General features: G+C 66.9%; 58 protein-coding genes and 2 pseudogenes (1 of these 60 cut by a window edge). 33 read left to right on the top strand and 27 right to left on the bottom strand.

All coding sequences use genetic code 11. The features are described from left to right. A protein-coding gene (locus ACFPJ1_RS07985) for a lysylphosphatidylglycerol synthase transmembrane domain-containing protein (protein WP_380102465.1) crosses the window boundary here: on the top strand, positions 1–403 show its end. The gene continues 632 nt to the left of window position 1, outside the view; only the last 403 of its 1,035 coding nucleotides appear in the window; its start codon lies beyond the left edge, outside the window; it ends in the stop codon at positions 401–403. A gap of 25 nt (positions 404–428) precedes the next feature. Here the strand turns inward: ACFPJ1_RS07985 and ACFPJ1_RS07980 are convergent, their stop codons facing one another. The 3 genes from ACFPJ1_RS07980 to ACFPJ1_RS07970 all read right to left on the bottom strand — a co-directional run bounded on the left by ACFPJ1_RS07980 (position 429) and on the right by ACFPJ1_RS07970 (position 3,403). Continuing rightward, positions 429–2,105, bottom strand: coding sequence for a lytic transglycosylase domain-containing protein (locus tag ACFPJ1_RS07980; RefSeq protein ID WP_380102463.1), 1,677 nt, complete (start codon positions 2,103–2,105; stop codon positions 429–431). Between the two features lie 138 nt (positions 2,106–2,243). After that, entirely contained in the window at positions 2,244–2,924 is a 681-nt protein-coding gene (locus ACFPJ1_RS07975) for a hypothetical protein (RefSeq protein ID WP_380102461.1), read from the bottom strand. Then, a complete protein-coding gene (locus tag ACFPJ1_RS07970) occupies positions 2,921–3,403 on the bottom strand; it encodes a GNAT family N-acetyltransferase (RefSeq protein ID WP_380102459.1) in 483 nt (160 codons plus the stop codon). Before ACFPJ1_RS07970 ends, ACFPJ1_RS07975 begins: the two co-directional genes overlap by 4 nt. A gap of 106 nt (positions 3,404–3,509) precedes the next feature. Between ACFPJ1_RS07970 and ACFPJ1_RS07965 the strand changes: the two genes are divergently transcribed. Further along, positions 3,510–5,810 carry an ATP-binding protein gene (locus ACFPJ1_RS07965; RefSeq protein WP_380102457.1) on the top strand — a complete coding sequence of 767 codons (2,301 nt, stop codon included), beginning with the start codon at positions 3,510–3,512 and terminating at the stop codon, positions 5,808–5,810. A 36-nt stretch (positions 5,811–5,846) separates the two neighbouring features. Here the strand turns inward: ACFPJ1_RS07965 and ACFPJ1_RS07960 are convergent, their stop codons facing one another. After that, a complete protein-coding gene (locus tag ACFPJ1_RS07960) occupies positions 5,847–6,143 on the bottom strand; it encodes a putative quinol monooxygenase (RefSeq protein WP_380102455.1) in 297 nt (98 codons plus the stop codon). 271 nt (positions 6,144–6,414) lie between these two features. Between ACFPJ1_RS07960 and ACFPJ1_RS07955 the strand changes: the two genes are divergently transcribed. From ACFPJ1_RS07955 to ACFPJ1_RS07945, 3 genes are all read left to right on the top strand, one after another. Then, a complete protein-coding gene (locus ACFPJ1_RS07955) occupies positions 6,415–7,272 on the top strand; it encodes a universal stress protein (protein WP_380102453.1) in 858 nt (285 codons plus the stop codon). Positions 7,273–7,444: 172 nt separating this feature from the next. Then, positions 7,445–8,296 (top strand): universal stress protein, encoded by an 852-nt coding sequence (locus ACFPJ1_RS07950; RefSeq protein ID WP_380102451.1) that lies wholly within the window; start codon positions 7,445–7,447, stop codon positions 8,294–8,296. 319 nt (positions 8,297–8,615) lie between these two features. Further along, on the top strand, positions 8,616–9,458 hold the full coding sequence (locus tag ACFPJ1_RS07945; RefSeq protein WP_380102449.1) for an alpha/beta fold hydrolase: 843 nt from the start codon (positions 8,616–8,618) through the stop codon (positions 9,456–9,458). Here the strand turns inward: ACFPJ1_RS07945 and ACFPJ1_RS07940 are convergent. Continuing rightward, positions 9,455–9,625 carry a helix-turn-helix domain-containing protein gene (locus tag ACFPJ1_RS07940; protein WP_380102924.1) on the bottom strand — a complete coding sequence of 57 codons (171 nt, stop codon included), beginning with the start codon at positions 9,623–9,625 and terminating at the stop codon, positions 9,455–9,457. The two genes, ACFPJ1_RS07945 and ACFPJ1_RS07940, sit on opposite strands and share 4 nt — an antisense overlap. A gap of 300 nt (positions 9,626–9,925) precedes the next feature. On the opposite strand from ACFPJ1_RS07940, the gene ACFPJ1_RS07935 reads away from it, so the two are divergent. Together ACFPJ1_RS07935 and ACFPJ1_RS07930 are read left to right on the top strand one after the other, a co-directional pair. Further along, positions 9,926–10,417, top strand: coding sequence for a DUF1684 domain-containing protein (locus tag ACFPJ1_RS07935; RefSeq protein ID WP_380102447.1), 492 nt, complete (start codon positions 9,926–9,928; stop codon positions 10,415–10,417). A gap of 129 nt (positions 10,418–10,546) precedes the next feature. Beyond that, positions 10,547–12,448 carry a glycoside hydrolase family 15 protein gene (locus tag ACFPJ1_RS07930; protein ID WP_380102922.1) on the top strand — a complete coding sequence of 634 codons (1,902 nt, stop codon included), beginning with the start codon at positions 10,547–10,549 and terminating at the stop codon, positions 12,446–12,448. A gap of 30 nt (positions 12,449–12,478) precedes the next feature. Here the strand turns inward: ACFPJ1_RS07930 and ACFPJ1_RS07925 are convergent, their stop codons facing one another. The 3 genes from ACFPJ1_RS07925 to ACFPJ1_RS07915 form a co-directional block, all read right to left on the bottom strand. Continuing rightward, on the bottom strand, positions 12,479–12,634 hold the full coding sequence (locus ACFPJ1_RS07925) for a hypothetical protein (RefSeq protein ID WP_380102445.1): 156 nt from the start codon (positions 12,632–12,634) through the stop codon (positions 12,479–12,481). 65 nt (positions 12,635–12,699) lie between these two features. After that, positions 12,700–14,667 carry a potassium transporter Kup gene (locus tag ACFPJ1_RS07920; protein ID WP_380102443.1) on the bottom strand — a complete coding sequence of 656 codons (1,968 nt, stop codon included), beginning with the start codon at positions 14,665–14,667 and terminating at the stop codon, positions 12,700–12,702. 96 nt (positions 14,668–14,763) lie between these two features. Then, positions 14,764–15,549, bottom strand: coding sequence for an SGNH/GDSL hydrolase family protein (locus tag ACFPJ1_RS07915; protein ID WP_380102441.1), 786 nt, complete (start codon positions 15,547–15,549; stop codon positions 14,764–14,766). Between the two features lie 346 nt (positions 15,550–15,895). Between ACFPJ1_RS07915 and ACFPJ1_RS07910 the strand changes: the two genes are divergently transcribed. From ACFPJ1_RS07910 to ACFPJ1_RS07885, 6 genes are all read left to right on the top strand, one after another. Next, positions 15,896–16,594 (top strand): neutral zinc metallopeptidase, encoded by a 699-nt coding sequence (locus ACFPJ1_RS07910; RefSeq protein WP_380102439.1) that lies wholly within the window; start codon positions 15,896–15,898, stop codon positions 16,592–16,594. Positions 16,595–16,735: 141 nt separating this feature from the next. Beyond that, positions 16,736–16,930, top strand: a complete 195-nt coding sequence (locus tag ACFPJ1_RS07905; protein ID WP_380102437.1) for a hypothetical protein — start codon at positions 16,736–16,738, stop codon at positions 16,928–16,930. A 263-nt stretch (positions 16,931–17,193) separates the two neighbouring features. Continuing rightward, positions 17,194–17,436 carry a hypothetical protein gene (locus tag ACFPJ1_RS07900; protein WP_132302006.1) on the top strand — a complete coding sequence of 81 codons (243 nt, stop codon included), beginning with the start codon at positions 17,194–17,196 and terminating at the stop codon, positions 17,434–17,436. 293 nt (positions 17,437–17,729) lie between these two features. Further along, entirely contained in the window at positions 17,730–20,483 is a 2,754-nt protein-coding gene (locus tag ACFPJ1_RS07895) for a helix-turn-helix transcriptional regulator (RefSeq protein WP_380102435.1), read from the top strand. Between the two features lie 200 nt (positions 20,484–20,683). Beyond that, the gene (locus ACFPJ1_RS07890) at positions 20,684–21,379 is read left to right on the top strand and encodes a sensor histidine kinase (RefSeq protein WP_380102433.1); all 696 of its coding nucleotides are present in this window, start codon (positions 20,684–20,686) and stop codon (positions 21,377–21,379) included. Then, on the top strand, positions 21,376–22,002 hold the full coding sequence (locus tag ACFPJ1_RS07885) for a response regulator (RefSeq protein ID WP_380102431.1): 627 nt from the start codon (positions 21,376–21,378) through the stop codon (positions 22,000–22,002). Before ACFPJ1_RS07890 ends, ACFPJ1_RS07885 begins: the two co-directional genes overlap by 4 nt. 473 nt (positions 22,003–22,475) lie before the next feature. Here the strand turns inward: ACFPJ1_RS07885 and ACFPJ1_RS07880 are convergent, their stop codons facing one another. The 3 genes from ACFPJ1_RS07880 to ACFPJ1_RS07870 all read right to left on the bottom strand — a co-directional run bounded on the left by ACFPJ1_RS07880 (position 22,476) and on the right by ACFPJ1_RS07870 (position 25,521). Beyond that, on the bottom strand, positions 22,476–23,531 hold the full coding sequence (locus ACFPJ1_RS07880; RefSeq protein ID WP_380102429.1) for a serine hydrolase: 1,056 nt from the start codon (positions 23,529–23,531) through the stop codon (positions 22,476–22,478). Positions 23,532–23,829: 298 nt separating this feature from the next. Next, positions 23,830–24,045, bottom strand: coding sequence for a hypothetical protein (locus ACFPJ1_RS07875; protein WP_380102427.1), 216 nt, complete (start codon positions 24,043–24,045; stop codon positions 23,830–23,832). Positions 24,046–24,054: 9 nt separating this feature from the next. Next, positions 24,055–25,521 carry an MFS transporter gene (locus tag ACFPJ1_RS07870; protein ID WP_380102425.1) on the bottom strand — a complete coding sequence of 489 codons (1,467 nt, stop codon included), beginning with the start codon at positions 25,519–25,521 and terminating at the stop codon, positions 24,055–24,057. A gap of 89 nt (positions 25,522–25,610) precedes the next feature. Here ACFPJ1_RS07870 and ACFPJ1_RS07865 point away from each other — a divergent pair, with 89 nt between their 5' ends. From ACFPJ1_RS07865 to ACFPJ1_RS07850, 4 genes are all read left to right on the top strand, one after another. Then, on the top strand, positions 25,611–26,123 hold the full coding sequence (locus ACFPJ1_RS07865; RefSeq protein ID WP_380102423.1) for a MarR family winged helix-turn-helix transcriptional regulator: 513 nt from the start codon (positions 25,611–25,613) through the stop codon (positions 26,121–26,123). Positions 26,124–26,504: 381 nt separating this feature from the next. Next, positions 26,505–27,143, top strand: a complete 639-nt coding sequence (locus tag ACFPJ1_RS07860) for a metal-dependent transcriptional regulator (protein ID WP_380102421.1) — start codon at positions 26,505–26,507, stop codon at positions 27,141–27,143. Then, complete coding sequence (locus ACFPJ1_RS07855) at positions 27,143–28,162, top strand: multicopper oxidase domain-containing protein (protein WP_380102419.1); 1,020 nt, start codon at positions 27,143–27,145, stop codon at positions 28,160–28,162. The genes ACFPJ1_RS07860 and ACFPJ1_RS07855 overlap by 1 nt, the downstream gene beginning before the upstream one ends. Next, positions 28,159–29,346 (top strand): ZIP family metal transporter, encoded by a 1,188-nt coding sequence (locus ACFPJ1_RS07850; RefSeq protein ID WP_380102417.1) that lies wholly within the window; start codon positions 28,159–28,161, stop codon positions 29,344–29,346. The genes ACFPJ1_RS07855 and ACFPJ1_RS07850 overlap by 4 nt, the downstream gene beginning before the upstream one ends. A gap of 293 nt (positions 29,347–29,639) precedes the next feature. Here ACFPJ1_RS07850 and ACFPJ1_RS07845 read toward each other — a convergent pair whose 3' ends face one another. Continuing rightward, entirely contained in the window at positions 29,640–29,891 is a 252-nt protein-coding gene (locus ACFPJ1_RS07845) for a hypothetical protein (RefSeq protein ID WP_380102415.1), read from the bottom strand. Positions 29,892–30,506: 615 nt separating this feature from the next. Between ACFPJ1_RS07845 and ACFPJ1_RS07840 the strand changes: the two genes are divergently transcribed. Further along, positions 30,507–30,920, top strand: coding sequence for a hypothetical protein (locus ACFPJ1_RS07840; RefSeq protein WP_380102413.1), 414 nt, complete (start codon positions 30,507–30,509; stop codon positions 30,918–30,920). 120 nt (positions 30,921–31,040) lie between these two features. Here ACFPJ1_RS07840 and ACFPJ1_RS07835 read toward each other — a convergent pair whose 3' ends face one another. Next, positions 31,041–31,412 carry a GNAT family N-acetyltransferase gene (locus ACFPJ1_RS07835; protein WP_380102411.1) on the bottom strand — a complete coding sequence of 124 codons (372 nt, stop codon included), beginning with the start codon at positions 31,410–31,412 and terminating at the stop codon, positions 31,041–31,043. Between the two features lie 198 nt (positions 31,413–31,610). Here ACFPJ1_RS07835 and ACFPJ1_RS07830 point away from each other — a divergent pair, with 198 nt between their 5' ends. Next, positions 31,611–31,961: a GNAT family N-acetyltransferase gene (locus ACFPJ1_RS07830; RefSeq protein ID WP_380102409.1), complete on the top strand. Its 351-nt coding sequence runs from the start codon at positions 31,611–31,613 to the stop codon at positions 31,959–31,961. A 142-nt stretch (positions 31,962–32,103) separates the two neighbouring features. On the opposite strand, the gene ACFPJ1_RS07825 is transcribed toward ACFPJ1_RS07830, so the two are convergent. The 3 genes from ACFPJ1_RS07825 to ACFPJ1_RS07815 all read right to left on the bottom strand — a co-directional run bounded on the left by ACFPJ1_RS07825 (position 32,104) and on the right by ACFPJ1_RS07815 (position 33,944). After that, entirely contained in the window at positions 32,104–32,736 is a 633-nt protein-coding gene (locus ACFPJ1_RS07825) for a TetR/AcrR family transcriptional regulator (protein ID WP_380102920.1), read from the bottom strand. A 12-nt stretch (positions 32,737–32,748) separates the two neighbouring features. Continuing rightward, positions 32,749–33,261 carry a hypothetical protein gene (locus ACFPJ1_RS07820; RefSeq protein WP_380102407.1) on the bottom strand — a complete coding sequence of 171 codons (513 nt, stop codon included), beginning with the start codon at positions 33,259–33,261 and terminating at the stop codon, positions 32,749–32,751. 95 nt (positions 33,262–33,356) lie between these two features. Beyond that, a complete protein-coding gene (locus ACFPJ1_RS07815; RefSeq protein ID WP_380102406.1) occupies positions 33,357–33,944 on the bottom strand; it encodes a GNAT family N-acetyltransferase in 588 nt (195 codons plus the stop codon). A gap of 250 nt (positions 33,945–34,194) precedes the next feature. Between ACFPJ1_RS07815 and ACFPJ1_RS07810 the strand changes: the two genes are divergently transcribed. Continuing rightward, complete coding sequence (locus ACFPJ1_RS07810) at positions 34,195–34,533, top strand: VOC family protein (protein WP_380102405.1); 339 nt, start codon at positions 34,195–34,197, stop codon at positions 34,531–34,533. A 30-nt stretch (positions 34,534–34,563) separates the two neighbouring features. Here the strand turns inward: ACFPJ1_RS07810 and ACFPJ1_RS07805 are convergent, their stop codons facing one another. The 10 genes and pseudogenes from ACFPJ1_RS07805 to ACFPJ1_RS07760 all read right to left on the bottom strand — a co-directional run bounded on the left by ACFPJ1_RS07805 (position 34,564) and on the right by ACFPJ1_RS07760 (position 41,224). Next, complete coding sequence (locus tag ACFPJ1_RS07805; RefSeq protein ID WP_380102918.1) at positions 34,564–34,743, bottom strand: hypothetical protein; 180 nt, start codon at positions 34,741–34,743, stop codon at positions 34,564–34,566. A gap of 73 nt (positions 34,744–34,816) precedes the next feature. Continuing rightward, positions 34,817–34,957: pseudogene (locus ACFPJ1_RS07800) on the bottom strand (Na+/H+ antiporter NhaA); the annotation flags it as partial. A 136-nt stretch (positions 34,958–35,093) separates the two neighbouring features. Then, the gene (locus ACFPJ1_RS07795; protein WP_380102946.1) at positions 35,094–35,717 is read right to left on the bottom strand and encodes an MFS transporter; all 624 of its coding nucleotides are present in this window, start codon (positions 35,715–35,717) and stop codon (positions 35,094–35,096) included. Positions 35,718–35,770: 53 nt separating this feature from the next. After that, a pseudogene (locus tag ACFPJ1_RS07790) lies at positions 35,771–36,259 on the bottom strand (MFS transporter); the annotation flags it as partial. Continuing rightward, positions 36,189–36,461 (bottom strand): hypothetical protein, encoded by a 273-nt coding sequence (locus ACFPJ1_RS07785; protein WP_380102944.1) that lies wholly within the window; start codon positions 36,459–36,461, stop codon positions 36,189–36,191. The gene ACFPJ1_RS07785 and the pseudogene ACFPJ1_RS07790, both read right to left, overlap by 71 nt. Before the next feature lie 255 nt (positions 36,462–36,716). Next, entirely contained in the window at positions 36,717–37,061 is a 345-nt protein-coding gene (locus ACFPJ1_RS07780) for a nuclear transport factor 2 family protein (RefSeq protein WP_380102916.1), read from the bottom strand. A gap of 332 nt (positions 37,062–37,393) precedes the next feature. Next, the gene (locus ACFPJ1_RS07775; RefSeq protein WP_380102404.1) at positions 37,394–37,696 is read right to left on the bottom strand and encodes a DUF427 domain-containing protein; all 303 of its coding nucleotides are present in this window, start codon (positions 37,694–37,696) and stop codon (positions 37,394–37,396) included. Positions 37,697–38,444: 748 nt separating this feature from the next. Next, positions 38,445–39,362: an NADP-dependent oxidoreductase gene (locus tag ACFPJ1_RS07770; RefSeq protein ID WP_380102403.1), complete on the bottom strand. Its 918-nt coding sequence runs from the start codon at positions 39,360–39,362 to the stop codon at positions 38,445–38,447. Positions 39,363–39,524: 162 nt separating this feature from the next. Continuing rightward, positions 39,525–40,367, bottom strand: a complete 843-nt coding sequence (gene pcaD / locus ACFPJ1_RS07765; RefSeq protein ID WP_380102402.1) for a 3-oxoadipate enol-lactonase — start codon at positions 40,365–40,367, stop codon at positions 39,525–39,527. Positions 40,368–40,372: 5 nt separating this feature from the next. Next, complete coding sequence (locus tag ACFPJ1_RS07760) at positions 40,373–41,224, bottom strand: IclR family transcriptional regulator domain-containing protein (RefSeq protein ID WP_380102400.1); 852 nt, start codon at positions 41,222–41,224, stop codon at positions 40,373–40,375. A 118-nt stretch (positions 41,225–41,342) separates the two neighbouring features. Between ACFPJ1_RS07760 and ACFPJ1_RS07755 the strand changes: the two genes are divergently transcribed. The 13 genes from ACFPJ1_RS07755 to ACFPJ1_RS07695 all read left to right on the top strand — a co-directional run bounded on the left by ACFPJ1_RS07755 (position 41,343) and on the right by ACFPJ1_RS07695 (position 53,758). Then, the gene (locus ACFPJ1_RS07755) at positions 41,343–41,921 is read left to right on the top strand and encodes a flavin reductase family protein (protein WP_380102399.1); all 579 of its coding nucleotides are present in this window, start codon (positions 41,343–41,345) and stop codon (positions 41,919–41,921) included. After that, positions 41,918–43,516 (top strand): 4-hydroxyphenylacetate 3-hydroxylase family protein, encoded by a 1,599-nt coding sequence (locus ACFPJ1_RS07750; protein ID WP_380102397.1) that lies wholly within the window; start codon positions 41,918–41,920, stop codon positions 43,514–43,516. Before ACFPJ1_RS07755 ends, ACFPJ1_RS07750 begins: the two co-directional genes overlap by 4 nt. Positions 43,517–43,538: 22 nt before the next feature. Continuing rightward, entirely contained in the window at positions 43,539–44,390 is an 852-nt protein-coding gene (catA, locus tag ACFPJ1_RS07745; protein ID WP_380102396.1) for a catechol 1,2-dioxygenase, read from the top strand. Continuing rightward, on the top strand, positions 44,387–45,541 hold the full coding sequence (locus tag ACFPJ1_RS07740; RefSeq protein WP_380102395.1) for a muconate/chloromuconate family cycloisomerase: 1,155 nt from the start codon (positions 44,387–44,389) through the stop codon (positions 45,539–45,541). Before catA ends, ACFPJ1_RS07740 begins: the two co-directional genes overlap by 4 nt. Before the next feature lie 4 nt (positions 45,542–45,545). After that, positions 45,546–45,827 (top strand): muconolactone Delta-isomerase, encoded by a 282-nt coding sequence (gene catC, locus ACFPJ1_RS07735; RefSeq protein ID WP_380102393.1) that lies wholly within the window; start codon positions 45,546–45,548, stop codon positions 45,825–45,827. A 114-nt stretch (positions 45,828–45,941) separates the two neighbouring features. Then, positions 45,942–46,439 (top strand): Dps family protein, encoded by a 498-nt coding sequence (locus ACFPJ1_RS07730; protein WP_380102392.1) that lies wholly within the window; start codon positions 45,942–45,944, stop codon positions 46,437–46,439. Then, positions 46,439–47,038, top strand: coding sequence for a sulfite oxidase-like oxidoreductase (locus ACFPJ1_RS07725; RefSeq protein WP_380102391.1), 600 nt, complete (start codon positions 46,439–46,441; stop codon positions 47,036–47,038). The genes ACFPJ1_RS07730 and ACFPJ1_RS07725 overlap by 1 nt, the downstream gene beginning before the upstream one ends. A gap of 374 nt (positions 47,039–47,412) precedes the next feature. Further along, positions 47,413–48,186 carry an SDR family NAD(P)-dependent oxidoreductase gene (locus ACFPJ1_RS07720; protein WP_380102390.1) on the top strand — a complete coding sequence of 258 codons (774 nt, stop codon included), beginning with the start codon at positions 47,413–47,415 and terminating at the stop codon, positions 48,184–48,186. A 143-nt stretch (positions 48,187–48,329) separates the two neighbouring features. After that, positions 48,330–49,274, top strand: coding sequence for an NADP-dependent oxidoreductase (locus ACFPJ1_RS07715; protein WP_380102389.1), 945 nt, complete (start codon positions 48,330–48,332; stop codon positions 49,272–49,274). Between the two features lie 172 nt (positions 49,275–49,446). Next, positions 49,447–50,886, top strand: coding sequence for an NAD(P)/FAD-dependent oxidoreductase (locus ACFPJ1_RS07710; RefSeq protein ID WP_380102388.1), 1,440 nt, complete (start codon positions 49,447–49,449; stop codon positions 50,884–50,886). Positions 50,887–51,083: 197 nt separating this feature from the next. Beyond that, a complete protein-coding gene (locus ACFPJ1_RS07705; protein ID WP_380102386.1) occupies positions 51,084–51,719 on the top strand; it encodes a TetR/AcrR family transcriptional regulator in 636 nt (211 codons plus the stop codon). A gap of 225 nt (positions 51,720–51,944) precedes the next feature. Continuing rightward, positions 51,945–52,682, top strand: a complete 738-nt coding sequence (locus ACFPJ1_RS07700; RefSeq protein ID WP_380102385.1) for an SDR family oxidoreductase — start codon at positions 51,945–51,947, stop codon at positions 52,680–52,682. Positions 52,683–52,894: 212 nt separating this feature from the next. Then, positions 52,895–53,758, top strand: a complete 864-nt coding sequence (locus ACFPJ1_RS07695) for an alpha/beta fold hydrolase (protein ID WP_380102384.1) — start codon at positions 52,895–52,897, stop codon at positions 53,756–53,758. Positions 53,759–54,113: 355 nt separating this feature from the next. Here ACFPJ1_RS07695 and ACFPJ1_RS07690 read toward each other — a convergent pair whose 3' ends face one another. Beyond that, positions 54,114–54,782 (bottom strand): sigma-70 family RNA polymerase sigma factor, encoded by a 669-nt coding sequence (locus ACFPJ1_RS07690; protein ID WP_380102383.1) that lies wholly within the window; start codon positions 54,780–54,782, stop codon positions 54,114–54,116. Positions 54,783–55,390: the final 608 nt, after the last annotated feature.

Here is a 55,390-nt window from a genome sequence, read left to right as displayed (position 1 = left end):
CACCGCAGACTCGGTCGGTGCCTCGTTGGTCGCGCAGCGCGACCGCATCGCCAGTGCCATCGCAGGCCGCTGGTGGCGTGCTGTCTTCGCTGCCGCGGCGAACCGGATGTTCGACTACGCCGCGCTGGTTGCGGCGCTCGCCGCATTCGGCGTGCACGCCCGCCCGTCGGAGGTGCTGCTGGCCTACGTCGTGGCCCAGGCCCTGGCGATCGTGCCGCTCACTCCAGGCGGTCTGGGCTTCGTCGAGTCTGGACTCACGGCTCTGCTCGTGCTCATCGGGATCAGCGCCAGCACGGCCGCGGTCGGCACGCTGCTCTACCGGCTCGTGTCCTTCTGGCTCCCCATCCCAGTCGGTGTGCTCGCGTGGGCAGGTTGGCGGATCAACCTCACCCGTTCTGAATGAGCGCAGCCACAGCGCGGGCGGTCGCTCAGCGCCCGGATCTGGGCGACGGACCCGGGACCTTGCACACGTTCTGCGGTGTGCACCGTTCCCGCTTCTTGTCGACCCGAGCTGGGGACGGTTCCGCGGGATCGTCGGGGCAGGTCTTGGATTGCTGGTCCGGTTGGGGAGTGGGGCTTTGGGGGCAGGCGGGTCTGGCCAGGGCTCGGCCGACTACTTGGCGCATGGCCGGAGCCCAGCCGACTGCGGCCGTCGTCGGATGCTGCGTCCGGGTGGGTTCGGCGGATGGTGCCGGAGTGGGCGAGTCGGACTCCGACGGTTCGGGCTCGGTCGCCTTCGGCTCGGAGGGTTCCGGCTCGGACGGTCGCGTCGAGTCCGGGTCGGACGGCTGCGTCGGCTTGGGCTTCGACGGTGTCGGCTTCGACGGTGTCGGCTCAGATGGTGCCGGCTCGGACGGTGGCGCCTCGGACGGTGGCGTCGTCTTCGGCTCCGACGGGTTCGGGTTGGTCGTCGGTCGCGGTTGTGGTGGTCGCGCTGCCGGCGCCTCGGAGGTCGTGGTCGCGGATGGTGCAGGAGCGACGGGCTTGGCGGGTCGGGGGGACGCCGGGTTCGGCGGTGGCGTCGTCGTCTGCGGGCGGGTCGCTGCTCGTGGTGGTGTCGCGGGTTCGGTCCGTTGTGCTGGGGCCGGCTTGGCGAGCACTGTGCCGTCCGGCGGCGGGTTGGTAGTCCAGGGCCGCACCGCCGGCGGCGGGTCGGTGGGCCAGGGCCGCACCGCTGGTGGATCGGTCGGCTCGTCTGGGAGTTGGTCGCCGGTTGACGGGAGGCCGATCACACGGCCCGCCTGGTACATGCGGGCCAGCGCGAGCACTACCCGGACGTAAGAGTCGGCGTTGTTGTAGCGGCGTACTGCCTGCGCGGCCTGGGCCGGATTGCCGAGGTTCGACGTACCGGTGCACAGGTACTGGGCGGCGCCCTGCGCGGCGTCGAACATGTTGTTCGGGTCGCCGAACCCGTCGCCGTTGCCGTCCGCGTTCACCGAGCGCCAGGTCGACGGGATGAACTGCATCGGGCCGACCGCACGGTCGTACACGGTGTCCCCGTCGAGCGCGCCGCCGTCGGAGTCGCGGATCAGTGCGACGTTCGGCCGGCCGTCGAGTGGGATGCCGCGGATCCGCCGGGTGGCCGAGCCGTCTTCGCGCAACTGGGCGCCACCGAACCGGCCGTGGTTGGACTCCACCCGTCCGATCGCAGCGAGCACCGTCCACGGCACCCCGCAGCCGGGGTCGCTGACTGCCAGCCGCGCCTCGGCCTGCTTGTACGCCCGCAAGGCGACGGCGGGGATCCCGCTCTCGCCGAGCGTCTTGATCACGGGTGCACCCGAGAGCACCATCTGCACCGGCTTCGCCACGCGATCGGGCCCGACGGGGACCGCGTCCAGCTGCTCCGGAGCGACGAACTCGTCCAGCACCTCGTCCTCGATGAACGGATCTGCCGCCGGTGCGTCCGCCGCCTCGGCTGCGTCGTACCCGCTGGTCGCCGGACGGTCTGGGAACGGCGCGAAGGCTAACGCTCCGAGGGCGACCACGGCGGCGACCGCACCCGCCATCTGGTGGTGACTGTGGGTCGCCGGCCGGCCGCGGCGATGCCGTCCTGGGTGTCGTCGCCCGTGTCGCTTGATGAGCGTGTGCAGTCCGGGCATACGCATGATCCGATCCCTCCGCCGATCCGCCGTCGCAGTGCAGTCCCCCAGGGCTTCCCCAGGCGTTCGGGACGGACCGTGTCCCGGATCGGTTCGCGGTTCGGCGTACGCGCCCCGACGGGAACCCGTCGGGGCGCGCCGGTCTCAGTTCTCCTTGAGCAGCCCCAGGGCCGCGATGGTGAGCCAGAGCGGACCGGTCATGCCGGCCATGTACTGAGCCGGGCTGACGCCGAGGAAGAGGGTGAGGCCACCGAGCACGAGGCTGACCCAGGCGAGCCACGGGGCGACCGTCTTGAACTTCCGGCCGGCGATGCCTAGTGCGAGCGCGGCGACTCCTGCGCCGACCCATAGCCAGGGGACGGTGCCGATCCAGTGCCCGAAGAACACCGCGGCCTCCGGCACGAGCATGTCAGGATCCTTGACGCCGAAGACGAACTCGGTAGTCAGCGCCGACCCCATCAGGAGGGCCACCGACACCAGCATCAGGCCCGAGGCCGCCACCTGCGGGAGCAGGCTTCCTTCCGGCGTGGTGCTCGCGAGCCGACGGCGCAGACCGGCAGCGAACACGAGCAGGAGTACGGCGGAGAGCATCGCGGCGGTGTGCATCACGAGGATCGGCACGGTCTGGCCGGCCAGCTTCGCGGTGATCCCGGCGGCGTTCCCGGCGAGTTTGTCGTCGTATACGGCATCCGCGAGGCTGGAGCCGACGACGGTGGCGATTCCGGCCAGGCCTGCGCCGATGCCGGCGACGACCCATCCCTTCCCCTGCGAGTGATGGATCGAGTCGGCATGGCTGCCGCCGGTCGTGACGAACGTGCTGGTCATGTTGGTTCCCCCTGTGTCGAGCGATGTGTGTAGTGCGGGTTTGCGAGTGGCCAGTCCGTGGCGATCCAGCGCGGTACGAGCTCGTCCAGGGCTGTCTCGATCGGCCCGCCCGTGAGCCAGTCGACGACCCACCAGGAGATCTCCGCGTCCGTGCCGTCGTGGATCGGCGGATCGATGTAGACGCATCCGAGGAGCTCGGTCTCGCCGTTGTCGAAGAGCGCGTAGTTGAACGACTCGTGGCGCTCGATCTCGGCCTCGTGCCGGGCCAGGTCCTCGCGGTCCTGCTCGGCGGTCATCGTCGCGGGAGGCCACCCCCAGGCCTCGCCGTACAGCGACCAGAGCCGCTCCTGCGACCCCATCACCGCCTGCATGTCGAGGTCGACGTCAGTCGCCCGGATCGGGCGGAGGTGGTGCCCTGTTGTCAGTGGCACCCGGTGCGGATGGTTCCAGTCCTGCGGGAGCCAAGCGGTTGTTGTCATGGCAACCAGCCTCGTGGTCGTGCGGGCTGCAGACCATGGGCAGGACTCGCACACTGCTCGCACAGTTGACGGCGTACAGCCGCAGGTGACACCTATGCTGAGCCCCATGCCTGGGGACGAGGCGAAGCCCGATGGGCACTTCGGCATGCTCCTGCGCTCACTCCGCGAACGAGCCGGACTGACCCAGCAGGAGCTCGCCGAACGTGCCGAGCTGACCACGCACGCGATCAGCTCGCTGGAGCGGGGCACTCGAACACGGCCGTACCCGCACACAGTCCGGTCACTCTGCGATGCTCTCGGCGCCTCCGAGGGTGAGCGAGCGGCCCTCATCGCGTCGGTTCCCCGCCGCAGGCCGTCGGCCGAACCAGTGAGCAGACCGACAGGCCTGCTGATTCCGCCGACCCCGTTGTTCGGACGCGATGGCGACATTGCCTCGATCGCCGACCTGATCCGCTCCGGAGCCCGCCTGGTCACGCTCACCGGAACCGGCGGGGTCGGCAAAACCCGGCTGACCACCGCGGTGTCCGACGTACTGGCCGGCGACTTCCCGGATGGCGTCGTTCAGGTCTCCCTCGCGCCGATTGCCGACGCGTCCGCGGTGATGGCCACGATCGGGCGCGCGCTCGGTCTCGCGGGCATCGACGCCCCAGGCGCCTTCGACCTGGTGGCCGCCCAACTGCGGGAGTCCCGCCTGCTGCTGGTGCTCGACAACTTCGAGCACCTACTCAGCGCCGCAGCCCAGGCCGGGCAACTCACCGCGCTGTGTCCGACGCTCACGGTGCTCGTCTCAAGCCGCTCACCGCTGCGGGTCAGGGGCGAGCGCGAGTACATCGTCGAGCCTCTCGACCTGCCGGCGCGCGACTCGACGACCGTCGAAGAGGTCCGCGCCCACGCCGCCGGGGCCCTCGCGCTGGACCGAGCACAGGCGGTCGGAGCACGACCATCCGTCGACGAGGTACCGGCGTACGTCGAGCTCTGCCACCGTCTCGCGGGCCTGCCTCTGGCCATCGAACTCGCCATTTCCCAGCTGCGGCTGCTCTCGCCCATTGCGCTGCTGGATCGGCTGGAGTCCGCCGGCAGGACGTCGGGAGCCCGCGACCTGCCGGAACGGCAGCGCACCATGCGGGCCACCCTCGACTGGAGCTACGGCCTGCTCGATCCCGAACAGCAGCGCCTCTTCACGCTGCTCGGCGCGTTCCGCGGCGGCGCCACGCTGGAGGCCGTCGAGGCCGTGGCGGAGGACGGCGATGAGATCGCGACCGGCGACGTCCTCGGAATTCTGCACGCGCTCGCCGAGCACTCGCTCGTACGCGTCCGCGGCGACCGTCTCGACCTGCTCGAACCCGTTGCGCAGTACGCCCGGAGCCTCCTCGTCGGCGAGCGCGCTGCTCGGATCGGGCGCGCCCACGCCCGCGTCTACCTTGCCCTCGTCGAACAGGCGGCCGCCGGCTACGAGCGCGCGGACCAGGTCGAATGGCTCGAGCGGATCGAGGAAGAGGAGGCGAACATCCTCGTCGCTGTCGAACGCTCCCTCGACGCCGGCGACGCCCCCACCGCCGCTCGCATCACCTGGTTCATGTGGCTCTACTGGTGGATGCGCGGCCAGTTCACGATCGGCCGCCGCCTCGCTGAGCAATGCCTCGGCACCGAACTTCCGCCGTGGGAGCGCAGTCGGGTCAACCTGGCCGGAGCCACGATGGCGTACGCCGCCGGCGACCACGCGGCCGCCGCGTCGTACTGGGCCGAGGCGGATCTCGTCGCCGTGGATCAGGACGATCCCGAGGTCCGCAGCAAGGCCCTCGCCGGCACTGGGCTCGCCGCTCTGGCCGACGGCGACCTCAACACCGCCGAAGGCCGCTTTCGCGTCGCCCTCGACTTCGCCCTCCACGACCGCGGCTCGCCCTGGATGGCTTCCCTCGTCCACGTCTGGCTCGGCACGGTGCATCTGCTCCGCGGCGAACCCGCGGCCGCCGTACCTGAGATCGAACGCGGTCTCCACCTTGCCCGCAGCCGAGGCGACCGGTTGGCGACGTACGTTGCCCTCTACAACCTCTCCCAGGCCGCCCTCGCCCTGGCCGACTACCAACTCGCCCGCCAGCGCGTCGATGAAGGCATCGTTCTGTCCCGGGAGACGCGTGATCTGGCCAATCTCGCCTACTTCGTCGAGACCCTCGCGGTCATCGAGTCCAAGGAAGACGACCACGTCCGCGTCGCGACTCTGCTCGGGGCCGCGACCGGCCTGCGCGAGACTGTCGGCGCCGACGTCTACGCGTACTACCTTCCCGACGAGAGCCTCCGCGACGCGGCTGAGCAAGCAGCACAGGCCGCTCTCGGCCACAACGCGTACGACGAAGCCGTGGCCGCCGGCCGGTCCCTCGACCCGTCGGCGGTACCCGAGCTCGCCTAGCCCGAATCCCGCGAACGGGGCCGCCTGAGCAGGGCGCTACTTCACCGCGATGATGTCGATCGTCCGGATGTCGGCATCGCCGGCGAGCAGGTCATCGGCGACCTGACCCAGAGCCTTCGGGATCTCCCCGTTCAGGTGGGCATCGCGTCCCACCTCGGCCTCGAAGCTGTCGAAGATGCCGTAGTGGGTGTCATCGATCTTGAATGCGTACCACGTCACAGTGTCTTCCTCTGCCACGGCGAGCGCGCGGCCCCCCATCAGGAAAGCCCCGAGCTCATCGCCCTTGCCGGCCTTCGCCTCCAGCAGAGCGAGGACCCCCAGTCGTACGGTCATGTGCTGTCTCCTGTCGCTGATCTGCGAGACCCAGACATCGCCCACTTCTCACGATGCCATCCAGGCCGGCGATCCACCACTGGGTGGCGCTCCTGGCCGCTTGACTGACCGGAATGGACGGCCAACCATGGCAACGTCGCGATCCAGGGACACTGCTCGGTGGCGATTCCGCCCGCCACGGGCACTTTTGGCATCAGTGCGACAACGCGGCTCAGAACCGCCTGCTCAGCCGGACGATCGAGTCAGAGAGCGAATGGAAAGGACAAGACCTGTGATCTACGTCGGCATCGACAGCTCGTGGCGTCACTCCGGTGCCCTGGAGTGGGCGCTGCGGGGAGCAGCCCTTCGGCATGAGCCCCTCCGGGCGGTCTACGTGGTCGACGAGACGGTACGTCGTGCGCCGTACTCGGAACCGACGATCGTGGACCATGCGGCGATCGATCTCGTCGACGAGGTCCAGGAGCATCTTGACGCCGGCCGCGGTCGGCTGGACAACGACGCAAACCTGATGGGCGGGCGGCCGGCCACAACGCTGGTGGACGCGGCGGCCGGAAGCACGATGCTCGTCGTCGGCCGGCGGGGGACGGGCGCATTCAAGCGACTGCTCATCGGCTCGACGTCGGAGGAGGTCGTCAACGTGGCGACCGTGCCGGTGGTCGTGGTCCCGGGCGGGTGGAAGCCAGGCGATCACTCCGGTCCGGTCGTCGTCGCGGTGGGTGAGTCCGACGCGGACCTAGGGTCGATCGGGTTCGCGGTCACCGCGGCGATGGAGCGGGAGGTGCCGTTGAGATTGGTCCACGCCTGGGACCTGCCGAGCGTCCACAGCCGGGACGCGGATGCGATCGCTCGCGCCGAGCAGGAATGGGACGACAACGCCCAGCGGTGGGGGGAAGCCATCGCCGGCGAGTGGCGACTGAGGTATCCCGAGCTCGTCATCGAGGTCGACGTCCGCCGCGGCCATGCGGTCGACGGCGTCATCACCGCCGCGGAGCAGTGTGACGCCCAGCTCTTGGTCGTGGGCGGCCGTCGCCACCACCGGACGACCGCGATGCTGCTCGGCTCGGTCGCCCGCGGAGTCCTCCACCACGCGTCCTGCCCGGTCGCCGTTGTGCACGCCGAGCAGAACTGATCAACCGCACGCGCCCGTGCCAACCAGCCCGAGCAGGCAGCGGTCCGGGCGGCCACGAACCCCGAGACCGGGACCTTCGGCCCTGCTTCAGGTGGTCACGCAGGCGATGAAATGTAGTCTGGCGCGTACCGCGATCGCGCACCCGGAACCTCGCGAAGTGAAAGGGCGGGTCATGGAGAGTGCACCGAAGTTCATCCTGGTCGGGGTCGATGACGGCCCGGAGAGCCAGGTGGCGCTGCGCTGGGCGGTCGAGGAGGCAGGAGCACGCGGGTGCGCCGTGCGGGTGGTGTCAGCGCATCTGGACCAGACTGCCCAGTGGCCGGGCATCGGTTTCGAGGCCTACATTCCCCCACCGGAGGTGGACCAGCACCAGCCAGTGAACGACGCGGCGGTCAGGTTCGTTCGCGACCGGCTCGGCTACGAGAACGGGTCCGGCTGGTTCACCACCGGGTCAGCGGCGGCCGCGATTCTGACCGAGGCGCCGGAGGCCGGAATGATCGTGTTGGGCTCGCGGGCGCACAGCAGGCTAGGTGCCGCCCTCGGCTCGACCGCGACAGCGGTGACAGCCAAGGCGCCATGCCCCGTCGTTGTGGTGCGCGATCTTGACGCGGCCGGACCAGTGCTGGTCGGCGCCGACGGGTCCGCCGATTCCGAAGCTGCCGTTCTGTTCGGCTTCGAGGCGGCCGCCCGATCCGGCACCCCGCTGGAGGTGGTCTATTGCTGGCAACCGCAGAGCCGTCACGATGCGCCGATCGACAGTGCCGAAGAACTACTGCGGAACTGGCTGACCGAGAGCGTGGCGCCGTACCGGGACAAGTTCCCGGGGGTGCGGGTCCGGGCCGAGGTCGTCGCAGGCCGGCCGGCCGCCGTACTGGCGGAACGCAGCAGCACCAGTTCGATGGTCGTGGTCGGCTCCCGCGGTCGCGGCGGCGTCACCGGTCTGTTGCTCGGCTCGGTCAGCCAAAGGTTGCTGCACCACGCGAGCTGCCCGGTCGCCGTCGTACGCACGATGCAGCAACACTGAGACCGCGACCGTCGGCCTCCTCCCTCTGACGTCGTCGGCCAGCGGTGACAGATTCGGACCGACTGGCAATCTGACCGTCGCGTTCCGGAAAGCGGCGACGGCCGACCGTCTGCCGGTGTTGGCGCTTCCTTCGCGGGTGGCTCGTCGCCCTGTGCAACGACGTACGCCGGTCCGGGCAGGCGTCATCCACAAGGATCGGGCACGCCGGTGCGGTGTGACATCCGACCAGTGCTGTCACATCGCGGCGTGGTGCTCGGACTTTATTGATGAGCCGATCGGCACGCGGTCGGCTGTCCATCACACGGAGAAGGACAGATCCATGACGAATCCCCTGACCAATCCTGCTCGCCGTCCCAGGAGACGCGGGCGCATTGTGGCGTCCCTGCTCACCGCCGCGGCGCTGGCCGTGGCGAGCTTCAACCCGGTGCAGAGCGTTGCCGGCGAACAGCGTGGGGCGAAGCCGACCATCGTGTTGGTGCACGGCTCCTGGGCGGACGGCTCGAGCTGGAACCGCGTCACCGAGCGACTGCAGGACGACGGGTACACAGTCCGCGCCATCCCCAACCCGCTGCGCTCGGTAGCGGGTGACGCAGCGTCGGTGCGTACCTTCCTGCAAACGCTGACGGGACCGGTCGTGCTGGTCGGCCACTCGTACGGCGGTTTCGTGATCACCAACGCCGCCACCGGGCTTCCGAACGTCAAGGCTCTCGTGTACGTCAACGCCTTCGCACCGGACGCCGGCGAGACCCCGTTCCAGCTCGTGGGGCCGGATTCGGCACTCTCGGTCGACCCGGCGACCGTGTTCGACCTCGTACCCCCCACGTTGCCGCCCACCGCGACCACTGACGTGTACCTCAAGCGGTCGACCGTCTTCGACTCGTTCGCGACCGGGCTGAGTGCCGACGACAAGGATCTCGTCTTCGCGACCCAGCGACCGGGTGCATTGGGAGCACTCAACGAGCCGTCCGCAACTCCGGCGTGGAAGACGATTCCGTCCTGGAGCGCGATCGGCACCGAGGACCAGATCATCCCGGCCAGTGCACAGCGGACCATGTCCAAGCGAGCGGGCGCCAAGATCACCGAGTACGACGCCGGGCACCTCGGCCTGATGACCGACCCCAGGACCGTCACCAAGGTGATCGAGCAGGCCGCGCGCAGCTAGACCAAGGTCGCCGTATCGTGCGGCAGCAGGGTGGCGATCTCCGGGCGGGACGTGGTTGCCAGCTGGGTGAACACCTTGCGCAGATGCCATTCCACAGCATGCGGGCTGATGAACAACCGGGCACCGATCTCGGGGGTCGTCAGCCCGCCAGCGGCAAGCCGGGCGATCTGCGCCGCCTGGGACGGCAGCGGCGCGGACCTGATTGTCGTCTACCGCCTTGTCCCTCTGGACGGTGACCGCTTCGGTGCGTCCGCTGACCCCCGTAGTGTCGTGGTGGATGGATCACCGAAAACGAGGGGCAGAGCGTGAATCAGCAGTCCGTGCCATCGGCACTGAACACTGCGGACTGGCGCCGCAGGGTGTTCGCACTGTACGGCGACGTGCGCGAGGCGCCCGACCCAGCCGAGGCACATGCGATCTGGCGGGCTGGGAGGGACGAGTTGCTGGCGAGCCACGCTGCGTCGCCAATGCCCGTCGAGGAACGCGAGGTGTTTCGTGGTGTTCAGATCGGGGACTACCAGCCGCAGTTGCGGTTCGAGGTCGCCATCGACACGGATGTGGAGCCGGTGCGGTGGGAGGTGCCTTCGGCAACAGACGGCGTGATTCCCTTCACCCGGATCGGGGCCCTGCACCTTCCGGCGGTTGGCGATTTGGATGTGTGGTGGCTCGAGTCGTACGGCGGTGGCGTGTTTGTGCCCGTCAAGGATGCCCTCGCCGGCGCCCGCACCTATGGCGGGGGCCGCTATCTGGTGGACACGGTCAAGGGTGCGGACCTGGGCGGTGATTTCCGAGAGGGCTGGCTCGTCGTCGACTTGAACTTCGCCTACAACCCCTCGTGTGCCTACAGCCCGCTGTGGACCTGCCCGCTCGCACCGGCAGGCAACACGGTGCCTACGGCCCTGCCGGTCGGCGAACTCACCGTCGACTCGACCCACGAGCCCGAAGTTCAATCGGCTTAGAAGTCTGTACCGATGGAAGTCGGCGTTCTCGGTCATGATGGTTTGAGCGACGGATGAGATCCGTGCACCGGAGAAGGGGGAGTGACCTTGCCTGAGTCTCGGGCACGCACCCTTGCGACTTCCGGTGACCTGCATCAAGGTCCGCGTCGAAGCGCACACCCGCCGATTGCGGATTACGCCTTCCTGTCGGACTGCGAGTCCAACTGCCTGATAGCGCCCAGCGGTGCGGTGGAGTGGATGTGCCTGCCGCGACACGACTCACCCAGCGTGTTCGGGGCGATTCTGGACCGCGCCGCCGGAAGCTTCAGGCTCGGTCCGCACGGTGTGCAGGTGCCCGCCGCACGCCGGTATCTGCCAGGCAGCTTGATGCTCGAAACGACCTGGAAGTCACCGACCGGCTGGATGATCGTCCGTGATGCCCTGCTCATGGGTCCGTGGCATCGGGTCTCCGAGCGGTCCGGGACTCACCGCCGCACACCGACCGATTACGACGCCGAACACTGTTTGCTGCGGACCGTCAAATGCGTCAGCGGCGCTGTGGATCTCTCGATGGTGTGCGAACCGATGTTCGGATATGGCCGGCGAGAAGCCAGTTGGCGGTATGACGGACCCGGTTACGGCGCGGCGGTGGCAGACTGCCCTGAGCTGGATCACGATGTCGCTCTGAGGCTGACTACCGATCTACGCCTCGGTCTGGAGGGCCGCACGGCCCAGGCCCGGACTCGGATGTCGCAGGGCGATACGGCGTTCGTGGCGCTCTCGTGGTCGGTTGTGCCGCCGCCGCGGACCTGGGCGGAAGCCCTCGAGCGGATGGGGCGAACGGCCGAGTACTGGCGGCAATGGATCAACGTCGGTGTGTTTCCGGATCACCCGTGGAGCCACTATCTGGCGCGCAGCGCGCTCACCTTGAAAGGACTCACCTTCGCTCCCACCGGGGCCCTGCTCGCCGCCGCGACGACCTCCCTGCCTGAGACACCATTCGGTGAGCGGAATTGGGACTATCGATACTCGTGGATCCGTGACTCCACGTTCGCTCTCTGGGGGCTTTACACCATCGGACTCGATCGCGAGGCGAACGACTTCTTCTCCTTCCTCACCGAGATGTGTGACGGCGACCACGACATGCAGATCATGTATGGCATCGGCGGCGAGCGCGAATTGCCTGAGCAGACGCTGGATCACCTGACCGGTTACGAAGGCGCGAGACCGATCCGGGTCGGCAATGCGGCCCATCTGCAGCGCCAGCACGACGTCTGGGGAGCGGTACTCGACTCGGTGTATCTGCATGCCACGTCCCGTGACCAGGTGCCTGAAAGCCTGTGGCCGATCCTCAAGCGAGCTGTGGACGAGGCAACGAAGCACTGGCGCGAGCCCGACCACGGGATCTGGGAATCACGCGGTGAACCGCAGCACTTCACCTCGTCCAAGCTGATGTGCTGGGTGGCGATGGATCGTGGCGCCAAGCTGGCCCGGCTGCACGACGAGCCCGGATTCGCCGATGATTGGCAGGCGGTCGCCGACGAGATCCGCGCGGACATCTGCACCAACGGTGTCGACGACAGAGGAGTCTTCGTGCAGCGGTATGGCGCCGCCACCCTCGATGCCTCACTGTTGCTCGTCCCGTTGGTGCGCTTCCTGCCGGCTGACGACCCACGGATTCGTGCCACCGTACGAGCCATTGCCGACGAACTCACCGAGGACGGCATGGTGCTGCGTTACCGCGTCGCGGAGACCGACGACGGGATGCGTGGCGCGGAGGGAACCTTCACGATCTGCTCGTTCTGGCTGGTGTCTGCCCTTGTCGAGATCGGCGAGCTGGACGAGGCCACCGCGCTCTGCGAGAAGCTCCTGTCCTACGCGAGCCCGCTGGGCCTCTACGCCGAGGAGATCGACTCGCTCAGCGGACGCCAACTCGGCAACTTCCCGCAGGCGTTCACTCATTTGGCCCTGATCAACGCCATCACGCACATCATTCGCGCCGAGGAAGCAGTCGGCACGAACACCTTCGTCCCCGCGCACCAGCGACTCTGATGAATCGCTGACTCCGGCACGTGGCCGGCGTCAGGCGGCGTGGTTCAGGAGGGTCCAGCGGGGGTCGTCGTCGGGCCAGTGGTTGATGAGGGCGTCGACGGCGAGTTGGTGGGTTGCCGGGTCGAGGATGCCGTGGTCGGTGGCTGCTGTGAGTACTTCGAGGTAGGCCAGCCGAGCGACGGCCACTGGTGATCACCCTGGACGCGAGCACAGTGGGGCGACCGTTGGTCACAATGCGTGCACGACGCTGGTTAGACGTCGATGTATGAGCCGATGATGACGGTGCGGTCGCGGGGGAGTCCGAAGGCTTCGGCGGCGTCGGCGGTGATGTATGAGGTGGCGATGAAGAGGCGTTTACGCCACGGCGCCATGGTTGGGGCCTCGCCGCGCCGGAGCTCGATCTTGGACAGGAAGTACGAGGCCCGATCGAGCTGGAGCCGGCCCTCGGTCGCCTCCGGGTCGAGCAGCGCCAAGGTGGTCGGTACGGTCGGAGTCTCCATGTAGCCGAACAGGGCCGTGACGTGGATGATGCCGTCGTCGCGGTACCCGAGGTCGTCCACGACGATCCGCCGGTCCGGGCCGACGCGCGGTACGGGCTCGGTCTCGATCGCGACGATGACGACCTGCTCGTGCCGGACGTGGTTGTTCTCGACGTTCGCGCGCAGGGCCAGCGGTGTGGTCTGGCCGCCACGATTCAGGAAGACCGCCGTGCCGGGGACTCGCTGCGCGGTGAGTTTCCGCTCGCGCAGTTGGCCGACGAAGTCGCCCAGTGGGCCCTCGCGCCGCTCGCGTTCGGCGGTGACGATCGCGCGGCCGCGTTGCCAGGTCGTCATGATGGTGAATGCGGTGATCGCGATCAGGAGTGGAAGCCAGGCACCGTGGACGAGCTTGGTCAGGTTCGCCGCGACGAACAGCAGATCCACCGACAGCAGTAATGCCGCGCCGATGCCGATCAACCAAGGACTCAGGTGCCATCGGCGCCGAGCGACGTAGAAGAACAGCAGAGTGGTGATGGTGATGGTTCCAGTGACCGCCATGCCGAACGCGTAGGCGAGAGCCGCGGAGCTGCGGAAGGCGAAGATGAGGGTCAGCACCGAGATCATCAGGACCCAGTTGATCCAGGGCACGTAGATCTGACCGGCTGTCGACTCCGAGGTGTGCGCGATCCGGAGCCGGGGGAGGTACCCGAGCTGGGCAGCCTGGGATGCTACCGAGTACGCGCCGGTGATGACGGCCTGAGAGGCGATCACGGTTGCGGCAGTGGCCAGTACGACGAGCGGCAGGCGTCCCCAGTCGGGAACGAGCAGGAAGAACGGACTGCTGATGTTGGCCGGATCCTCGAGGATCGACGCTCCCTGACCGAAGTAGCTGAGAACGCAGGCCGGGAACACGAGCACGAGCCAGGCACGGGTGATCGATCGACGGCCGAAGTGCCCCATGTCGGCGTACAGAGCTTCGGCGCCGGTCACCGCGAGGACGATCGCCGCCAAGGCGTAGAAGGCGATGCTGAAGTGGCCGAACAGGAAGCCCAGCGCGTACGTCGGGGAGAGCGCCCTGAGGATGCTCGGGTGTTCGGCGATGCCGCTGATGCCGTTCGCGCCGATGACCACGAACCAGGCGATCATGACCGGTCCGAACACGCGTCCCACAGCCGCCGTGCCCCGACGCTGTACGGCGAACAGCAACACGATGATCACCGCGGTGATCGGTACGACGAACTGCTCGAGCGAGGGCTGGACGACCTTGAGGCCTTCGACAGCTGACAAGACGGAGATCGCCGGGGTGATCATGCTGTCACCGAAGAACAGCGAGGCGCCGAAGATTCCCAGCGCCGCCAGCACGACCGCGGTGCGCCCGCCCTGAGTGCCCAGCCGTCGCAGCAGCGTGATCAGGGCCATGATGCCGCCCTCACCGTCGTTGTCGGCACGCATTGCCAGCAGCACGTAGGTGACGGTGACGATGATCATCACCGACCAGAAGATGAGCGAGACCACTCCGTACACGTTCTCCGTGCTGACCGGGACAGGATGCGGATCGCTGGGGTTGAACACCGTCTGCAGCGTGTAGATCGGGCTGGTCCCGATATCGCCGAACACCACACCAAGCGCACCCACGACCACCGCGAGCCGCACCACGTCGCGCCCACCCGCGCCGGAATCCGGCTGCGGTGGCGATGTGTCCCCGTCATCCATCCCGGTCGTGCGTGAACGGTCGGTCATGGCGACCCCCAATCCTTCTCCGCGCCGGCACAGGACGTTACCGCGTGCTGGGCCGGGGCTGGAATGCTCGCCCAGCCGACTCCGGCTACCGCCTGATCATTTAGCCGATCTTGCCTGGGGTAGGGCGAGTTTGGCGGCGGTGAGGGCTTGGGTGATGAGTTCGTTGCGGGCGTCTTGGCCGTACGGGACGGTGGTGTGGACACCATCGCTGAGGTACGCGGTGAGGCGGGTGGGTTTGGCGGCGAGGTATTCGGCCCAGTGGACGATTCGCAGGTTGGGGTATCTGCGTTGCGCGTCGGCGAGCTGGAGGTTGATCCAGGCGCTGTTGCGCTGGTCGGCGATTTGCATCGCTGCTGTCCTGGCGGTCCGGCACATCTGGGTGTTGACCCAGATCACGGTTCGGTTGGGGCCGACGATGCTCATGGTGCGGTTGATCTGGGTGGTGACGACCGGCGGGTTGAAGACGTCGTTGGTGCCGGTGGCCATCAGGATCCGGCGCGGCATGCCGTACTTGGTGGCCCAGTCCTGGAGGGCGTCGACGGCTGGTGTGGTGGGGCGGCCGGACCAGTTGTGGACGGCCAGGCTGTCGCCGGTGCGGCCCGCGAGGCGGATGGCGAGGGACTTTCCGTCCTGGACGGCGATGCTGTCGCCGAACATGAAGACCCCGTCCTTGGCGACGACGGTCTTGATGATGGTCTCGGGGGAGATCGCTTTGCTGAGGACCAGCCAGTTCGCGATGACCCCGGATCCATAGGGACCGCTGTCGGCGGCGTCGCTGTGGCTGGCGGCGACGATGGCGCCGGTGGTGCCTGCCACGGCCACCGCTCCGGTCAGCAGAATCTGGCGCCGGTTGGGCTTCACGGCGCTCAAGCGTTTCCTCACGAGGGGGAACTGTGAGGCCGAGAGGCGCCGAAAAGCAAGCCACGCGGTCAAGGTCGGACGTCATCTGCAGCTTGTTGCAAGCCCTGTAACGCGACACGCTCCGTGAACGATGTAGCTCTTGCCCGGCCCGCTGGTGACTATCGGTAGTCACCTATGCCGTCCCTGTCGTGGCGAGAGGCGGGATGGAATGGGGCCGAAATGGGCGGTTCTTGCGGTCGCGGTGCTGTGCCTGGCGGTCGGCTGTGGACAGGACGTCGCGCTACAGAGTTCGTCGCCGTCAGCAACTGTTTCGCCGAGTGTCTCAGGGACGCCTGTAGAGCAGCAGGAGGAGTCGGCGGGGTTGTTGGTGAGCAACAGCCTCTACGAGGCTGGAGTAATCCCCGCGGTCAGTTGCCGGTTGCCGACGGCGCTGTTGACCACGAAGTCGGCCGTTGGGCGCTTCGCTCAGGTCATGACGGGCTGCCTGTCGGCGGCCTGGCGTCCGGTGCTCGGACGAGTCTCCGGCGAGACCTTCGTCCCACCGGGTGTGTTCGCTGTCGATGAGGGACACCCGACGCCTTGCGGACCTGTGGAGGATGACGACTACGCGTTCTACTGCGGGGCGAACCTGGGAATCTACTTCGATTGGGAGATGTTCGCCGCCGTCGACGAGGGCGACCGGCTCGACACCGAGATCGACCTGATGGACATGGTCGCCCATGAGTACGGACACCACATGCAACTCCTGTCCAGGATCGACGAGCGTTATGAGCTCCGGTACGACGACACGACCGGCGAGGCCCGGTTGCGGCTGACCCGGCGGATGGAGCTGCAGGCGAACTGCTTCGCCGCGGCCTTCCTGGGCGCAAACCGGCGGCCGTTGAAGCTCACAGGCGACCGGCTCGAGTACCTGATGTTCGCCATCGAAGCGGGGGACGATCCGGAGGCCGGACCGGCCGATCACGGATCGGAGGAGAGCAACCGGTATTGGGGACGGGCGGCATTCAAGTCCGGGAGTCCGCAGTCCTGCAACACCTGGTCGGCCCCGGTGGACCGGGTGAAATGAACTGCTACCCGTCGAGGCTGGGCGGCGTAGCAGGAGCCCGATGGGGCCGGAGGCTGGTGATCGCCAGAGCCTGAGTCGGGCTGCTGGCTCTCTTGGATCGGGGTCGATCGCAGGTTCGCACGGATCGACGTACCCGGCGCCATGGTCACCGCGCCGACCGGCATCGACCACCCCAGCCAGATCGCCATCGACACCGTCGACGCCCAACTGGTGCACCATGGCTTCCTGTTCGATCAGGGCCGCTTCACCGAGATCAAACCGCGCGGCGCCGCCGGCAACGGGTCGCCGGCCACCGACGTTGACGACCGCGGTCGCGTGCTCGGCTCTGTGCTCTGACGAGGACGCCGACAGTGCATCGTGTCACCGCGATCGCGAGCAGTAGCCCAGCCGCGACGAGCCTGAGCCCGCCGAGTCCGAACGCGACCCTGATACCGGGGCGCAAAGTCCGCCGCCACCGTCCTCACTCTCCCTGGCACCTCCCGTGATTGCTCTTTGCTGACCAGATTTCACGTGGAGTTGCCGGACCAATCAATCGAATATCCTCGGAGGGCGTGCTGATACGCGGCGCGCGGGCGGCGGGCAGACGGCAGGAGGCTCCGATGAAGGGTGATCGAGTCGAGATCGTCGTCGATGTCGGAGATGCCACCCGCACTTACGAGGTGGTGGCGACCAAGGCCGGACGTCGAGTAGAGACTGCGGTACGACGTGGCTTGGTCGAGGTCACCGAGCTGACCCGTAGTGGCGCCGTAGTCCGCACAGCACGGTTCATGGCGAGTCGAGTCGTTGCCCTGGTGGAACACCCCGCAAAAGAAGGCAAACCGACCGAGCCCGACGATCAATAGCCGCTGCGTCCGTCGTCCCCGACGATCAGCACCGTTCGGTCGGAGCAGCAGGTGGAGGGGACTGAGGTCTTTGTCGAACGCTTAAGCGCCGGCCATGCAGGCGCGCGACGACGAAGCCTTCCTCGCCCATGTCACACAGCGACTCGCAACGCTGCCGCATGGTCTGCGCCCGTGGTTAGGCCCCGTGGCTCGTTCGGGCCGAGTTGCGAGTGCGCCGGTCACGATCCCGATGTTCGGTGGCCTAGGCTGTTCATAGTGGCGAGACATGCCATTTGAGCGGCAGGACATCGATTATGGGCGTCTCCAGCGGTGGTCCCGGAACGGGGCTTCTAGACCGGCGCGTCGAGCGCGGGGCAGTGGATCGGGTGCTGGACCGGGCGCGGGCGGGCAACAGTGCGGTGCTGGTCGTGCGCGGCGAGCCCGGGATCGGCAAGACGGTGGTGCTGGATTATGCGGTGGGCCGGGCTTCGGCGTCGGACGTGCGGGTGGTCCGGGCGTGGGGCGTCGAGTCGGAACTGGAGCTCGCGTACGCCGGGCTGCACCAGTTGTGCCTGCCGTTGCTCGGCCACCGGATGGAACAGCTGCCGAGGCCGCAGCGTAACGCGTTAGCCGTCGCATTCGGGATCCGGGAAGGGCCGGCACCGGATCGTTTCCTGGTCGGCCTGGCCGTGCTGAACCTGCTGGCCGCGACAGCGGAGGACCAGCCGCTGGCCTGTGTGGTCGACGACGCGCAGTGGCTCGACCGCGCCTCGGTGCAGTGTCTGGTGTTTACGGCGCGGCGGTTGCTGGCCGAGCCGATCGCCTTGATCTTCGCCGTCCGCGGTCCCGGTGGCGACCCTGAGCTGGCCGGCCTGCCCGGACTGACCGTGACCGGGCTGCGTAGTGCCGAAGCGGGCACTCTGCTGGCGTCGGCGGTCGGTGGGCGGCTGGACGCGGAGGTACGGGACCGGATCGTCGCGGAGACGCACGGTAACCCGCTCGCTTTGCTGCAGCTGCCCCGCGGTCTGGGGCCTGCCCAGTTGGCCGGCGGGTTCTGGCTTCCCGACTCGCGGCCACTGGCCAGCCGGATCGAGGACAGTTTTCACCGGCAGTTCGAGTCGCTGCCTGCCGAGACCCAGCGGTTGCTGCTGACCGCCGCGGCCGATCCGACCGGCTCCATGACCTTGTTGTGGCGCGCGGGTGAACTGCAGGGGATCCCGGCCGAGGCCGCCGTACCTGCTCAGGCTGCTGGACTGGTCGAGCTCGGGGCGCGGGTCCACTTCGCTCATCCCTTGGTCCGCTCCGCGGTCTACCAGGCGGCGTCGGCCGACGAGCGGCGGGAAGCGCATCGCGTTCTGGCCGAGGCGACCGATCCTGAGGCTGACCCGGACCGGCGGGCCTGGCATCGCGCCCACGCCGCGGTGGGGCCGGATGTTGAGGTGGCCGACGAGCTGGAACGGTCGGCCGGCCGGGCGCAGTCGCGTGGTGGACTGGCCGCGGCGGCCGCATTCCTCGAGCGCGCAGCGGTGCTGACACCGGACCTGGCCCAGAGGGGTGAACGGAGGCTGGCCGCGGCCCAGGCGAAGGTCCAGGCCGGCGCGTTCGAGGCGGCGGGGCAGCTACTGGGAATGGCCGAGGCCGCACCGCTCGACGACGTCCAGCGTGCTCGCGTCGATCTCCTCCGTGCTCAGCTAGCCTTCGCGGCAAACCGAGGCAGCGATGCCCCGCAACTGCTGATGAGGGCCGCCAAACGGCTCGAGCCCATCGATGCCGGCCTTGCGTGCGAAACCTACCTGGATGCGTTGAATGCCGCGCTGTTCGCCGGCCGCCTGGCCAGTCCCGGCGGAACGCCGCAGGACGTGGCAGCGGCAGCGCGAGCGGCGCCACGGCCCTCGCACCCGCCACGCGCGCCGGATCTCCTCCTGGACGGCCTGGCCGCGAAGTACAGCGAAGGATACGCGGCAGGATTGCCCCTACTCCGGCGCGCGCTGAGCGTCTTCGACCGGGAGACGTCGCCGGCGGAGGATCTTCGGTGGCTGTGGCTGGCCAATATCGCTGCTGTCGATCTGTGGGACGACGCCCGGTGGGACACGCTATCCGGCCGGCACCTACATCTCACCCGCGACGCCGGCGCGCTCAGCGAGCTTCCCCTCGCCTTGACCCAACGCATCTACCTGCTCCTGTTCGCCGGTGAGCTGGCCGCCGCGGCCTCCCTCATCGAGGAAATGCAGGTCGTCACGGAGGCAACGGGAACCCGCATGACGCCCTACGGTGATGTGTGTCTCGCTGCGCTGCGAGGCCGCGAAGGCGGGATCTCCGACCTGGCCACCGCCACCAAGGACGAAGCCATGCAACGCGGCGAGGGTATCGGGATCGGCCTCACTGATTGGGCGACCTCAGTACACGATAACGGTCTTGGCCACTACGCGAATGCGATGGCAGCAGCCGAAACAGCCTGCGCATACCTCGCTGACGTGAGCGCCTCAGTGAATTGGGGTCTGGTCGAGCTGGTCGAGGCCGCCACCCGCTGCGGGTTGCCCGAGCGCGCCACCGACGCCTTGCGGCGGCTGTCGGAGGCCACCACTGCCACCGGCACCGATTGGGCGCTCGGGGTCGAGGCGCGTTCACGGGCACTGGTGAGCGACGGCGAGACCGCTGATCGTCTGTACCAGGAGGCGATCGAACGGCTCGACCGCACCCGCATGCGTGTGGATCTGGCCCGCGCGCATCTGGTCTACGGCGAATGGCTACGGCGCGAGGAGCGCCGTACCGATGCGCGCGACCAGCTTCGCGTCGCCTACGAGATGCTGACTGCGATGGGTATGGAAGGGTTCGCGGACCGCGCCCGCCGAGAGTTGCTGGCAACCGGGGAAACCGTTCGCAAGCGCACGGTCGACACCCTCGCCGATCTCACCGCCCAGGAGGCGCAGATCGCCAAGCTGGCCCGGAGCGGATGCACCAACCAGGAGATCGGCAGCCAGTTGTTCATCAGTCCCCGCACCGTCGAGTGGCACCTGGGCAACGTCTTTGCCAAGTTGGGCATCACCTCACGCAAGGGCCTCCGCTGACGCCGTCGCCGCGATCCGCTGATGACCTCTCGAGCGATGGTCAACTCGCGGCAACGAGCTGGCCCCTGGAGCACGTCCCCGGGCCAACCCGGGGAGTCGCCCCGGGGCTGTCCCGGGGACGACGCGCCTCGATCGGCATGAGGGTAGCCACATCAGCGCACCGCCCGGGTCGCTCCAGAAATGAATGAGGAACCCATGTCATGAGCACGACAACTGCGAAAGGCGGCACGGAGGGCTACTACCTGGACTCTCGCGAGGGCCGCGACGTCAGGCTCGCCGGACGGCATGGGGTGCACGACCGCTTGACTGCGCAGCAGCTTGCCGAGCATGCCGCCCGGCTTGCTCGAAAGAACGAGGCCCTCGAGGATTTCGCGGCACTCGTTGCGCACGACGTGAAGTCTTCGCTGCTGTCCGTCCTGACGAGCGATGAACCGCGCAAGGTCCTGATGCGGGCGCTGGAGATCGTCGACTCGATCCTGGCGGCGACGCGCGCCGATCGAGCTGATGGTGGCGCAGCACAGGGAGCCGACTGCGTGCGAGAGGCCGTCGCCGACCTCGGAGCTATTCCCGCTGAGGTCATCACAACAGTGACCGGCGAGTTCCCGATCTCGCCGGCTGCCCTTCGTATCGTGCTCCGGAACCTGTTGGCGAACGCCGTCGCCGCGGGCGCAGGGCGCATCTTTGTCTCGGCGATTGCTCGCGGGGATCGGCATGTGCTCGTCGTCGATGACGACGGCGTCGGGCTCGGGTGCACCGACCGTTACGCGACCGGTGGTCACTTGGGCTTCGCCTTGTCCCGTCGCCTGGTTGCCCGGTTCGGAGGCGAGCTGGAGCTCAAGCCGCGAGCCAGCGGCGGAACGCGCGCCGTACTTGTCCTCAACGGGGCCGACCGATGATCCGCGTCCTCCTCGTCGACGACCACCAGCTCTTCCGTTCGGGGCTGCGTCTGCGGCTGGAGCGCGAAGACGGGATCGTGCCGGTCGGCGAGGCCGGAACCGCCGAGCAGTCGGTCATCAAGACACGTGCATTGCAGCCCGACGTGGTCCTGCTCGATCTGGTCCTGCCACGCAGGAATGGCGCCGACATCATTCCGGACCTGCTGAGAGTGTCCCCGGCGGCGAAGGTCTTGGTCGTTTCGTCGCACACCCAGCCGACGTCGGTACGGCAGGCGATCACCGCCGGTGCGCGCGGTTATGTGCCCAAGCGAGCGTCTGACACCGAGTTGATCGAGGCGATCCGCCAGGTCGCGGCCGGCGAACGCTACGTCGATCCCGAGCTGGGAGCGCAACTCGTCGTTGCGGACGGGCAGCCGGCGCTTGAACCGATCAGCGATCGTGAGCGCGAGGTTCTCCATCTGCTCGCGCTCGGTTACACGAACCAGGAGATCAGCCAGAAGCTCTACATCTCGCGGCGAACGGTCGATACGCACCGCGCACACGTCATGCGGAAGCTCAGGCTCGACACCCGCGCCGAGCTGGTCCTGTTCGCCCTCGCAAACGGCCTGATCGGTGCATCGTGATGTTCGCAACCATCGGCAAGTCCGCGTCGCCCGAGCGCTGCATGCAACACAGACGGATGGAGGTGTTCAAATGGGCTGTGGACAAGCGGCGAGCCGCGCTACGCCGACTGTAGCCCGCCGCCAAACTGCAGGCCGCTAACCGCCGGCGTCGCCCGCATCCCAGCAGGTCGAGAAACCCAGGTGTCGCCTTTCAGCCAAACCTCACTCGGACCCACCGGGCTCGCCTCCGACCTCGACAGCAAAGTCGTCGGTTGTGGGGACCCACCCCGGCCTGGGTACTGCGAGGTCCGGTACGTCCCCGGCAAGCTCACCTAGTGCGCCTAGAAGGCGATGGGGCCGAGCGGCGACCACGCGCCCGAACGGCAGAGCGACCGCGCCCGACGTGCCAAAGTAGATGCCGACGGCAACACTTCTGTCGGGAGGCAATGTCAATGACCTGCGGTCAGAGCGTCGGCGACGGCCTGCGTAGCGGGTCAGCTGGCGCGCTCGAAGTGGTCGACGATCACGCGTCCGATCCGGCCGATCAGATCTTCTTCCTCCTCGTAGCTGCCACCGAGATCGTTCGCGAACACAGCGACGACGATGGGGCCTGAGGGCGAGTAGACGATGCCGACGTCGTTGGCGTCCCACGGTGGGTTGTCGCCGGTCTTATGGCCGACCGGATGGCCGACGAGACTTGGCAGGCGTCGCTCGCCTAGCTGCTGTCGTAGAAGCGAAGCCCGCAATTCCGCACTGCTCTTGCCTGATACTGCGGTCGCGCACTCGATCGACTCCAGCATGCGGCCGGCTTCCCGCGGCGTCATCTGTCCGAAGCAGAGCGGCAGGCTGCGCTCACGAGCCAGGGCGCGGACCTCGTCGAGTGATCGCGCTGCAAGCGACGCGACCTCCTGCTCGATCGATTCCAGCCACTCCTGCGTCATCCCGGCCCACTCCGGAGCGCGGTTTCGCAACGCGTAGACCTGGGTGCTCGTGAGCGACACGTGACGCGCATCTGCGAGTACGTAGGGGAGGCGATCGGCATCGAGGATGCTCTGCGCCATGCGCGTCTGCGGGTAGCCGGACGCGGCCAGCCAGGCGTTGAGAGCGGTGACGCCCCCGATCCTGGCGAGCAGCAGATCGGTCGCGCTGTTGTCGCTGACGACGATCATCGCAGTCAGGAGGTCTCGTACTGTCGGCTCGAGGCCTTCCTGGAAGTACCGGAAAAGGCCTGAGCCGCCACGGAAGTCGGCCCTCGTCACGCGGATCCGTTCGTCGAGGTCCAGTTGCCCGTCATCAGCGAGCTGGTAGGACCGGATTGCGAGGGCTAGCTTGATGACGCTTTGGGTCTCGAAGACGACATCGGGTCGGACTGCGGCCTCCTCGCCGGTCGCCAGGTGCTTGACGTAGATGCCGACGCCGAGGGGTTTACGTTCGCGCAGCGACTCAAGTTCGACGACGCCCGCTGCGGCCGTGTCGTCCGGAAGTTGGAGTGTGAACCGTGCAGCTTCAGTTTCGAGCAGTGCTGCCAGTCCGCTCGTCCGACTGCTCATCGAGACATCGTCTCCCCGTCACTTGTCGCGCCCGCCTGCACTGCCAGAACCACCCGATACCGCTGTGAGACCACGGCCAAATCGACCAGTACCAGCCTCGGCACCTCGAAAGCATCGCATGGATCCGCAGGTCAATGACCCGGCCGACGTGCGAAGGGTTGTCTTCTGACGTGTTCGCGGCAGCGACGCAAGTCGGACAGACTGAAGCTGTGACGACCCATCTTGAGTGAACTTGTGCGACCCCGGGTTAGCAACGTCAGGGGAGCGGCATGTTCGCAATCCGCGACCTAACGGACCTTCACCCGCCGGACGAGTCAGTTGTCATCCGGGCCGAGTCCACCGGCTGGGTCATCGACTTGCCGGGGGGTCTTCGACGGCCGCCCAGCTCGGCGATGGCCCCCGATCCGGCGGCGGTACTGGAGCGGATCGAGTCCACCCGCAGCGGCGCGGCCAACTCGGCGACGGTGTCCAGACCGATCTCCGGCGTGATGACGAGGTGTGGATTGGTGGTCATGCTGACCTCTCAGGCGTCGAGCAGTGGCGCGTCGGCGGCGGCGGTGAAGCGCGGCAGCGCGGCGACGCCGATGGCGAGCAGGGCGATGATGCCCATCTGCACGGTTTCGACGGTGGCGAAGGCGTGGGCCGTGCTGTGCTCTGCCCGGGTGAGGTAGAGGGTGCCGAGCGTGGCCACCCCGAGCGCGAGGCCGCTTTGTTGCAGGGTGATCAGTACGCCGCTGCCGACGCCGCCGAGATGGGTCGGGACATCGGCAAGCACACTGCGGAACAGCCCGGCGAACAGCATCGACTGTCCGGCACCGGCCAGGGCGAGCGGGGCAGCCATGGCCCAGAGACTGACGTGTGGCCAGCCGTTGACGACAACGACAACGAGCGAGGCGAGGCCGGCGAGCTGGATGACCGCGCCACCCGACAGCGCGGCCCGGCCGAAGCGGCCGATCACCCGTGGTGCGAACACAGAGCCGAGGAAGAACAGCACCGCCATCGGCAAGATCGCCAGACCGCCATGGAGAGCGTCGGCGTGCAGACCATCCTGGACGGTCAGGGCGAAGACGAACATGAACGCGCCGAAACCAATGCTGAACGCGAACACCATCACCAGCCCGCGGGACATCGACGGCAGGCGCAGCAGCGACGGCGGCAGCAGCGGGATCTCACCGAGCCGCTCGGCGCGCCGCTCCAACACAAAGGTGACGGTGCCAAGCACGACCGCGAGCGCGATCATGGCCCAGGTCCACCACGGCCAGCCCAGTGAGTGGCCTTCGGTGAGCGGGACCAGCACGGCCGTGAGGGTCGCGGCGAACAGCACGGTGCCAGGCAGATCGATGCCGACCGGGTGGTCCGAGCGAGTGTTGGGCACGATCCGGGCCGCCACTAGCAGCACCACCACGCCGATGGGCACGTTGACCAGGAAGATCGGTCGCCAGGACATGCCGGCGATGTCGGCGCCGACCAGCAGACCGCCCACCAACTGCCCGACGACGGCGGCGATGCCGGACGTCGCGCCGTACAGGGCCAGGGCACGCGCCTTGCGCTCGTGCTCGAGCGTGTGGTGGAAGGTCGCGAGCACCTGCGGGACGAGCAGCGCCGCGGTCGCACCCTGCACGATGCGGGCGGCGATCAGGACACCGACGGTCGGGGCGAAGCCACACACCGCCGAGGCCACGACGAAGCCGACGAGCGCGCCCAGGAAGACGCGGTGGCGACCTAAGCGGTCACCCAGCCGGCCACCCAGGACCAGCAAGGCGGCGTAGGCGACGCCGTACCCGGTGATCACCAACTCCAGCTCGGACGCCGAGGCGTGCAGCGAGGCGTCGATGCTCGGCAGCGCGACGTTGGTGATGAAGAAATCCATGATCGGCAGGAACGCGCCGGCGAGCAGGAAGAACACACCTACCGGGTGAAGCCCACCGGACTGCGCAACCGCACGCGGCGAGGTCGGCCCGGCCCGCCGCGCGGAAAGAGTGACGGCCATTTGCTTCTCCAATTGATTATGAAGACATAACTATTAAGACATCAGTATGCCTGCATAACTATGAGCCGACAATCATCTATGCTGGCGGTGTGACGAAGAACCCATCGCCGCGACGCAGCCCCCGGCAGGCGCGCCGATCAGCCGCCGAGGAGAGCTGGGCCGACCTCGCCGATCTGGCGCTGATCATCAGCCGGGAGCTCCAGTACCGCGGCTACACCGACACGCAGGCCGTCGGCTTGACCCAGTCCGAAGGCATGGTGATGCGCTACCTCCTCCAAGGCGATCCCGCCGCCCCCAGCCAGATCGCCACCGCCACAGGACTCCAGCGCACAAACCTCTCCGCGACGCTGCGCGGTCTCGAGCAAAAGGGCCTCATTCAGCGTCAAGCCAACCAGGTCGACGGCCGCGGCGTGACCGTCAGCCCGACCGAACACGGTCGCAGCAACTACGCCCTCGTGCGACACGAGTGGGCAACCGCCGTCAGCAAAGCCGCCGGCCACGACGACACCCACCTCGACGCCGCCCTCACCCTGCTCACCACCATCGCCGACGGCCTGACCAACACCCGCCCCCAAAACCAATCCCGCCACCCACCGGCCTAGAGCACTCGGGCTGACCTAGCCTCAGCAGGCGGTCGCGGCCTGCCCTCGTCGGCCCGCCGCGAAACCCGACGCCTCCTGGCTGCCGCCACGGAAGAGTTCGCTGAGCGAGGCTTCATTTGTCGGCCAACGCTTTGGCGCGATCGTCGGCCTCGGCCTGCTCGCCCTGCTCTACCCCGACGCCGGCCAAGCGCTTCCTACCAGCAGTACGCCGCCGCCACCGGCCGCTTCGTCCCAGGTCTGGGGCGGCTGACACCTGCGACCCCTGACGGACCGTTGACTTAGCTCGGTCTGGTCAGGCTCATTAGACAAGGCTAATCTCTGGTTGTGATGCCTCAATCAGGTCAGTCGAGTCCCTGCTGCGAGATCTCTCATACCGAGGCGGTGGAGGACTGCCTGCGGACGATCTTCAAGCTGGCCGGTCGGAAGCTGCCGGTGACGACGTCCGCGCTCGCGGAGCAGCTTCGGGTTGCACCGCCGACGGTCTCGGCGATGTTGAAGCGGCTCGAGGCCGGCCAACTGATCACCAGGTCGGCGGGTCACGAGATCAGGCTGACGGAGCACGGCGAGCGGCACGCCCGGGGAGTGACCCGTCGGCATCGGCTGGTCGAGACGTTCCTGGTCCAAGTGCTGGGCCTGAGCTGGGACGAGGTCCACGAGGAGGCCGACGTACTGGAACATGCGATCAGTGAGCGGCTGGAGGACCGGATCGACGGCTTGCTCGGACATCCGACCCGCGATCCCCACGGTGACCCGATCCCGCCGCGTAACGGCCGCCATGTGGAGTCCTGGGCAGCGCCGCTGGGCGGCGTCCCGGCCGGCAGCCGGTTCCGGGTGGAACGGGTCGCCGATGACGACAGCGAGGCGCTGCGCTACCTGGCCGAGCGTGGGATCACCCCGGGTGCCGTGCTCGAGGTGATGAACCGCGAGCCGTTCGGTGGACCGGTGTGGGTGAAGGTCGGCGCCACGCGGCACGCCCTCGCGCCGATGCTCGCCGACGTGGTCCACGGTGAGGTCGCCTGATGTCCGGGGCGTCCCGCAGGGGCTTCCTGCTCGGTGGGGCGGGGGTCGCCCTCGGCGCGATCCCCGGTGGACAGGCACACGCTGACCCGATGCCACCTGTGGGTCATGGCGCCCATGCCGCGCACGGTGGCGGAGTGAACGGGCCGACTTTCCGCGGCACGGTCGACCACGCGGCGAACGGGTTCAACCCGACCGAGATCCTCCGGAGCTTCGACTACGGCAAGACCTCGAAGCTGCCCAACGGCCGAACCCTGCGGGAGTGGGAGATCGTCGCGGCCGACCGCGAGATCGAGGTCGCTCCCGGCGTACGGTTCCCCAGCTGGACGTTCAACGGCAGAGTGCCCGGACCAACCCTGCGTTGCAAGGCGGGAGACCGGCTGCGGGTGCGATTCGTCAACGGATCCGCCCATCCGCACACGATGCACTTCCACGGCATCCACCCCGCGGAGATGGACGGCGTACCGGGCGTGGGCCGCGGTGTGATCGAGCCGGGCGGCGAGTTCGTCTACGAGTTCGACGCGGAGCCGTTCGGGATCCACCTGTACCACTGCCACGTGGGTCCGCTGGCCGAGCACATCGCGCGCGGCCTGTACGGCACCTTCATCATCGACCCACCGCAGGGCCGGCCGAAGGCGGACGAGCTGGTGATGGTGATGAACGGCTACAACACCACTTTCGATGCTCAGGGCAACCAGCTCTACGCGGTCAACGGGATCCCGTTCCACTACATGCACGAGCCGGTCCAGGTGCAGCGCGGTCAGCTGGTCCGGATCTACCTGGCCAACATCCTGGAGTACGACCCGATCAACAGCTTCCACCTGCACGGGAACTTCTTCGACTACTTCCCGACCGGCACCCGGCTCGAGCCGTCGGAGTACACCGATACCGTCGTCCAGGCTCAGGGCCAGCGCGGGATCTGCGAGTTGCGGTTCCCGTACCCGGGCAAGTACATGTTCCACGCGCACAAGAGCGAGTTCGCCGATCTCGGCTGGATGGGCTTTTTCGAGGTGACCGAATGACCTCTCCGGGCCTTCGTGGACGTGCGCCGGTCGCGGCCATCGCGATCGCCGCTGTGGTCGTGGTGGCGATCGCGCTGACCGCGCTCGCCGTCCTCGGCAGCCGCAGTCTGCCCGAGCGGACCGGCCCGCCGGTCGAGGAACTGGCGGTGGAGCGGGTCATCCTGTCGCCCGGCATGATCGAACTCACGCTCCGCAACACGGGCCCTGATCCGGTGCAGGTCGCGCAGATCGCCGTGAACGACGTGTACGCCGGCTTCACCGGTGCCACCGAGCCGTTGGGGCGGCTCGACAAGGAGATCGTGCGCGTGGACTATCCCTGGTCCGAGGGCCAGCCCTACACGCTGTCGATGCTGACCTCGACTGGTGCCGTCATCGAGCACGAGATCCCGGCCGCCGTCGAGTCACCCACGGCGGGCACCCGGCTCCTGGCCCTGATGGCGCTGCTCGGCACCTACGTGGGCATCATCCCGGTCGCTCTCGGGATGGTCTTCCTGCCCGTACTGCGAAGAGCCCGGCGGCGCGTGATCCGCGGGTTGATGGCTCTGACAGTCGGGTTACTCGCCTTCCTCGCCATCGACGCGACCATCGAAGGGCTTGACCTCGCGGCCGCATCCGGAGGCGCTTTCGGCGGACCGCTCCTGGTCATCCTCGGCGCCGGATTGGCCTTCCTGGCACTGACGGCGGTCGACCGACTCCTCAAGAGCCGAGGATCGGAGCAGACCGGTGCTGACCCGGACGGCGGCCGGCTGGCCTTGATGATTGCCATCGGCATCGGATTGCACAACCTCGGTGAGGGACTGGCCATCGGATCGGCCTACGCCGTCGGCGAGTTGGCGCTCGGCGCCGCGCTGGTGGTCGGCTTCGCCCTGCACAACACCACGGAAGGGCTGGCCATCGTGGCACCGCTGGCCCACCAACGACCGTCGCTGATCCGGCTCCTCGGTCTCGGACTGCTGGCCGGGGGACCAGCGGTCCTCGGCGCGGCGCTCGGCGCTTCCGTCAACGACGCCGCTCTTGCATCGGCACTGTTCGGCGTCGGAGTCGGCGCCATCATCCAGGTGATCATCCAGATCGCGCCCAGCCTTCGCTCCCGCACCGGGAAACTGCTCGATCCGACGGTGGCCGGTGGGGTGTCGGCAGGTCTGCTGGTCATGTACGCGACTGGTTTGCTCGTCGCCGCCTGAACTCGTGATGCCTGGTGGCGGCAAGCCAGGTGCCAAGACACGCGGTGACAGTACGTGACCGGCCACTTCCGCCGATCCGCACGCCGGTGCTGAGCATGAACGTGACCAAGTCGGGGAGATCAGAGTCCACGGCGCGTTCGTCAGTTGCCAGCTGCTTAGGGAGCAGCCGTACCTCGTCGCCACTGAGCGCTCGCGGCAGCTTCTTGGCGTCATGCTCGATCCTGTCGACCTCGCGGACGGGATTGATGCTGATGGCGCCATATCGGACTGCGAGACCTCGAGTGCGCAGCCTGTCAGTGCTCGTGCACGTGGTCGCCGTGCTGGTAGTGCCGATGACCGTCATGCAGGTGGTCGACATGATCCTCGTGCTGTACCGTCTCGCAGCCGTCCCCTTCGCTGTGCGGATCACCGTGGCCGGCGTGCGCCTTGGTCTCCGCATGCTGCTCGCCGTCGTGGACATGGTCCACGTGGTCGCCATGGAGCACTGTCTCGCAGCCGTCGTCCGGCAAGTGCTCGTGATCGAGTGGCTCGGTGTGCGTACTCACTTGGACTCCTCAGGGTCGCTTAGCCCCCACCTTCCTCCCGTGCGCCTGCCGACGACAAGGGTCGCCGTGAGTCCAGATCGGGGAGAGGAGAGGTTCGCGGCAAGGCTACGCTCGCGACGCCGCTGAGGTGTCACATGAGGCTGATCAGGAAGATCGCGGTCGATGTGGTCGGCGTGGAACAGTGCCTGGGCGAGCAGCCCTGTCACATGATTGTCAGCCGCAGAGTAGTGCACACGAACGTGCCCTCTCGGCGACCGAGGAATGCATTCTCACACCTTGGTCTGCTGTTCTACTTGCGCATCTGCGTGCTTGCGCAGGTAGCAAACCCGGTGTGACTGCTCCCACGGACACCGTCGTTCCCCGGCCAGCCGGAGCCTCGATCCGCAGGTGGCCGGGCGACAGCTCAGGTCCGCCTCATCGCTCGCAGTGCGGCGATCGATACGGTCCGGCTGCGTCGCGATCGGCCGTACGACCCAGATGTTCTGCTGGCGGTGCTGACGGCCGGTGAGGCGTCGGACGACCGGCAGATCGAACAGGTCGCCGACACCGACCAGATACGGACTGCGCTCCGACGCTTGCCGCGGGAACAGGCCGCGGCTGGTCGCCGTCGGTGGAATGGCGGCCGCCCTGCTGCTCGTCTCCGGAGGAAGCGCCACGGTCGTCTATCAGCAGGGAGAAACGGACCGCGCGCTCGCCGACCAGTACCTGCAGACACTGTCGATCGCCAACGGTCGCTACCTCCAGGCCGCGCGGCTGACCACCCCGGCGGGCGAGCAGTCCGGCACGGTCTTCCTCTATCAGGGAAGTCCGTTGTGGCTGCTGGTCAGTATCTCGGCCGCACCGACGGACGGCCGGTACGAGATCCACGTACGGGATCGCGGCGGCGCACTGCGCACCGTCGGCGCCTGCCAGTTGAAAGACCGCTCCGGCACTACCGGGTACCGGCTCGACATCGCGGTGGCACAAGTCGCCCAGATACAGCTCACCCAGGACAGCCAGGTCCGCCTCACAGCCACACTCCCGAACTGAGCGAGACAGCTCCGACGGGTCATCGCCGAATCGGCAGTCCCGGGGAGGCGGTCGGGGGACGCATGACCTGGGGGAAGAACTGGATGAGTAGGCAAGATCTCCTGAGCGTGCGGCTTGGGCTCAGCCACGAGCCTTCGCGCGCGCCGCCGACTCGGCAGCAGCACGATCGGAGTAGCCCGGGTGTCGGGCGTCGATCAGATCGGCATAGGTGGTCGTTCGCGAGAGGTAGTCGACCACAAAGGGGCAGATTGCGGTGATCGTGCCCTCGCGGGAGCGGATCTCATCGAGCACTCGACGCGCCATCGCGCCCGCCACGCCCTGGTGTTGATGACTCGACTCGACTTCGGTGTGCTGGAGGGCGTACCGGTTGGGCCTCAGATGGGTGTAGTAGAGCCAGCCGACCAGCTCGCCGTCTCGGTAGAGCTCGAAGCGGCCTTGGCTGGTGTTGTCAATCAGGTCTTCGGCAGGCGCTGCCTGTTCTTCACTGCTCATCGGCCCACTCCCTCAACGTGTATCTCCGGCTTGCGATCGGGCAGTGCCCGCTTCGGACCCTGCAGTCCAAGTATGGCGTGGGAGTGTTCGCGCTGCACCACTGGGTGCCGTAAGTTTGGACTGGATAGTCCGCACGCACCACCCTCGCGGGTGCTGGCTAGACCAACCGACTAGAGACGAAAGAGGCGAGAAGAGAGCATGAAGCCATCACCGGCCGCCGTCGAGGTGCGCAAGGACGAGACCACCCGCCTCTACGAGGCACTGATCGATGGCCAGGTCGTCGGTAACCTGGCTTACGAGACGACCGGCGGGCGGGTCTCGCTCACGCACTCCTACGTGGACCAAGACCAACGGCATCGAGGCGTCGCTTCGGCCCTGACGCGCTATGCGCTAGAAGACCTGAGCCAGAGTCAGACCAAGACCGGTATTTACTGCGGCTTTGTTGCTGACTACGTCCAAGACCACCCCGAATGGAACGATGCCGTCGACATCAACCGCTCGTCTTTCATCGCCACTCGCACCGCCCGAGACACGACCAGCGGGCGCTGACGCTATGGACGACTTGCACGTCACCATCGAGCCTGAGCGCATCGTCACCTCGACCCTCATCCTGCGGTCCCGGTCTGCCGAAGATGCCCAGCGCGGCGTTCGAGATGTACGGCGACCCCGGAACCGCCGAGGCGACCGGAGATCAGATGGATCGTTCAGACAAGCTCTCGATGTGCGCAAGCGCCATATCGATCGAGGTTGCCATCGGGGTGACGTTCCGCGCGGTCTGAGACAGCAGGTAGCCACCCTGGAGGGCGGCCATGAGCCCGGTTGCGAGCTGGTCGATCGAGACGTCGGGCGGAAGGGCACCACCGTCTTGAAGCCTCTGCAACACACCTGCCAGGAGTCCCTGCCACTCGCTGAACAACCCGGCCAGGGCTTGGCGTGCGAGAGCGTCGTGATCGGAAACCTCAGAGGCCAGTGAGCCGAGCGCGCACCCGTAGGCGCCATGCCGGAGCGCGTTGTTCTGGACCAACGCGTCCCGCCAGCGTCGCAAGCCCCGGAACGTCGATACGTGGCCGAGTGCGTCGCGCTCGCGCTCAATGACGCGTTGGCCCACATGGTCGACGACGGCGCGCACGAGTGCCTCTTTACCGTCGAAGTGGTGGTAGAGCTGTGACTTGCTCACACCACTCGCCGCGAGCACGTCATCCAGCGTGGTAGCTCCGACTCCTTGGATGTACATGAGGTCGGCTGCTGCGCCGACGATTCTGGCCCGCGTCTTTGCACCGCGCGCCGTCAGGCGTCTGCCATTGTGCGAGTCGGCGGTCGTCATCACGGACCCATGTTACTGATTGACTCGTTCCGTTGTGGTGTCACCGCTGTTGACGTCCTCTGTCGCCCCAAGGGGCGCGAGCGCGATGTCGAGCGCGGCGTTGAGGGGCCGAGGGTCTTGCGCAATCTGGCTCAGGGTGCTGCCGCCATGAAGCGCGGCGAGGATCAGAACCGCGGTCTTGTGGGGGTCGACGTCGTTGCCGTTGCTCGTTGCCTGTGTCGCAGAACGGGTGGTGCAGAGTGTCGCGTCGGCCTGCAGTAAGCGATCGACTGCCTCCTCGATGAGTCCCCGCCACCGACCGAGGAAGTCGGCTCGTTCGGGCACATCACCGGTCCGCCGCAGTGCCAGCGCGTACGGCGAGCGCGGCGTCATGAGTTCCTCGACCACCCGACGTCGCCAACCGGCCAGCTTCGCCCCGTCAGTGACTCCAGCCAGACAAGCGCTCTCGCGGGCCAAGATTTCCGCGAAGTGTGTCCTCATCTGTTCCTCCCTAAGGCCAGCCGGCGCCGCCCATGCATCCTGCACGCGTCAGGACTATAGAGTCCACTTAACGGTTCGGCTGGGTTGGAGCCTGGCCTGATGGGCATCGCGCCCGCGTGGGCATGAGGACCTGATCAGGATCAGCGTTCGACGGGGCCTGGCTCGAGCGTGGAGGTGTCCAAGTCGCCCTTGCGGAGCCGGAAGACCTGAAGGCGAAGGTCGTAGTACTTGTCCGTTTCCCCGACCCATTCCATCCCGATACGGCGGGCGGCGTGTGTGCCGCGTTCGTTATTGGGCCGTACGACGGCGAAGACCTCTTCCTCGCCGTTGCTGAAGGCATAGTGGGCCAGGGCGTGCCCCACTTCGGCCGCCAACCCCCGCCCCCACGCCCATGGAGCGAGCTGGTAGCCCAACTCCAGGTCGTCGCCCTCCGGCGGCAGCGGAAGAATCTGGCCCGAGCCTGCGACGCGTCCGCTCTCAGTCTCTTCGATCACCCACCGGCCACTTGGGCGCCCTTCGGATCCCAGAGGTGCGGCGATCCATCCGGTGATCACAGCGCACATCTGGTCGAGGTCGTTGACGCGATCCATCGCCGGGGTCAGCCACCGGGAGACCTCCGGGCTACCGTAGATGTCGAGCGCGCCGGCTGCGTCATCGTGATGCCACGGACGCAGCCGCAACCGCGGCGTACTGATGGTCGAACCGATGATAGTGACCTCGTGAGTCAACGCTGCTCCTCGATGCCGGGACGGGGCGCACACCCGACGGCGCGCCTAGCGGTTGATGACGCTACCCCGTATTGGACGAAGTCGTCCATCTCGGCCGCACCGGCTGAAGTGACAAAGAGCCCGATACTGGAGACGAAAGAGATGCAGCCTCCCGGGCACTAATCGAATGAGAGTCATGGGCACCCATGACCTGTTTGCACCGTGGCTTCAATCACCGGCCTGGGCGAACCGTTAGATCACGGAGAGCTGGATGACGACAAACATCGGGGCAGTTACCTTCAGCTGTCAAGATCCACACAAGGTGGCCGAGTTCTGGGCCCACGCCTTGGGCTGCCACGTTGCGGCTTCAGCGGACTCAGGATCTGCGGCGATCCTGGCTGCGATCCCGCTGTACTTTCGCCGGTCCACATCCGAAACGACCGTTGAGAACAACATCCATCTTGACGTCACCACCGATGATCTCGATGCCGACGCCACCCGCCTTCGTGACCTTGGGGCAACCGAGGTCCATCGCGACCAGTGGCACTCCACCGAATCGATCACCTTCCTCGACGTCGAGGGAAACCAGTTCGACCTGATCGCGGAATAGGGCCCACACGGCCACTCGTTGCTTTGGAAGTCAGTGGTCTTGACGGGTGTCTCGCAGGCCGTTGTGGAGCCCACCGGGGTTGCGGCTGATGGGCGTGTGAGTCGAGATCACGACTCCCGACGGACGCTCGTTTCCGGAGCCCCTTGCGATGAGGACGAAAAGGAGTGCGGGCACCACCAGGCCCGCGATCGCGGCGGCGACGGGCGCCAGGGCACGGGATCAGCTCGTCAGCTCCCCGATCGCGACTCCCGACGCACTTCGAGCTCGACCGTAAGTAGAAGATCGCCATCAGCGCGTCGTTCACCAGTGCGTGAAGCGTGAAGTCCAGTTGTAGGTCGCCGACTCCGACCACCAGGTGGGTCTCCCAGAACGTCTCGTACGACGGCAGGGACACGTTGGCCCAGACGATCGCCGCAAGCGACGCGACGAGGAGAAGAGGGCGCCGATCCGGGTCTGGCCCGTTGCGCCGATCTTCGCGGCGATCGACGGGCGTCGACGAGCGCGGGCGGAGCCCTGCTCAGGGTCGAGTGAGGTCTGGATGAAGGTGAGTTTCGCCATGATTAGCCACCGTGCTGGCTGTTTCCGGTCGTGTCGGTGTGCGGGTTGCGTGCAGCGATGACGGTGAACAGGGTGGCGACGAGGGCAAGTCCGCCGTATCCGAGGGTGATCTGTGGTAGCGAGAAGGTGTTGGACAGTTGGCCGGAGATGAGGCTGGGGAAGGCGGCGCCGCTGTAGGAGATGAGGTAGATCGCGGTGAAGGTCGGTGCCCGGTCGGCCAGGGTGCTGCCGTGCAGCAGGCCGCGGGTGGCGGCGCTGATGGCGATGCCTTGACCGGCGCCGGCGACGATGGTCGAGGTGATGAACAACGCCAGTGTGCCGGTGGCGATTGCTGTGATGATGCCGATCATTCCGGCCAGGAAGGCGATCATGCCGAGGCGTTGGGCCGCCGCTGGTGTGAACCGGCCGCCGAGGGGAGCGCCGAGAACGCTGGGAGCCATGTAGGCGGCGAACACCAGTCCGGGGACGAGGGGGTTGTGGGTGTGGAGTTGGTCTTCGACCAGCGCGGGCACGAAGGCTTGGTAGAAGGCACCGGTCGCCCAGGTGGCCAGGAAGACCGCGGCCGCGACGGGGAGCAGATGTCTGACCCGCGCTGGAACGCGAACCCGGGTAGCAGTGATCGCCAAGCGCCCGGCGTCGGAGTTACGGTTTCAGGGCTGATCGCGACGAGTGCGGCGGACAGTAGCAGGAGGCCGGCGCAAACCAGGTAGATGAGGTCGCGTGGCCAGGGCCCGAATTGGACCAGGGCGCCGGAGCCGATGGCGCCGACGGTTAGGCCGAGCATGGGTCCCTGGCTGGAGGCGACGGAGGCCAGCCAGGCCGGCCTGGTGGGTGCGGTGTCGACGATGTAGGCGGTGAGGCTGCTGCTGGCGAGCCCGGCACCGAGGCCCATCAGGACCCGACCGGCCAGCAGGATGCCGATGGCGTGCACGTTCAGCAGCAGCAGACAGCCCAGCAGGAGCAGACCGAGGCTGGCGATCGCCGTGCGTCGGCGACCGACATGATTGGACACGCGTCCCAACACCAACAATGCGGTGATAGTGCCGACGGAGTAGGCGACGACCGCCAGCGAGATACCGGCGTTGGTGAACTTGTCCTCAGCTCGATAGATGTTGTAGAGCGGGACCGGCGCGGCGTTCGCGGCAAACGCGGCCGCCAGGGAGACCACCGCAGATACGAACGCCAGCCGGAGCGTTGTGTCCCGCCGAGCCAGTTTGATCGCCGGTGCCACGTTGTGCATCGAGCCGTGCCTTTCTCTTGTCATGAACCACCCCGGAGTTTCTGGAGGTTTCGGGGTTGCGCACGTCGACGTAGCTGCGCACCGTGAAGGTGTCGGTGAGCCAGGTCCACACAGAGACGACGTCGGTCATGGACGCCCCGGCCTGAGGCGGGCGTGCCAGAGGAGATCACGAGGTCGCAGTCTGCTGGAATGCGGTCGACACTGGTGTAGCCGCCACTGTGGGCGGCTACACCAGTGTCGATTCCGCTGATCTTGGTCGTGGCGTTTCTCGTCTGAGGCGAGGCCGCCAGCCGGTCTCGGCTTGTTGCGGGTCGTGACTTGCTCTTGGGTGTGGTCCCTACCCAAGGGCGGGGTTGCCTCGCGACCAGCAGCCTCCCGGGGCGGTTTAGGTGCCCGGAGCGATCGCGCAGGCTGAGACGCAGACCCAGGTACCCGCACGCTTCTGGTACGTGTCCGTGTACAGAGCTTCTTGGTCCACTCCATCGGCGAGCATGGTGTACGTGGCGCGGCCGTGGATCAGAGCAACGTCACTGAGGATGCGGATGTTGACGTCGTGCACAGCGAGGTCCTTGAAGGGGCGCGGCTTAGCGATGTAGTCGAGGAACTCGGCAAGGTTGCGGGTGACGCCCGGAGTCTGCACGATGAAGTCTTCGGCAAGAAACTCGCTGCAGCGCTTGGCATCGCTGAGCTGGTCGGAGCGGACGTAGTCATTGTTGAGCTGCTCGAGGATCGCCAGATCTTCGGTGGACTGCTTGGTGTCGTTAATTTCGTGTTCCTTCTCTGTGGTTCGGCGTTCGCTGCCGGTGAGCTGTCGGTTCGGTGCCGTGTACGCGGTGCCGGCGTGCGAGGTTGTCCCGTCTTGTTTGTGTCGATCCGTCGCGCCGTCTTACCGACAACGTCGCAATCTCGTTCGCGCCTCGACGCTCTCCGGCCGTAACCCGCGCTAGTCAGCGGGGTACGACGTCGAGAGGCGGTGCAGCCACTCTCGATGATCATCTGTCCCGTTCGACGTTCCGCATCTCGCGCAGTATCGGGCGGGGACCGAAGTGCGGCGATGACTGCTTACGCGACCGTGATCTGCTGTGCATCGAAGGCGACGTAGCTAGTGAAGTCGTGGCCGACCACCTCGATGGCCGAGTGCTTGGGTGCCGGGTAGCACCAGGCGGCATCGGGATACTTCCCGGTGGTGCTCAGCACGTCGTAATAGCGGGCCTGCCCCTTCCACGGGCAGGTGTACGGCGTCGGACTTGCCTGCAAGACGCCGATGATCAATGCGTCAGGCGGAAAGTAGCGGCTGCCTTCAACCACGATGATGCGGTCGTCAGGTGCCTCCGCTACCAGCATTCCATCGACCGACGCCTTCATCTGTACTCCTCCGGCCGTGGATGTGGGGTCTTGACCCCCGCGTGGGTTGCCTTGCTCTCTGCTGCCATCACAGTCAATAATTGGACGATACCGTCCACTTTTGTCAAATCAAGTTGGAGGAATGCAGGCCCATGGTGCGAATGGCTGATCGACAGTGGAGGCAAGAGCGATGATGATCCCAGCCCTGGCTGACATCCATGCCGGCGACGGCGATCGAGTCGCCCGTGACCAGATCTCCGTGGCAGTGACCGCGGGCCGCTTGGAGTACAACGACGGCGCCTCTCAGGTGTTCGAGCCGAACGGAAACACGACGTATGTCGAGGCCGGTCGACGACCCGCGGTGAGTGGTCCGTCGACGACGACGGCCACTTCTGCTCCTTCTGGCCGCCCAGCTACCGGGCCTCTTACGAGCAGCGGTGGACGGTCGAGAATGGCGCGATCACCGGCCTGCGATTCGTCGAGCTCAGCGGGGGAGCCGAGTTCGTAGGCCACTATCGGCCCGTCCGCTAAGCGGGACGGAAACGGAAGAGCGCGCGTAGAGCACAGCACGGAGCGAGGAACGTAACGGGACCTTTCGAGTGGTCCCGTCGCGTTTCTGGCCTACTTGACTAGCGGCTACCTCATGATGACGACCCTGATCTCCGCTGGATGCTCGGAGAGTGCCAACCTCGTGTTGACGACGAGGTTGCTCGCCACCAGAGGGGTCTTCCTCCCCGTAAACGACGGACCGCTCGCGGTCCCCGAGTTCTCACGGACGAACGCGGATGACCGTCTTCCCCTTGACTCGCTCGGTGGGGTTGAAGGCGGCGACAGCGTCGTCGAGGGTCGCGACTTGGCCGATGTTCGTCCGCAGTCGTCCGTCCCGCACCCGCCGGGCGATCTCGCCCAGTTGGCGGCGATCAGATTCGACAACGAAGTCGATCGCCAGGCCATCAGCGGGCCGTGCCTCGGGCGGGCCGGCGATGGTCACCAGCGTTCCGCCGGCCCGAACCAGACCCGCGGACCGCTGCCCGATGTCGCCGCCGAAGACGTCGAAAACCAGATCGACTCCGCCGACGTCTTCCAGGGCGTCGTTCTCGAGATCGACGAACTCCTGCGTCCCGAAGCCGAGCGCCGTCTCACGGTCGCCGGCACGCCCGGTGCCGATGACGTAGGCGCCGGCCTCCCGCGCGAGCTGCGTCACCATCGATCCCACTCCTCCGGCCGCGCCGTGCACGAGGACGCTCTGCCCCGCCCGGAGGCGGCCGTGGTCGAACAGCCCCTGCCACGCGGTCAGGCCCGAGATCGGCAGGCTCGCGCCCACCGTGAAGTCGACGTCGCCCGGCAGCGGCGCAAGGTTGCGTGCCTCGACGGCTGCGTACTCTGCGAGCGTGCCGTCGCGAGTCCAGTCCGTGAGGCCGAATACCCGCTGCCCCACCGACAGCCCCGTCGTGCCATACCCGAGAGCGCTGACCACCCCGGCCAGCTCATGCCCGGGGATCGACGGCGTCCGGTCACGACCCAGGCGATCGGTCCAGTTCGAGGGCCATGTCAGCTCACCCGGGGTGAATCCCGACGCATGAACCTCAACGAGGACATCGTTCCCCGCCGCCTCCGGCTCTGGCCGCTCGACCAGCGTCATCCCGGCCGTCCCCGCGGCCTGATCCGTCACCACAATCGCCTTCATCCGGCACCTCCCTGTATCCAATTCTCGCCTGTGTGACCTTTTCGCTTCACCAGTGTTTGTGGCACCAGATCTCGGCGTCTTACCCACGCTGATCAGTAGCCGTCGTGATCCAAGGCCAACGTCGTTGACAGCTGGTCCAGGTTGCCATCCACGTCGGTCGGGCTAGGGGCTCGGCGCGGCTTGGTGTCGCCGCGCGGTGTGGCTCAGAGCAGCATCTCCAGTGTCTCGCGCAGCGGGGTGAAGGCACGGACCTCGCAGGTGTGCAAGGAGGGCCTCGGTGATGATCTCGGGCTGTTCGTCGTTGGCGAGATGCGCAGACTGCGGTACGACGAGGAGCTGACCGTCCTGCACTGATTCGGCAATCGCCTGAAGGTGGGGGACCGGCGTCGCGGGGTCGTCGGCGCCTGCGATGGCCAGAGTCGGCGTGCTGATCGACGGCAGGTCGGCTCGCAGATCCATGGTCGCGATCACCTCGCAGCATGCCGCATAGGCGTCCGCTGGGGTTGCGGCCACGGTTTCGACTGCGGCTTGGATCCGTTCGGGCTCACGGTCGTGGAAACCTTCCGTGTACCAGCGACGGACGACCGCTTCGGCGACTGCACCCGTTCCTTCGGCGCGCACCACCGTCGCGCGCTCGCGCCAGGCCTTTGCCGGCGGCAGATGTGCCGAGGTGCAGAGCACCGCTAGCCGATCGACGCGATCAGGATGCGTCGCCGCCAGCCGGAGTCCCGTCATTCCGCCCAGCGAGAGTCCGATGAAATGAACCCGACCGAGCCCGAGGGTGTCGAGCAAGGTGATGACATCGCCGACTAGATCGTCGATGGTGTCCGGACGAGTTGAGGGCACCGAGAGCCCATGGCCGCGCAGGTCGTAGCGGAGTACCGAGAAGTGCTCGGCCAGTGCGTCGACCTGACGCTCCCACATGCTGAGCGTCGAACCGAGCGAGTTGGACAGGACGACAGTCGGGGCGCCCTCGGGGCCAGGGGTGAGTTCGTGGTGAATCATCGCGGTCAGAAGAAGCCGTCGCGCGGTATGGATCGGGTGCCCGCAACACGATGCTCGGCCAGGTCCGCCGAGATCCCGTCGGCTGCTTCGAGCATGAGCGGGACGACTTCGCCGGTCACCTGGGCCAGCGTGCGCCGGCCGACCGAGGTCGAGTAGGCGAGGGCGGCGACGACAGTTCCGTCGGAATCCCGCACCGGCACGGCCGCGGAGAGCAATCCTTCTTCGAGCTCTGACTCGACCACGGCGTACCCGCGTTGCCGCACCTCGTGCAGCGAATCGCGGAGCCGCACCGGATCGGTGATGGTCTTCGCGGTCAGCGGATGGAGCCCGGCTTCCACCACTCGTTCCACGATCGAAGGCGGCGCCCAGGCGAGGAGCACTCGCCCCATCGAGGTGGCGTGGGCGGGCACTCTGGATCCGACATCGATGCTGATGCTCATAACCCGGCGCACCTGGACGCGGGCGACGTACACGACATCGGTGCCGTCGAGTTGGGCCAGTGACGCGGACTCGTGGGTGGCCTCGGTGAGCCGCAAGAGGTGCGGCTGGGCGATCTCCACCACGCCGTGGGTGGCGGCGAAATGCTGGCCGATGGTCAGTACCCGCGGGGTCAGACTCCATCGCCCGCCGGAGCTGGTCAGATAGCCGAGCCGTTGCAGCGTGAGCAGGATTCGCCGTACCGCGGGGCGTGAAAGGCCTGTCCTGGCAGCGACTTCGGCGAGTGAACCGCTCGGCAGGTCGGCATCGAAGGCGAGCAGTACGGCGAATCCGCGCTCGATGCTCTGGATGTAGTCCCGCTCGTTCTCGCCGGACTCCGCCGGGCCATCGCCGGATCCGTCTCTCGCCGTCGCGCTCATGATCCTCATCCTTACCACCGACCTCTTGACAGCCTCCGATGCCGCACCGCACAGTGGCCTGAACGCACAGCGTACCAAATGTACGCACAGCGTACAAGCAGATTCGGAGGTGACGGTGATGGACCCTCGCGAACTTCGCAACGCGTTCGGACGTTTCGCCACCGGCGTGACCGTGGTGACCTGCCGCAACGCGACCGGTGACCCGCACGGCGCGACGGTGAACGCCTTCACGGCCGTCTCGCTCGAACCGGCGCTGGCCCAGGTGACGCTGGCCCGTACCTCGAAGGCCTGCCAGTTCCTCGACGGGCGGCCGTTCGGGATCAACATCCTCGCCGCGGACCAAGGACACGTGGCCTGGCACTTCGCCGGCCGCCCGGCAGACCAGACGCCGACCTGGCTCGAAGGCCCGACAGCACCACTCGTCGAAGGGGCGGCGGCGACGATCTCCTGCCGTCCTTGGCGTACCTACGACGGCGGTGACCACCTGATCGTCATCGGCGAGGTCGAGAGCGTGGACATCACCGACGTCGACCCATTGCTCTTCCACTGCGGCACGTTCCGCCACCTCCGGCCGCTCGAGACCGGTGCTCACTGGTTCGGTTCCGCGGACTGCCCCGAGCGCGGCTGGTTCGACGCGGCCACCACGTTCACTCCCTTCTCTCCTCGTGCACGACAAACCACCAAGGAGTTCGCATGACCACTCAGGAAGCCCCTGTCGCAGCGGCTGTCGGCCAGGTCCCGGCCGCTCCCATTGAGGCGACCGCGAGCCGGCCGATGACCGGCGCGGAGTACCTCGAGTCCATCCGCGACGACCGCGAGGTCTGGATCTACGGCGAACGTGTCAAGGACGTGACCGAGCACCCGGCGTTCCGCAACCCGGCCCGGATGGTGGCGCGGCTCTACGACTCCTTGCACGACCCGGAGAACAAGATCACCGTTCCCACCGACACCGGCAACGGCGGGTTCACCCATCCGTTCTTCCGGACCCCGCACAGCTCGGCGGATCTGCTGCAGGACAAGGCCGCGATCGAGAACTGGGCCCGGCAGACCTGGGGCTGGATGGGCCGCAGCCCGGACTACAAGGCCAGCTTCCTCGGGACGCTGGGCGGCAACAGCGAGTTCTACGCGCCGTACGAGGAGAACGCGAAGCGCTGGTACAAGGAGAGCCAGGAGAAGGTTCTCTACTGGAACCACGCGATCATCAACCCGCCGGTAGATCGCAACCTGCCGCCGGACGAGCCCGGCGACGTCTTCATGCGGGTGGAGAAGGAGACCGACGCCGGGGTGATCGTCTCCGGCGCCAAGGTGGTCGCGACCGGCTCGGCCATCACCAACTACAACTTCATCGCGCACTACGGACTCCCGATCAAGAAGAAGGAGTACGCGATCATCTGTACGGTCCCGATGGACTCACCGGGCGTCAAGCTGATCTGCCGGCCGTCGTACGCGATGCAGGCTGATGTGATGGGCAGCCCGTTCGACTACCCGCTGTCGAGCCGGCTGGACGAGAACGACACCATCTTCGTCTTCGACAAGGTGCTGGTGCCGTGGGAGAACATCTTCCTGTACGGCGATGTCGACCGGATCAACGGGTTCTTCCCGCAGTCCGGGTTCATCCCGCGGTTCACCTTCCACGGCTGCATCCGGCTCTCGGTCAAGCTGGACTTCATCGCCGGCCTGCTGATCAAGGCGCTGGAATGCACCGGCAGCAAGGACTTTCGCGGTGTCCAGACCCGGGTCGGCGAGGTGATCGGCTGGCGCAACCTGTTCCGTGCCCTGTCCGACGCGATGGCGATGAACCCCGACGAGGGACCTAACGGCAGCGTGCTGCCCAAGCTCGACTACGGCCTGGTCTACCGCCAGTTCATGATCCAGGGCTATCCGCGGGTCAAGGAGATCATCGAGCAGGACGTCGCGTCCGGACTGATCTACCTCAACTCCAACGCCGTCGATTTCAAGACGCCCGAGGTACGGCCGTACCTCGACCGCTTCGTCCGCGGCTCCAACGGCTACGACGCGGTCGAGCGGACGAAGCTGATGAAGGCCTTGTGGGACGCGGTCGGCAGCGAGTTCGGTGGCCGGCACGAACTGTACGAGCGCAACTACTCGGGCAACCACGAGAACGTCAAGGCCGAGATCCTGTTCGCCGCCGAGGCCCAGGGCCAGGTGGACCAGATGAAGGGGTTCGCCGAGTCGATGCTGGCCGAGTACGACCTCGACGGCTGGACCGTTCCGGACCTGATCAACCCCACTGACGTCAGCCGCATCGCCAACCGCGTCGTCGACCTCTGACCCGGAGCAGGAGGAGCCAATCATGACCACCACCCAGGATTCACCCACGGCCGCTGGTTCAGGTGCCAGCGCCAGTGATGCCTTCAAGGCCAGCAAGGAACGGCGCGGTGACGCGGCCGTCGCGCCCGAGCGTGTCGATGCTGTCATCTCGGCCATCCTCAAAGGCGTCCACGACACCATCCGCGAGCACCAGGTCAGCTATCCCGAGTTCCAGGCCGCCAAGGCGTGGCTGATGGAGGTCGGCGAGACCGGCGAGTGGCCGCTGTTCATGGACGTCTTCGTCGAGCACGTCATCGAGGAGGTCGCCGCAGAAGAGCAGCAGGGCACCAAGGGCTCCATCGAGGGCCCGTACTACCTGCCCGACCAGGTCCGGCTCGGCTCGACCTGCAACCTTCCCCGCCGGGTCGACGAGAAGGGCACCCCGCTGGTGTTCCAGGGCCAGGTCCGCGCCCTCGACGGTACTCCGCTCGGCGGTGCCGAGGTCGACATCTGGCACGCCGATGCCGACGGCTACTACTCCGGCTTCGCGCCCCACCTGCCGGAAGGCAATCTCCGTGGTGTCGTGATCACTGATGCGGAAGGACGATTCGCGATCTCGACCGTGCAGCCCGCGCCGTACCAGATCCCGGCCGACGGCCCGACCGGCAAGCTCATCGAGGCCGCGGGCTGGCACCCATGGCGCCCGGCCCACCTGCACGTGATGGTGCGCGCTGAGGGCCATCGCACTGTGACGACCCAACTGTACTTCGCCGGCGGCGAGTGGCTGGACTCCGATGTCGCCGAGGCGACCAAACCTGAGCTCATCCTCGACCCGGTCGACGACGGCACCGGAACCCGCCGTTCGTCGTACGACTTCGACCTCGAGGCGCTGTGACCGAGCTGGCCCGGGCTGACGAGTTGGTCGTCGAGAGGATCGAGACCGTCATCCTCGACGTCCCGCTGCGGCGGCCGCACAAGTTCGCCCGGGTCACCACCGACGTGCAGCCGATCCTGCTCGTCTTCGTCCACACCGGTGGCGGCGTCACCGGTGTCGGCGAGGGTGTCGTCCCGGGTGGGCCTTGGTGGGGAGGCGAATCGGTGGAGTCGATGAAGGTCACCATCGACACCTATATGACTCCACAGGTGCTCGGCCGCCAGGTCAATGACATCGAGAACATCTGGCGAGACATCTGCGATCAGGTCAACGCCAACCTCTACGCCAAGACCGCGGTCGAGGTCGCCCTCCATGACGCGTGGGCGCGGTCCCTCGGCGTACCGGTCCACACCCTCCTCGGCGGTCTGTCCCGCGACAGCATCGACGTCACCTGGGCACTCGGCGCCGAACGGGAGGAGGTGGTGATCGAGGAGATGCAGCGAATCCTCGAGGCCCGGACCCACAGCAGCTTCAAGCTGAAGATGGGTGCGCTGGACCCGGTCGCTGATACTCAGCGGATCGCGGCCATCGCCGAGAAGATGGCCGACGCAGCGAGCTTGCGAGTGGATCTCAACGCCCGTTGGGATCTCGAGACCTCGCGCGAGCTGCTCCCACGGCTGGCCGCGGCCGGCATCGCGCTGATCGAACAACCTGTACCTGGGGAGCAGTACGAGGCTCTCGCCGAACTCAACGCCTTGCTCCCGATCCCTGTCATGGCTGACGAATCTCTGCGTACTCCGGTCGATGCCGAACGCCTGATCCGGCTGCGGGCCGCCGACGTCTGGTCGATGAAGCTGACCAAGGTCGGCGGCTTCCGCCGTGCCCGCGACATCGTCGCCATCGGCGCGGCCGCCGGGATCCCCAGCCACGGCGGCACGTCGATCGAGAGCACCATCGGCACCGCCGCTTCCCTGCAACTGGCCTGCGCAGCTCCCGGGGTGACCTGGGGGAGCGAGCTGTTCGGGCCGCTGCTGCTCGCTGAGGAGGTTGCACTAAAACCGCTGTCGTACTCCGGGGGCCGGCTACTGCTACCCGACGGCCCCGGCATCGGCGTCGAACCAGACCCAGCCGTCGTCTCCGCGTTGCGCCGACGACACCTCACCAGGGACTGATCGCATGTTGTTCCACGTCAGAATGGACGTCACGATCCCACCCGACCTCGACCCCGACGTCCGCACCCGCCTGGTCTCCGAAGAGCGCGAACGCGCCCTGGACCTGCAACGCTCAGGCGTCTGGCCACAGCTGTGGCGCATCGTCGGCAAGTACTCCAACATCAGCATCTTCGACGTCAAGACCGGCGACGAACTCCACACCCTCCTCAGCTCGCTACCCCTCTTCCCGTACATGACCATCGAGGTCACCGCCCTGGCCACCCACCCCTCCAAGCTGATGCCCTAGGGATGGCTGGAGCGGCAGCGGGCGAGGCATCGAGATCGGCTGTGCGTCTGGTGGGCGCATGCGTCGCCTGGAGGAAAGGTTCGGTGGCAACGGCGACACAGGGGTGGTATGTCGATGGAATCTGTTGCTAACTCGGTACAACTACCGTCACTGGACAACCCGCACGAGCGGCAGGCGGTGGGTGGTGAACTAGAGGTTGTGTTGCAGGACCTGATCGGTCTGTCGCTGATCGGGAAGCAGTTGCACTGGAGCGTGATCGGGCCGGCCGCGCGCAGCGTGCACCTGTTCCTGGACGAACTGGTGGGGGAGTGGCGCGAGCTGGCGGACGTCGTCGCCGAACGCGCGGTCACGCTCGGGTTTGTCCCGGACGGTCAGGCCTCGGCGGTGTCGGACGGGTCGCGGGTCGAGCCGGTGCCGGTGCGTTCGGTGGTCGATCACGCGGTGATCTGGGAACTGGTTCGGCGGGTCGCGGCGGCAGCCGAACGGGTCCGGGAACGGCTGGCCCGAATCGGGGCGGCAGATCTGGTGACGCAGGACGTTCTGGTGGACGTGGTCCGCAAGCTCGAGCAGCAGCAGTGGTTGCTGCGCGTGCAGCTGGGGGACAGGGCCTGATGGCGGTCACGAGAGGCTTCCAGGGCCGAGGCGCCGGGGTGGATCCGTCGCGGGTGCCGCCCGGCCAGTACGTGACGAAGGACTTCCCGGTGCTGTCGGCCGGGCCGACACCTCAGGCAGCGCTGGATTCGTGGGAGTTCACGATCCGGGGCGCTGTGGACGAGCCGGTCTCGTGGTCGTGGGCGGAGTTCCGGGCGTTGCCGCGGGAGACGTTCACTGTCGACATTCACTGTGTGACGAAGTGGACGAAGTTCGATACCACGTGGTCCGGCGTATCGCTCGACACTTTGCTCGCGGCGGTCGGCACGGCAGCGTCGTACGCGATGGCGTTCGCGGACGGTGGCTACACCACGAACGTGCCGCTCGACGATCTGCGCGGTGGGCGGGCGTGGGTGGTTGACGAGTACGACGGAAAGCCGCTGGCGCTTGAGCACGGCGGACCGGCCCGACTGCTGGTGCCGCACCTGTACTTCTGGAAGAGCGCGAAGTGGGTGCGGGGGCTGGAGTTGCGTCCGTTCGACCAGGCCGGTTTCTGGGAGATGTTCGGCTATCACAACTACGGAGACCCGTGGAAAGAACAGCGCTACAGCGGCGACTGACGTGGCAGACGGGCATGGTGGTCGACACGGTGCAGGAGACACCGCGGGCCAGGCCGGTTGTATTCCTGTGAGCTCTATCTCTTTTGGACCATTACGTCCAGAGGTGACGTCTTGACGCCCTCGCTGGGGTGCCGTCGTTGCGCTAGAATTCTTGGCTTATGCCGCCTCCGGGGTTGCTACGTCGATCCAAAAAGTGGACTTGACCGACCAGTTCTGCGCGACTAGGTTCGGGGCGTCCCACTGGGATGCGTCCGCTGGCGACGAACTGTCCGACTTGGACCAGCCGGCGCCGAGTTCCACGGACGTCGAGCCAGTCCCGGGGAACCGGGCTTCTGTCAACACAAATCGCGATTCGATGGGAAGGAACAACTGTCATGAGTGAGAGCTTCGAGGGCCGCAAGGTGGTCGTCGTCGGCGGCAGCAGCGGCATGGGTCTTGCCACGGCCCAGCAGGTGGTCGCCGCGGGCGGCACCGCCGTGATCACGGGCCGAGACCAGGACAAGGTCCGGGCCGCGGTCGAAACGTTGTCGCAGAACGGAAAGGCGTGGGGCATCACCGCGGAGCTGACCGACCGTGACCAGGTCCCCGAGGTCCGAAAGCAGCTCGCCGCCGAGCACGCTGACGCGACTCTGCTCGTCAACGCCGCGGGTTTCTTCATCCCGAAGGCGTTCAGCGAGTACGACGAATCCTTCTACGACTCGTACAACGAACTGAACCGCGCGCTGTTCTTCATCACGCAGACCGTCGTCGCGGGTATGGTCGCCGGGGGCCAGGGTGGCGCCATCGTCAACATCGGCTCGATGTGGGCGCACCAGGGCATTGCGGCGACGCCGCACTCCGGCTATTCCGTGCAGAAGGGCGGCATCCACTCGTTCACCAAGGCGCTCGCGATCGAGCTGGCGCCGCACGGTATCCGGGTCAACGCGGTCGCGCCCGCGGTCGTGAAGACACCCTTGTACCTGGGCTTCGTCCCAGCGAACAAGTTCGATGAAACCGTCGACAGCTTCGACAGCTTCCACCCGCTAGGCCGGGTCGGCAGCCCGGAAGACATCGCGAATGCGGTGTCGTTCCTGCTGTCGGACAAGTCGAGCTGGATGACCGGCGCCATCGTCGACGTCGACGGCGGCATCATGGCCGGCCGCAACTGACCCTCGAAAGCGTAAACGCCCGAACTGCATCGGCGGGGCTGCGGACCTGACCGTACGCGTCCGTAGCCCTTGCCCGCGGGGAAACCAATGCCGGTGAACCGAAAATGCTGTGCAGGCGAGGATTGGATACAGAGAGGTGCCGGATGAAGGCGATTGTGGTGACGGATCAGGCCGCGGGGACGGCCGGGATGACGCTGGTGGAGCGGCCTGAGCCGGATGCGGCGAGGCTCGCCAGCCTTGAGGGCGCGAACTACGGCGACGTCGTCGTGGAGGTTCATGCGTCGGGATTTACCGGGAATGAGTTGGAGTGGCCCTCGACCTGGACCGATCGCCTCGGTCGTGACCGGACGCCGTCGATCCCCGGACATGAGCTGGCCGGAGTGGTCACTGCGCTCAGCTATGGAGCAACGGGGCTGTCGGTGGGGCAGCGGGTGTTCGGCCTCACGGACTGGACTCGCGACGGCACGCTCGCAGAGTACGCAGCCGTCGAGGCGCGTAACCTTGCGCCGCTGCCCGGTGACGTTGATTTCACAGTGGGCGCGGGCGTCGCGATGACGGGTCTGACCGCGTGGCAGGGGCTGTTCGAGCATGGCCGCCTCCGGGCGGGGCAGAGCGTCCTCGTGCACGGCGCGGCAGGCGCAGTCGGTTCGATGGTGACGCAGCTCGCGCGGGAGGTCGGCGCCTACGTCATCGGCACCGGACGCGCTGCTCACCGGCAGCCGGCGCTCGACTTCGGGGCGCAGGAGTTCGTCGACCTCGAGAACGACGTTCTGGAAGACGTCGGCGGAGTCGATCTGGTTTTCGACGTCTTCGGTGGTGACATCGGGAATCGGTCCGCGGGTCTGGTTCGGGCCGGCGGAACGTTGGTGACCGTCGCCGGCCCGCCCGAGGCGCGGCCCGCTGATGGACTAGCGGTCGACTTCGTTGTCGTGTCGGATCGCCGCCAACTGGGTGAGATCGCCCGGCGGGTGCGGGACGGACGACTGCGGGCGAACATAGGCCAAGTCGCGACGCTCGACGATGCCGTCGCCGCCTTCAACCCGACTGCGCGGATCCAGGGAAAGACGGTCATCCGCGTTCGTCCGTGAGGACTCAGGGACCGCGGGCGGTCCTGCCCTCCTTGTGGACCGGCGTCAGCCGCGTGGCCAGGTCGGGCGACTCATACCGGCAGACGTCATCGGAGCGCGGGGGAACTACCGGCATTGTCGGCGAGACCGTGGCTCGGCCGACCCGTACGCAGTCGTGCTCGAGGAGGCAGTGATGCGAAAGGTCCTGGTCGTGGGCGGCGGCTATGCCGGCTTCTACACCGCTTGGAAGTTGGAGAAGAAGCTGCGGACCGACGAGGCGTCGGTGACGCTCGTCGATCCGCGGCCCTACATGACCTACCAACCGTTCCTGCCCGAGGTGACGGCCGGCTCCATCGAAGCCCGGCACGTCGCAGTCTCGTTGCGCCGGCACCTGCCGCGCACGCACCTGATCGTCGGCAGCGTCGTCCACATCGACCACGCGCACCGGATGGCCACCGTCCGGCCCGCCGACGGCCCTGAGCAGGAGCTGCGATACGACACCATCGTCATCACCGTCGGAGCAGTGACCCGGACCTTTCCCATCCCGGGTGTCGCCGACGATGCCATCGGGATCAAGTACGTCGAAGAGGCCGTGGCGACCCGCGACCGGCTACTGACGGCGTTCGAGCGAGCGGCCACGCTGCCGCCCGGCCCGGAGCGGCGCAAGCTGCTGACGGTGACCGTCGTAGGCGGCGGTTTCACCGGCGTCGAGGTCTTCGGCGAGATGCTCTCGCTGGCCACGGCCCTGCTCAAGCACTACCCCGAGCTGAGCGTCGACGAACTCGACTTCCATCTGGTCGAGCTGCGCGACCGGATCCTGCCCGAGGTCGCCGCCGAGCCCGCGCGATGGGTGGTCCGGCACCTGGAGAAACGCGGGGCCCGGGTCCACCTCGGCGCGAGCCTGGTATCCGCCGAGAACGATCACATCGTGCTGTCGGACGGCACGGAGTACGACAACCACGTACTCGTCTGGGTCGCCGGCAACCAGAGCAACCCCGTCGTCGCCCGGCACACCGACCTGCCGGTCGACCGTGCCGGCCTGTTCCGGGTCCGCACCGACCTGCGCATCGGCACCCCAGACGCCGCCATCCCGGATGCCTGGGCGGCCGGCGACAACGCTGCTGTCCCCGATCTCGCCTCAGACATCCCCGGCGGCTCGTTCACCGTCCCCAACGCCCAGCACGCGGTCCGGCAGGGCAAGCGGCTGGCCAAGAACATCGTCGCCGACCTACGAGGCCGGAAGGTGAAGCCGTACAAGCACCACAGTCTCGGCGCCGTCGCCACACTCGGCCTCGGCAAGGGGATCTTCCAGTACCGCCGGATCGTCATCAAGGGCCCGCTCGCCTGGCTCATGCACCGCGGTTACCACGTGCTGGCGATCCCGACGTGGGAGCGCAAGGTGCGGGTGGCACTCGTCTGGGCGGCGGCGCTGTTCTACGGGCGCGACATCGTGTCGCTACTGTCGGTGCAGCACCCGCGGGCCGAGTTCGTCGCCGCCAGCCTCGGCGCCCGTCAGCGGTGGGAGGTCGGCGAGCCCACCGAGCCCTTGGCAGCGGGTGCACTAGCGCAGTCGGCTGCGTCGTCCGGTACCGACAAGGCGACCGCCGCCGCACCGCGAGAACGATCGGGGTGACTAGCCGCCGCGTATTCCCCGTCCAGGTACCTGACGCGCATGAGCTGACCGGCGATCACATCGCCGGCTCCCGGAGTCATCCGGGCTAGAAGGAGTGTGTCCTTCCGGCTGTTCGACAGCGGGACGTCGCCTTTGCGCGACTGCGGCTGGAACCTGATCCACCGCCAACTGTGGGGCGCACCGATAAGCTCTCCCCTGTGCCCGAGACACAGAACGAGCTCGACCGCCGCCTGACTGCCCGCGGCGCGGTCACCCGAGCCCGGATTGTCGCAGCCGCGGACGAGTTGATGTCCCTCAAGGGGGCCGCGGCCACCACCCTCGACGAGGTGACCGCAGGGAGCGGGACGAGCAAGTCCCAGTTCTACCGCCATTTCAGTGACAAGAGCGCGTTGGTGCAGGCGGTCATCGCGCTCCGCGGCAGTCGCGTCATGGAGCGAGAGGAGCAGTATCTCCGCCGCGTCGATTCGCTCCGCGGCCTGGACAGATGGCGCCGAGCCGTCATCCAGCGGGTCACGGTGCGCCGAGGCGCACTGGGGTGCGAGCTCGGGTCGCTGTCGACTGAGCTGTCCGATCGGGACGAAGACGCCCGGATCGACCTCGACGCTCATCTGACCGCCTGGATTTCGTTGCTGGCCGACGCCCTGGAGCGTATGCGGGCCAACGGTACCCTCCGACCAGAGGCAGACACGCAGGCATTGGCAACGGGCATCATGGCCGCACTCCAAGGCGGCTATGTCCTCGCTCAGGCGGCCCGCGATCCGGGTCCAATGGAGATCGCGCTCGACCTGGCAATGGCTTCAGTCCAGGCACAGGCCACTCGATCCAACATCTGAGGTCGTACGCCGACACGCGGCATCGTCTAGGTCTGTCGATTGGATCCCGCATCAAGGTTCATCGCCGTGTGGTGGGATCTGCCAGCAACATTGCATCGATGACTGCCTGATACCTCTCCCCAGATTGACCGTTCGTTCGAGTAAGAGACGGTCATCGTGCTGACTCCAACAAATATGCTCGCTCTCCTGAATCTCCCGAAACCTCTCGCGGGCCGAGTTGCCCTGGTGACAGGCGCCGGGGGTGGGATCGGGCGGGCGATTGCCGAGGAACTGGGGGCAGCTGGTGCAGCGGTCGCCGTTGTCGTGAGGCCGGAGGCTCGCGCCGGCGGCACGGTGAGTGCTATTCGGACGGCTGGTGGCCGCGCCGTACAGTTCAGTGCTGACCTGTACGACCTCGGTTCGGTGCCGCCTCTCATCCACGGAATCGAGCGCGAGCTCGGCGAGGTTGACGTTCTGGTGAACAATGCCGCGACAGTCATGCCGCTAGGCCCGGTGACCGGGGTGCGCCCGGAGGCGGTGCTCCGTGCTCTCACCATCAACGTGGGCAGCGTGATAACACTCTCGGCTGCCGTGATTCCGGCGATGGGCCGGCGCGGCTGGGGACGGATTACCAATATCTCCGGCGTCCTCGGCAACTTGGCCTCGATACCTGGTGGCAACGTATACGCTGCGTGCGTAGCCGCGCTCGAGACTCACACCTTGAACCTGGCAGCGGAGCTGGCTGGGACTGGCGTGACAGTCAATGCGTTGCGCGTGCAGAGGATCTGTCCATCCCTGCGTGCCTGGCTCAAAACCATTGATCACGATCAAATCGACGACCCGCTGATCCGTCGCTTCGTCAACAGCCATATCGACGTCGCTGTGATCGACTCGGTAGGCCTTGCCAGGACACTGCTCACACAGGTTCTCGGCACGGAGTCCGGCCAAATCTGGGACACGATCCATCCCGATCCGGTGCAGTAGTCCGATCCGTCTCGGTCTCACTGCAGGCCGGACCATGCGGCGTGAACCGGTCGGTTTGGTACGAAACCCCCCGCTCCGACGTAAGACGCCGGAGCCTCCGGGAGGCTAACTCGATACGAGTGCCGACATCAGACCGGATTCCGGTCGTCCTGGCTGAAGCCGCCGGCGAACAGACGCTCACCCCAGACCCTTGAAGATGAGCATGGAGTGCCATGACGAGATTTCGTACTGTGTTCGCCGGTGGGTTGGAGGTCTTCTATCGCGAGGCGGGCGAGCCCGGCGCGCCGAAGCTCCTGCTGCTGGGTGGATTCCCATCGTCGTCGCACCAATTCCGGAACCTGATGCCGGCCCTCGCCAACCGATTTCACCTCGTCTCGTTTGACTATCCGGGGTTCGGGAACACCGAGATGCCGGATCCGCGAGAGTGGGACTACACCTTCGACCACCTCGCCGAGATCGTCGACGAGGCACTGCTGGCGATCGACTTCACGGGCCCGATGGGACTGTACCTGCAGGATTACGGAGGCCCGATCGGCAACCGGCTGATATCCCTCCACCCGGACTGGCTGCGGTGGCAGATCATCCAGAACGCCAACACGTACGAGGAGGGGTTCACCGAGGCGTGGGACAGCATCCGTCATGTCTTCTGGTCGAACCGCACTGCCGACACCGAGGCTCTGGTGGAGGCATTCCTGGAACCCGAGACGGTGAAGGCGATCTACCTGTCCGGTCACCCAGACCCGACAAGGATCAGCCCTGACAACTGGAACATAGATCTGCACTTCCTGGCCCGACCGAACGCGCATCGGGTGCAACTGGACCTCTTCTACGACTACCGCACGAACGCCGAGCGGTATGTGGCATGGCAGGCGCGCCTGCGACGCGACCAACCGAAGACGCTGATCTTCTGGGGCCAGGGCGACATGCTCTTCAGCCCGGCCGGCGGCGAGGCGTACCTCCGTGATCTCCCTGACGCCAAGCTCGTGCCATTGGATTCAGGGCACTTCGCGCTAGAAGACTGCCTCGCCGATATCGTTGCCGGCATCAACAGTTTCTACGATGAGAACGTCAAATAGTCCATCACCCCAGGCCGCGGTGGCAGCTGTATGAGACGACGACGCATCTCCTCGGATCCGAGCACGCGCACAACCCGGGGGCCTCTGGTGAAAGAAGTGGGCCGAACACCGTAGCGACCTTCGTCGTCGATCGTGCACACCGGCTGACCTTACTGGACCGGACCGCAACCGGACAGACGGCCACCTGCTGGGATCGTTGCTGACGGCACTCGGTCCTATGTCTCCAACGCCGGTAGTGGCTCACTCTCCGGCTTCGTGGCGACCCGCGCTGGTGCTCCTGGTCGGCATACACGTCGGGGCCTATCACCGCACCGCAAACGCGATCGAGTAGATCTGTGCTGAGGAAGGTCCTAATTCAGTCGACCTTCCGTCCCGGAAGGTAGCCGGAGTCGACCAGCGCAGTTCGCAACTTCCGGCGTGCGTCGAACATCACCTTGTAGATCGCGTTATGTGTTGCGCCCATCTGGTCTGCCAAGACGTCCGTCGGCATCCCGTTCAGCAGAGCAACGAAGACGAACCGTTGCTTCTCTGTCAGCTTTTCGTCGACTGCACGGTGCACTGCATCCATCAGATCTCGTCCCTCGGCGTGAGTCTCGGGCTCGAGACCACCTGCTGCCGGTAGACGATCCCAGTCTTCCTCCTCGAACGCGATGCTGGCACCGGCGCGCTGCCAGAAGTGACGACTGACCTTCGCGGTGACGTCGAAGACGACGAACTTGTACGCCCACGTCGTGAACTTGCAGTCCCCGCGGAATGTCTGAACCTTGCGACAGATCGTCAGCAGTGCGTCGGCAGCGGCCTGGTGCGCGATGTCATCCAACTCTGGGCCAGCCAGTCGCAAGCGTGAGGCCCGCCGCGCCACCTCCGCCCTCGCTGCCCGGAGCAGAATTTCATGCAGCCTACGACTTGCTGCTTCGCCACGAGCGCCACCGACACTCAAGTCGTGAACCCAGGCACGATTCTCTACCGCCACCTCCGTGGAGACTCGCACCTGCGAGCAGGGCTCGAAAGCATCGCCGTCCACAGGATCTCCCCGCAATCAAATGCGCTGAAGTCATCGCTGTCCCGATGACAGTGACCAGGGGCCTGGCACCTCCGTGTCGACCCGGTGAAGCAGTCTACATGGACGATATCGTCCATTATCTGATCGGGTCCAATCGGCTGAACCTGCGGCACAACGAGTGTGTGTCAGAACATATCGCTTCGTAGCCTCACGATGCCCTGAGTCCATACTGATCTATATCGTCCTCTTCTCTGTCTGGGGCATGCATCGGCAAGACCAGGCGCGCGCGATCGGCCACTGTCTGTTATGGCGCAACAGACGCTTGCCGCCTCGGGCCGCTGTCGGCCATCCCACTCCACGCAAGCACCCCGAGTACGAGTCGATCGTCGATTCCACCGGGCCGGAAGGCGACGCGGGCCAGCTCGATCAGTCAGCCGTCGGTCTCAGCAGAACTTGATGCGAACGGTCGTAGCCGCATCCGGACGCACTCCGGCCGGTAGTTGCCCCTGCTGACGTAAGAGAGACGATGTGTCGGCGCACCAACGTCGTACAACGATCAGACTTAGCCCGGATCCACCGCTGTGAGGGTGGTGTCGCGCGGGTCGTGACAGGCGAATGCCCTGCTGTTC

This window comes from Kribbella qitaiheensis, assembly GCF_042657745.1.
GTDB lineage: Bacteria > Actinomycetota > Actinomycetes > Propionibacteriales > Kribbellaceae > Kribbella > Kribbella qitaiheensis.
This window is presented reverse-complemented; position numbering and strand designations above follow the sequence as displayed.

Bases quoted from the DNA above. Each gene is read 5' to 3' on its own strand.
- ACFPJ1_RS07980 (WP_380102463.1), bottom strand. From the start codon at position 2,105: ATGCGTATGCCCGGACTGCACACGCTCATCAAGCGACACGGGCGACGA.
- ACFPJ1_RS07975 (WP_380102461.1), bottom strand. From the start codon at position 2,924: ATGACCAGCACGTTCGTCACGACCGGCGGCAGCCATGCCGACTCGATC.
- ACFPJ1_RS07970 (WP_380102459.1), bottom strand. From the start codon at position 3,403: ATGACAACAACCGCTTGGCTCCCGCAGGACTGGAACCATCCGCACCGG.
- ACFPJ1_RS07965 (WP_380102457.1), top strand. From the start codon at position 3,510: ATGCCTGGGGACGAGGCGAAGCCCGATGGGCACTTCGGCATGCTCCTG.
- ACFPJ1_RS07960 (WP_380102455.1), bottom strand. From the start codon at position 6,143: ATGACCGTACGACTGGGGGTCCTCGCTCTGCTGGAGGCGAAGGCCGGC.
- ACFPJ1_RS07950 (WP_380102451.1), top strand. From the start codon at position 7,445: ATGGAGAGTGCACCGAAGTTCATCCTGGTCGGGGTCGATGACGGCCCG.
- ACFPJ1_RS07945 (WP_380102449.1), top strand. From the start codon at position 8,616: ATGACGAATCCCCTGACCAATCCTGCTCGCCGTCCCAGGAGACGCGGG.
- ACFPJ1_RS07935 (WP_380102447.1), top strand. From the start codon at position 9,926: ATGCCCGTCGAGGAACGCGAGGTGTTTCGTGGTGTTCAGATCGGGGAC.
- ACFPJ1_RS07920 (WP_380102443.1), bottom strand. From the start codon at position 14,667: ATGACCGACCGTTCACGCACGACCGGGATGGATGACGGGGACACATCG.
- ACFPJ1_RS07905 (WP_380102437.1), top strand. From the start codon at position 16,736: ATGGTCACCGCGCCGACCGGCATCGACCACCCCAGCCAGATCGCCATC.
- ACFPJ1_RS07900 (WP_132302006.1), top strand. From the start codon at position 17,194: ATGAAGGGTGATCGAGTCGAGATCGTCGTCGATGTCGGAGATGCCACC.
- ACFPJ1_RS07895 (WP_380102435.1), top strand. From the start codon at position 17,730: ATGGGCGTCTCCAGCGGTGGTCCCGGAACGGGGCTTCTAGACCGGCGC.
- ACFPJ1_RS07890 (WP_380102433.1), top strand. From the start codon at position 20,684: ATGAGCACGACAACTGCGAAAGGCGGCACGGAGGGCTACTACCTGGAC.
- ACFPJ1_RS07885 (WP_380102431.1), top strand. From the start codon at position 21,376: ATGATCCGCGTCCTCCTCGTCGACGACCACCAGCTCTTCCGTTCGGGG.
- ACFPJ1_RS07880 (WP_380102429.1), bottom strand. From the start codon at position 23,531: ATGAGCAGTCGGACGAGCGGACTGGCAGCACTGCTCGAAACTGAAGCT.
- ACFPJ1_RS07875 (WP_380102427.1), bottom strand. From the start codon at position 24,045: ATGACCACCAATCCACACCTCGTCATCACGCCGGAGATCGGTCTGGAC.
- ACFPJ1_RS07870 (WP_380102425.1), bottom strand. From the start codon at position 25,521: ATGGCCGTCACTCTTTCCGCGCGGCGGGCCGGGCCGACCTCGCCGCGT.
- ACFPJ1_RS07855 (WP_380102419.1), top strand. From the start codon at position 27,143: ATGTCCGGGGCGTCCCGCAGGGGCTTCCTGCTCGGTGGGGCGGGGGTC.
- ACFPJ1_RS07850 (WP_380102417.1), top strand. From the start codon at position 28,159: ATGACCTCTCCGGGCCTTCGTGGACGTGCGCCGGTCGCGGCCATCGCG.
- ACFPJ1_RS07840 (WP_380102413.1), top strand. From the start codon at position 30,507: ATGGCGGCCGCCCTGCTGCTCGTCTCCGGAGGAAGCGCCACGGTCGTC.
- ACFPJ1_RS07835 (WP_380102411.1), bottom strand. From the start codon at position 31,412: ATGAGCAGTGAAGAACAGGCAGCGCCTGCCGAAGACCTGATTGACAAC.
- ACFPJ1_RS07830 (WP_380102409.1), top strand. From the start codon at position 31,611: ATGAAGCCATCACCGGCCGCCGTCGAGGTGCGCAAGGACGAGACCACC.
- ACFPJ1_RS07825 (WP_380102920.1), bottom strand. From the start codon at position 32,736: ATGACGACCGCCGACTCGCACAATGGCAGACGCCTGACGGCGCGCGGT.
- ACFPJ1_RS07810 (WP_380102405.1), top strand. From the start codon at position 34,195: ATGACGACAAACATCGGGGCAGTTACCTTCAGCTGTCAAGATCCACAC.
- ACFPJ1_RS07785 (WP_380102944.1), bottom strand. From the start codon at position 36,461: ATGACCGACGTCGTCTCTGTGTGGACCTGGCTCACCGACACCTTCACG.
- ACFPJ1_RS07775 (WP_380102404.1), bottom strand. From the start codon at position 37,696: ATGAAGGCGTCGGTCGATGGAATGCTGGTAGCGGAGGCACCTGACGAC.
- ACFPJ1_RS07770 (WP_380102403.1), bottom strand. From the start codon at position 39,362: ATGAAGGCGATTGTGGTGACGGATCAGGCCGCGGGGACGGCCGGGATG.
- pcaD (WP_380102402.1), bottom strand. From the start codon at position 40,367: ATGATTCACCACGAACTCACCCCTGGCCCCGAGGGCGCCCCGACTGTC.
- ACFPJ1_RS07760 (WP_380102400.1), bottom strand. From the start codon at position 41,224: ATGAGCGCGACGGCGAGAGACGGATCCGGCGATGGCCCGGCGGAGTCC.
- ACFPJ1_RS07755 (WP_380102399.1), top strand. From the start codon at position 41,343: ATGGACCCTCGCGAACTTCGCAACGCGTTCGGACGTTTCGCCACCGGC.
- ACFPJ1_RS07750 (WP_380102397.1), top strand. From the start codon at position 41,918: ATGACCACTCAGGAAGCCCCTGTCGCAGCGGCTGTCGGCCAGGTCCCG.
- catA (WP_380102396.1), top strand. From the start codon at position 43,539: ATGACCACCACCCAGGATTCACCCACGGCCGCTGGTTCAGGTGCCAGC.
- catC (WP_380102393.1), top strand. From the start codon at position 45,546: ATGTTGTTCCACGTCAGAATGGACGTCACGATCCCACCCGACCTCGAC.
- ACFPJ1_RS07730 (WP_380102392.1), top strand. From the start codon at position 45,942: ATGGAATCTGTTGCTAACTCGGTACAACTACCGTCACTGGACAACCCG.
- ACFPJ1_RS07725 (WP_380102391.1), top strand. From the start codon at position 46,439: ATGGCGGTCACGAGAGGCTTCCAGGGCCGAGGCGCCGGGGTGGATCCG.
- ACFPJ1_RS07720 (WP_380102390.1), top strand. From the start codon at position 47,413: ATGAGTGAGAGCTTCGAGGGCCGCAAGGTGGTCGTCGTCGGCGGCAGC.
- ACFPJ1_RS07715 (WP_380102389.1), top strand. From the start codon at position 48,330: ATGAAGGCGATTGTGGTGACGGATCAGGCCGCGGGGACGGCCGGGATG.
- ACFPJ1_RS07710 (WP_380102388.1), top strand. From the start codon at position 49,447: ATGCGAAAGGTCCTGGTCGTGGGCGGCGGCTATGCCGGCTTCTACACC.
- ACFPJ1_RS07695 (WP_380102384.1), top strand. From the start codon at position 52,895: ATGACGAGATTTCGTACTGTGTTCGCCGGTGGGTTGGAGGTCTTCTAT.